The 56889-nt window shown below is 64.7% G+C and carries 56 protein-coding genes and 1 pseudogene (2 of these 57 running past the window's edge); 21 read left to right on the forward strand and 36 right to left on the reverse strand.

Annotation, left to right across the window (positions count from 1 at the left end; translation table 11 throughout):
* From flgJ to flgB, 9 genes are all read right to left on the reverse strand, one after another.
* Positions 1-807, reverse strand: partial view of a flagellar assembly peptidoglycan hydrolase FlgJ gene (gene flgJ, locus BUE39_RS06095; RefSeq protein WP_073427763.1) — the 5' portion only. 198 nt of this gene lie to the left of the window's left edge; 807 of the gene's 1005 nt are visible here — the first part of the coding sequence; the start codon lies at positions 805-807; the stop codon falls past the left edge of the window.
* 12 nt (positions 808-819) lie between these two features.
* Positions 820-2022 (reverse strand): flagellar basal body P-ring protein FlgI, encoded by a 1203-nt coding sequence (locus BUE39_RS06100; protein WP_073427918.1) that lies wholly within the window; start codon positions 2020-2022, stop codon positions 820-822.
* Positions 2023-2024: 2 nt separating this feature from the next.
* Positions 2025-2735, reverse strand: coding sequence for a flagellar basal body L-ring protein FlgH (flgH, locus tag BUE39_RS06105; protein WP_073427764.1), 711 nt, complete (start codon positions 2733-2735; stop codon positions 2025-2027).
* A 42-nt stretch (positions 2736-2777) separates the two neighbouring features.
* Positions 2778-3566 carry a flagellar basal-body rod protein FlgG gene (gene flgG, locus BUE39_RS06110; RefSeq protein ID WP_073427765.1) on the reverse strand — a complete coding sequence of 263 codons (789 nt, stop codon included), beginning with the start codon at positions 3564-3566 and terminating at the stop codon, positions 2778-2780.
* Positions 3567-3598: 32 nt separating this feature from the next.
* Entirely contained in the window at positions 3599-4357 is a 759-nt protein-coding gene (gene flgF / locus BUE39_RS06115; RefSeq protein ID WP_073427766.1) for a flagellar basal-body rod protein FlgF, read from the reverse strand.
* 20 nt (positions 4358-4377) lie between these two features.
* The gene (locus tag BUE39_RS06120; protein ID WP_073427767.1) at positions 4378-5889 is read right to left on the reverse strand and encodes a flagellar hook protein FlgE; all 1512 of its coding nucleotides are present in this window, start codon (positions 5887-5889) and stop codon (positions 4378-4380) included.
* 43 nt (positions 5890-5932) lie between these two features.
* On the reverse strand, positions 5933-6655 hold the full coding sequence (locus BUE39_RS06125; RefSeq protein WP_073427768.1) for a flagellar hook assembly protein FlgD: 723 nt from the start codon (positions 6653-6655) through the stop codon (positions 5933-5935).
* A 10-nt stretch (positions 6656-6665) separates the two neighbouring features.
* The gene (gene flgC, locus BUE39_RS06130) at positions 6666-7091 is read right to left on the reverse strand and encodes a flagellar basal body rod protein FlgC (protein ID WP_073427769.1); all 426 of its coding nucleotides are present in this window, start codon (positions 7089-7091) and stop codon (positions 6666-6668) included.
* A 113-nt stretch (positions 7092-7204) separates the two neighbouring features.
* Positions 7205-7699 (reverse strand): flagellar basal body rod protein FlgB, encoded by a 495-nt coding sequence (gene flgB / locus BUE39_RS06135; RefSeq protein ID WP_073427770.1) that lies wholly within the window; start codon positions 7697-7699, stop codon positions 7205-7207.
* A 217-nt stretch (positions 7700-7916) separates the two neighbouring features.
* Here flgB and flgA point away from each other — a divergent pair, with 217 nt between their 5' ends.
* The 5 genes from flgA (at position 7917) to BUE39_RS06160 (ending at position 11510) form a co-directional block, all read left to right on the forward strand.
* A complete protein-coding gene (gene flgA, locus BUE39_RS06140; protein WP_073427771.1) occupies positions 7917-9548 on the forward strand; it encodes a flagellar basal body P-ring formation chaperone FlgA in 1632 nt (543 codons plus the stop codon).
* A 162-nt stretch (positions 9549-9710) separates the two neighbouring features.
* Positions 9711-10064 (forward strand): flagellar biosynthesis anti-sigma factor FlgM, encoded by a 354-nt coding sequence (gene flgM / locus BUE39_RS06145; RefSeq protein ID WP_073427772.1) that lies wholly within the window; start codon positions 9711-9713, stop codon positions 10062-10064.
* A gap of 94 nt (positions 10065-10158) precedes the next feature.
* The gene (locus BUE39_RS06150) at positions 10159-10605 is read left to right on the forward strand and encodes a flagella synthesis protein FlgN (RefSeq protein WP_073427773.1); all 447 of its coding nucleotides are present in this window, start codon (positions 10159-10161) and stop codon (positions 10603-10605) included.
* Between the two features lie 315 nt (positions 10606-10920).
* On the forward strand, positions 10921-11103 hold the full coding sequence (locus BUE39_RS06155) for a type II toxin-antitoxin system HicA family toxin (protein WP_073427774.1): 183 nt from the start codon (positions 10921-10923) through the stop codon (positions 11101-11103).
* A complete protein-coding gene (locus BUE39_RS06160) occupies positions 11100-11510 on the forward strand; it encodes a type II toxin-antitoxin system HicB family antitoxin (RefSeq protein WP_073427775.1) in 411 nt (136 codons plus the stop codon). The genes BUE39_RS06155 and BUE39_RS06160 overlap by 4 nt, the downstream gene beginning before the upstream one ends.
* A 12-nt stretch (positions 11511-11522) precedes the next feature.
* Here the strand turns inward: BUE39_RS06160 and BUE39_RS06165 are convergent, their stop codons facing one another.
* The 20 genes from BUE39_RS06165 to flhD all read right to left on the reverse strand — a co-directional run bounded on the left by BUE39_RS06165 (position 11523) and on the right by flhD (position 34323).
* On the reverse strand, positions 11523-12257 hold the full coding sequence (locus BUE39_RS06165; RefSeq protein ID WP_073427919.1) for an RNA polymerase sigma factor FliA: 735 nt from the start codon (positions 12255-12257) through the stop codon (positions 11523-11525).
* A 28-nt stretch (positions 12258-12285) separates the two neighbouring features.
* Positions 12286-13155 carry a nucleotide-binding protein gene (locus tag BUE39_RS06170; RefSeq protein WP_073427776.1) on the reverse strand — a complete coding sequence of 290 codons (870 nt, stop codon included), beginning with the start codon at positions 13153-13155 and terminating at the stop codon, positions 12286-12288.
* The gene (flhF, locus tag BUE39_RS06175; RefSeq protein ID WP_073427777.1) at positions 13148-15109 is read right to left on the reverse strand and encodes a flagellar biosynthesis protein FlhF; all 1962 of its coding nucleotides are present in this window, start codon (positions 15107-15109) and stop codon (positions 13148-13150) included. Before flhF ends, BUE39_RS06170 begins: the two co-directional genes overlap by 8 nt.
* A 338-nt stretch (positions 15110-15447) precedes the next feature.
* The gene (gene flhA, locus BUE39_RS06180) at positions 15448-17550 is read right to left on the reverse strand and encodes a flagellar biosynthesis protein FlhA (RefSeq protein WP_073427778.1); all 2103 of its coding nucleotides are present in this window, start codon (positions 17548-17550) and stop codon (positions 15448-15450) included.
* Positions 17547-18767: a flagellar biosynthesis protein FlhB gene (gene flhB, locus BUE39_RS06185; protein WP_073427779.1), complete on the reverse strand. Its 1221-nt coding sequence runs from the start codon at positions 18765-18767 to the stop codon at positions 17547-17549. The genes flhA and flhB overlap by 4 nt, the downstream gene beginning before the upstream one ends.
* Before the next feature lie 469 nt (positions 18768-19236).
* Positions 19237-20538: a DUF3443 domain-containing protein gene (locus tag BUE39_RS06190; RefSeq protein WP_073427780.1), complete on the reverse strand. Its 1302-nt coding sequence runs from the start codon at positions 20536-20538 to the stop codon at positions 19237-19239.
* Positions 20539-20552: 14 nt separating this feature from the next.
* On the reverse strand, positions 20553-21086 hold the full coding sequence (locus tag BUE39_RS06195) for a DUF2844 domain-containing protein (protein WP_073427781.1): 534 nt from the start codon (positions 21084-21086) through the stop codon (positions 20553-20555).
* Positions 21087-21374: 288 nt separating this feature from the next.
* Entirely contained in the window at positions 21375-22085 is a 711-nt protein-coding gene (gene cheZ / locus BUE39_RS06200) for a protein phosphatase CheZ (RefSeq protein ID WP_073427782.1), read from the reverse strand.
* 1 nt (position 22086) lies between these two features.
* Positions 22087-22482, reverse strand: a complete 396-nt coding sequence (gene cheY / locus BUE39_RS06205; protein WP_073427783.1) for a chemotaxis response regulator CheY — start codon at positions 22480-22482, stop codon at positions 22087-22089.
* A 288-nt stretch (positions 22483-22770) separates the two neighbouring features.
* A complete protein-coding gene (locus BUE39_RS06210; protein ID WP_073427920.1) occupies positions 22771-23859 on the reverse strand; it encodes a protein-glutamate methylesterase/protein-glutamine glutaminase in 1089 nt (362 codons plus the stop codon).
* Between the two features lie 5 nt (positions 23860-23864).
* A complete protein-coding gene (cheD, locus tag BUE39_RS06215; protein WP_073427784.1) occupies positions 23865-24713 on the reverse strand; it encodes a chemoreceptor glutamine deamidase CheD in 849 nt (282 codons plus the stop codon).
* A complete protein-coding gene (locus BUE39_RS06220) occupies positions 24710-25657 on the reverse strand; it encodes a CheR family methyltransferase (protein ID WP_073427785.1) in 948 nt (315 codons plus the stop codon). Before BUE39_RS06220 ends, cheD begins: the two co-directional genes overlap by 4 nt.
* Positions 25658-25861: 204 nt before the next feature.
* Positions 25862-27778, reverse strand: a complete 1917-nt coding sequence (locus BUE39_RS06225) for a methyl-accepting chemotaxis protein (protein WP_073427786.1) — start codon at positions 27776-27778, stop codon at positions 25862-25864.
* A gap of 38 nt (positions 27779-27816) precedes the next feature.
* Positions 27817-28347 (reverse strand): chemotaxis protein CheW, encoded by a 531-nt coding sequence (locus tag BUE39_RS06230; protein WP_028198487.1) that lies wholly within the window; start codon positions 28345-28347, stop codon positions 27817-27819.
* 42 nt (positions 28348-28389) lie between these two features.
* Complete coding sequence (gene cheA / locus BUE39_RS06235; RefSeq protein ID WP_073427787.1) at positions 28390-30678, reverse strand: chemotaxis protein CheA; 2289 nt, start codon at positions 30676-30678, stop codon at positions 28390-28392.
* An 87-nt stretch (positions 30679-30765) separates the two neighbouring features.
* Positions 30766-31143, reverse strand: coding sequence for a response regulator (locus BUE39_RS06240; protein WP_073427788.1), 378 nt, complete (start codon positions 31141-31143; stop codon positions 30766-30768).
* A gap of 84 nt (positions 31144-31227) precedes the next feature.
* Positions 31228-32235, reverse strand: a complete 1008-nt coding sequence (gene motB, locus BUE39_RS06245) for a flagellar motor protein MotB (RefSeq protein ID WP_073427789.1) — start codon at positions 32233-32235, stop codon at positions 31228-31230.
* Positions 32236-32256: 21 nt separating this feature from the next.
* The gene (motA, locus tag BUE39_RS06250; RefSeq protein ID WP_073427790.1) at positions 32257-33117 is read right to left on the reverse strand and encodes a flagellar motor stator protein MotA; all 861 of its coding nucleotides are present in this window, start codon (positions 33115-33117) and stop codon (positions 32257-32259) included.
* A 273-nt stretch (positions 33118-33390) separates the two neighbouring features.
* Complete coding sequence (flhC, locus tag BUE39_RS06255; protein ID WP_073427791.1) at positions 33391-33951, reverse strand: flagellar transcriptional regulator FlhC; 561 nt, start codon at positions 33949-33951, stop codon at positions 33391-33393.
* A gap of 51 nt (positions 33952-34002) precedes the next feature.
* A complete protein-coding gene (flhD, locus tag BUE39_RS06260; RefSeq protein ID WP_013589958.1) occupies positions 34003-34323 on the reverse strand; it encodes a flagellar transcriptional regulator FlhD in 321 nt (106 codons plus the stop codon).
* A 714-nt stretch (positions 34324-35037) separates the two neighbouring features.
* Here flhD and BUE39_RS06265 point away from each other — a divergent pair.
* Positions 35038-36102, forward strand: a complete 1065-nt coding sequence (locus BUE39_RS06265; RefSeq protein ID WP_073427793.1) for a glycosyltransferase family 4 protein — start codon at positions 35038-35040, stop codon at positions 36100-36102.
* A gap of 290 nt (positions 36103-36392) precedes the next feature.
* Here BUE39_RS06265 and BUE39_RS06270 read toward each other — a convergent pair whose 3' ends face one another.
* Positions 36393-36695 (reverse strand): H-NS histone family protein, encoded by a 303-nt coding sequence (locus BUE39_RS06270; protein ID WP_007179981.1) that lies wholly within the window; start codon positions 36693-36695, stop codon positions 36393-36395.
* A 291-nt stretch (positions 36696-36986) separates the two neighbouring features.
* Between BUE39_RS06270 and aqpZ the strand changes: the two genes are divergently transcribed.
* Positions 36987-37727 (forward strand): aquaporin Z, encoded by a 741-nt coding sequence (gene aqpZ / locus BUE39_RS06275; RefSeq protein ID WP_073427794.1) that lies wholly within the window; start codon positions 36987-36989, stop codon positions 37725-37727.
* 152 nt (positions 37728-37879) lie between these two features.
* Positions 37880-38005, forward strand: a complete 126-nt coding sequence (locus BUE39_RS35875; protein WP_268801984.1) for a hypothetical protein — start codon at positions 37880-37882, stop codon at positions 38003-38005.
* A gap of 50 nt (positions 38006-38055) precedes the next feature.
* Here BUE39_RS35875 and BUE39_RS06280 read toward each other — a convergent pair whose 3' ends face one another.
* A complete protein-coding gene (locus tag BUE39_RS06280; RefSeq protein ID WP_073427921.1) occupies positions 38056-38877 on the reverse strand; it encodes a Cof-type HAD-IIB family hydrolase in 822 nt (273 codons plus the stop codon).
* Positions 38878-38974: 97 nt separating this feature from the next.
* The gene (locus tag BUE39_RS06285; protein WP_073427922.1) at positions 38975-39856 is read right to left on the reverse strand and encodes a glucosamine kinase nucleotide-binding domain-containing protein; all 882 of its coding nucleotides are present in this window, start codon (positions 39854-39856) and stop codon (positions 38975-38977) included.
* 139 nt (positions 39857-39995) lie between these two features.
* Between BUE39_RS06285 and BUE39_RS06290 the strand changes: the two genes are divergently transcribed.
* Both BUE39_RS06290 and BUE39_RS06295 read left to right on the forward strand, forming a co-directional pair.
* Entirely contained in the window at positions 39996-40592 is a 597-nt protein-coding gene (locus BUE39_RS06290; RefSeq protein WP_073427795.1) for a DNA-3-methyladenine glycosylase I, read from the forward strand.
* Between the two features lie 244 nt (positions 40593-40836).
* Positions 40837-41261: pseudogene (locus tag BUE39_RS06295) on the forward strand (hypothetical protein).
* Between the two features lie 159 nt (positions 41262-41420).
* Here the strand turns inward: BUE39_RS06295 and rpsU are convergent.
* Both rpsU and BUE39_RS06305 read right to left on the reverse strand, forming a co-directional pair.
* Positions 41421-41633: a 30S ribosomal protein S21 gene (rpsU, locus tag BUE39_RS06300; RefSeq protein ID WP_006050883.1), complete on the reverse strand. Its 213-nt coding sequence runs from the start codon at positions 41631-41633 to the stop codon at positions 41421-41423.
* Between the two features lie 359 nt (positions 41634-41992).
* A complete protein-coding gene (locus BUE39_RS06305) occupies positions 41993-42934 on the reverse strand; it encodes an aldo/keto reductase (RefSeq protein ID WP_073427796.1) in 942 nt (313 codons plus the stop codon).
* A 268-nt stretch (positions 42935-43202) separates the two neighbouring features.
* Here BUE39_RS06305 and BUE39_RS06310 point away from each other — a divergent pair, with 268 nt between their 5' ends.
* The 7 genes from BUE39_RS06310 (at position 43203) to BUE39_RS06340 (ending at position 52238) form a co-directional block, all read left to right on the forward strand.
* Positions 43203-44348 (forward strand): flagellin, encoded by a 1146-nt coding sequence (locus tag BUE39_RS06310; RefSeq protein WP_073427797.1) that lies wholly within the window; start codon positions 43203-43205, stop codon positions 44346-44348.
* A 156-nt stretch (positions 44349-44504) separates the two neighbouring features.
* Positions 44505-46010 carry a flagellar filament capping protein FliD gene (fliD, locus tag BUE39_RS06315; RefSeq protein WP_073427798.1) on the forward strand — a complete coding sequence of 502 codons (1506 nt, stop codon included), beginning with the start codon at positions 44505-44507 and terminating at the stop codon, positions 46008-46010.
* Between the two features lie 5 nt (positions 46011-46015).
* Complete coding sequence (locus BUE39_RS06320) at positions 46016-46330, forward strand: flagellar protein FliT (RefSeq protein WP_073427799.1); 315 nt, start codon at positions 46016-46018, stop codon at positions 46328-46330.
* 315 nt (positions 46331-46645) lie between these two features.
* Positions 46646-48997 (forward strand): O-linked N-acetylglucosamine transferase family protein, encoded by a 2352-nt coding sequence (locus tag BUE39_RS06325; protein WP_073427923.1) that lies wholly within the window; start codon positions 46646-46648, stop codon positions 48995-48997.
* 39 nt (positions 48998-49036) lie between these two features.
* Positions 49037-50185: a dTDP-4-amino-4,6-dideoxy-D-glucose aminotransferase VioA gene (gene vioA / locus BUE39_RS06330; RefSeq protein WP_073427800.1), complete on the forward strand. Its 1149-nt coding sequence runs from the start codon at positions 49037-49039 to the stop codon at positions 50183-50185.
* A gap of 30 nt (positions 50186-50215) precedes the next feature.
* Positions 50216-50878, forward strand: a complete 663-nt coding sequence (locus BUE39_RS06335; protein WP_073427801.1) for an acetyltransferase — start codon at positions 50216-50218, stop codon at positions 50876-50878.
* Positions 50879-51158: 280 nt separating this feature from the next.
* Positions 51159-52238: an HAD family hydrolase gene (locus BUE39_RS06340; protein ID WP_073427802.1), complete on the forward strand. Its 1080-nt coding sequence runs from the start codon at positions 51159-51161 to the stop codon at positions 52236-52238.
* Between the two features lie 122 nt (positions 52239-52360).
* Here the strand turns inward: BUE39_RS06340 and BUE39_RS34795 are convergent, their stop codons facing one another.
* Positions 52361-52768, reverse strand: a complete 408-nt coding sequence (locus BUE39_RS34795) for a CesT family type III secretion system chaperone (RefSeq protein ID WP_073427803.1) — start codon at positions 52766-52768, stop codon at positions 52361-52363.
* The gene (locus BUE39_RS34800) at positions 52765-53805 is read right to left on the reverse strand and encodes a hypothetical protein (protein ID WP_159442544.1); all 1041 of its coding nucleotides are present in this window, start codon (positions 53803-53805) and stop codon (positions 52765-52767) included. Before BUE39_RS34800 ends, BUE39_RS34795 begins: the two co-directional genes overlap by 4 nt.
* A 940-nt stretch (positions 53806-54745) precedes the next feature.
* Here BUE39_RS34800 and BUE39_RS06355 point away from each other — a divergent pair.
* Positions 54746-56044 carry a tyrosine-type recombinase/integrase gene (locus BUE39_RS06355; protein ID WP_084561363.1) on the forward strand — a complete coding sequence of 433 codons (1299 nt, stop codon included), beginning with the start codon at positions 54746-54748 and terminating at the stop codon, positions 56042-56044.
* Entirely contained in the window at positions 56041-56538 is a 498-nt protein-coding gene (locus BUE39_RS06360; RefSeq protein WP_073427805.1) for a hypothetical protein, read from the forward strand. The genes BUE39_RS06355 and BUE39_RS06360 overlap by 4 nt, the downstream gene beginning before the upstream one ends.
* 141 nt (positions 56539-56679) lie before the next feature.
* The gene (locus tag BUE39_RS06365; RefSeq protein WP_073427806.1) at positions 56680-56889 is read left to right on the forward strand and encodes a hypothetical protein; all 210 of its coding nucleotides are present in this window, start codon (positions 56680-56682) and stop codon (positions 56887-56889) included.
* Positions 56886-56889: the beginning of a transcriptional coactivator p15/PC4 family protein gene (locus BUE39_RS06370; protein ID WP_235004819.1), read on the forward strand. Its footprint extends 305 nt past the window's final position; the window shows 4 of its 309 coding nt (coding positions 1-4); the start codon lies at positions 56886-56888; the stop codon falls past the right edge of the window. Before BUE39_RS06365 ends, BUE39_RS06370 begins: the two co-directional genes overlap by 4 nt.

Below are 56889 nucleotides of genomic sequence, written 5' to 3' on the forward strand. Positions count from 1 at the left end.
CTCGACCACGCGTTGCGGCTTGCCGTTCACGTACTCGGTGGTCAGGGTGGAGACGGTCTTGCCGGCCCAGTCTTTCGACGCCTTGATGCCGAACACGTTGTGGCTGGTCGAACCGTCCGCCTTCTTGATCTCGCTCTTGCCCCAGCCCGATTCGAGCGCGGCCTGGCCGATGATGAAGCGCGCCGGAATGCCCGTGGCGGCGCTCGCGGCTTGCGCCGGTCCGGCGAGTTTATCGACGAAGGCGTCGACCTTCGGCGAGCTGCCGTCGCCCTTGAGCGGCGGCGTGAGCGCGTTGTTGGCCGAGTAGCCCTTGCCCGTCGCGAGCTGGCCGTTGGCCTGCGCGTTGCCGTAAGCCTTGGCGAGCGCGTTGAGCGCCGCGGTCTGCCCTTCGTCGCCGCCGCTGCCGCCGCCGAGCGCGTTCGCCATGCCGGCGAGACCGCCCGCACCATTCGCGGCATTCGCGCCGCTCACCTGCATGCCCTGATTGCGCATCAACTGCTTGAGCATCGCGTCGGCGACGCCGATACCCTTCTGCGAAAGATGCTGCGACAACTGCTGATCCATCATCGACGTGAAGGTGGCGCTGTCGTGCGAATCGAACGGGCCGTCGTTGGGCGTCGCGTCGCGCATGCTTTTGAGCATCATCTGCGTGAACACCGCGTCGAACTGCTGCGCGGCCATCTTCATGCCGGCTTGCGGCGAGGCCTTGGCCTGCGCGCTCAGCTTCGCGAAGCCTTGCACGTCGAGCGCGAAGCGCTGCGTCAGATCGTTCGCCGAAGCGGCGGAGTGGGTCGTATCCGAATTCATCCTATGTCTTCCTTAGATGATTTCCAGGTCGGCGCGCAGAGCGCCCGCCGCTTTCATGGCCTGCAGGATCGACATCAGATCCGCGGGCGTCGCGCCCAACGCGTTGAGCGCCTTCACCACTTCGGCGAGATTCGCGCCGGCGGTCACCAGCTTCAATGCGCCGTTGTCCTGCTTCATCTGAATCTGCGACTGTTTCGCCACCACCGTCTGGCCGTTCGAGAACGCGCCCGGCTGGCTCACCACCGGCTGGGTGTTGATCACCACCGAGAGGTTGCCGTGCGCGACCGCGCAGCTTTGCAGCGTGACCATCTGGTTCATCACGATCGAGCCGGTGCGCGCGTTCAGGATCACCTTCGCGGCGGCTTGCGCGGGCTTCACGTCGAGGTTCTGCAATTGCGCCATGAAGGCGACCTGCTGTTCGGGGTCGCTCGGCGCGCGCAACTGGATCGTGCGGCCGTCGAGCGCGGACGCCGTGCCGCCGCCGAAGGCGTTGTTGACCGCCGCCACCACGCGCTGGGTGGTGTCGTAGTCCATGTCGTTCAGTTCGAGCTGCATGGTGCCCGCTTGCGATACCGACGTCGGCACCGCGCGCTCGACGATCGCGCCGCCGGCGATGCGGCCCGCGGCCAGCGTGTTCACCTGCACCTTGCTGCCGTTCGCGCTCGCGCCCGCGCCGCCGACCGCGAGGTTGCCCTGGCCGAGCGCATACACCTGGCCGTCGGCGCCCTTGAGCGGCGTGAGCAGCAGCGTGCCGCCGCGCAGGCTCTTGGCGTTGCCGAGCGAGGACACCGTCACGTCGATCGCCTCGCCGGGACGCGCGAACGGCGGCAGCACCGCCGTCACCATCACCGCAGCGACGTTCTTCAACTGGATGTTCGACAGCGACGATTGCGAATTGCTCGAGCCCGCCGCCTGGTTGTTGATCGAGATGCCGAGGTTCGCCAGCATGTTGGCGAGCGTCTGCGTGGTGAACGGCGTCTGCGTGGTCTGGTCGCCCGTGCCGTCGAGGCCGACGACGAGGCCGTAGCCGATCAGCGGGTTGTCGCGCACGCCCTGGATCTGCACGAGGTCCTTCAGACGTTCGGCATGCGCGGGCGTCGCCGCCGGCAGCGCCGCGCAGGCGAGCGCGACGAAGGCCAGCGCACGGCCGAGGCGGCCGACGCGGCCGAGGCGCATGGATCGCGCGAGGCGGGAGACGGAAAAGACGGTACGCATGATCACCACGGCGACACGTTGAGGAAGAAGCGTTGCAGCCAGCCCATGTTCTGCGCCTCGTCGAGATAGCCCTTCGCGGAATATTCGATCTTCGCGTCGGCCACCTGGGTCGAGTACACGGCGTTCAGGTTCGAAATCGTGTTCGGATTGACGATGCCGGAAAAGCGCACGAATTCGTTGCCCTGGTTGATGAGCATCTGCTTCTCGCCGCTCACCATCAGATTGCCGTTCGGCAGCACGCCCGTCACCGTCACGGTGATCGTGCCGTTGAACGTGTTCGACGCGTTCGCGCCGCCGGTCGCCTTGAAGGTGTTGCCGCCGGTCGCGCTCAGGTTGACCTTGCCGAACAGGCCGCCGAGAAAACCGGCGGTCGGCACGTCGAAGTTGGTGTCGCCGCTGCGGTTCGCGCCGGTGCCCGAGGACTTGGTCGCGTTGACGTTTTCCTGGATCACGATGGTCAGGATGTCGCCGACATTGCGCGGCCGCTGGTCTTCGAACAGCGGCCGGCCCGCGTAACCGGGGTTGTAGATCGAGCCCGGCGATTGCATCGCGGGCGGCATCGGCGGCAGCGCCGTCATCGGCTGCTGCGTGATGGGCTGCTTCGGCACGAGGCCGCAGCCGCCCAGCGCGGCGAGCAGCGTGAGCTGCGCGAGCGCGAGCGCGGTGCGCGAATGAACCGGGTTACGCGTGAAATGCGGGGTGAAGTGCGACATGCTGATTACCGCCTGTGCTTGCTGCTGTTAATTCCCAGTTCCTCAAACCTGCATCTGGCTGAGCGTCTGCAGCATCTGGTCGGACGTGGTCACGGCCTTGCTGTTGATTTCGTAGGCGCGCTGCGTCTGGATCATGTTCACCAGTTCCTGCACCACGTTCACGTTCGAGGCTTCCACGTAGCCCTGATTCAGCGTGCCCGCGCCGTTCAGGCCCGGTTGCGCGATGTTCGGCGCGCCCGACGAGGCGGTTTCCGCGAACAGGTTTTCGCCCTTCGCATCCAGACCGGCCGGGTTGATGAAGGTCGCGAGCTGCATGGAGCCGAGCTGCTGGCTGTTGGTCGAGCCGGCCACGGTGATCGACACCACGCCGTCGCTGCCGATCGTGACCGAGGTCGCGTTGGTCGGAATCGTGATGGCCGGAATCACCTGGTAGCCGCTCGACGTGACGAGCTGGCCCTGCGCGTTGGTCTGGAACGAGCCGTCGCGGGTGTAGGCGGTCGTGCCGTCGGGCATCTGCACCTGGAAAAAGCCCTGGCCGTTGATGGCCACGTCTTTCGAGTTGCCGGTCTGTTGCAGGTTGCCCTGCGTGTACAGACGCTCGGTGGCGACCTGTTGCACGCCGGTGCCGAGCTGAATGCCGGACGGCAGTTCGGTTTGCTGCGTCGAGTTCGCGCCGGGCTGGCGCACGGTCTGGTACAGCAGATCCTCGAACACCGCGCGCGAGCCCTTGAAGCCGTTGGTGCTGACGTTCGCGAGGTTGTTCGAGATCACGTCCATCTGCGCCTGCTGCGCATTCATGCCGGTGGCGGCGATATAGAGTGAGCGATTCATGATTCTTCTCCGGGGGCTGCCTGAGCAACCCGTTAGCTAAAGCTGAGCAACTGGTTGGCGGACTGGTCGTTCTTGTCGGCGCTTTCCAGCAGCTTGGTCTGCATCTGGAACTGGCGCGCGTTGGTGATCATCGCGACCATCGCGCTGACCGGATTCACGTTGCTGCCCTCGAGCGACGCGGGCGCCAGCGCGACGGCCGGATCGGCGTCGGCGGGGTTGCCGTCGGCGGTGCGAAAGAGGCCGTCGTCGCCGCGCGAGAGCGTCTGCGGATCGGGATTCACCAGCTTCAACTGATCGACCACCACCACGGCGGTGGGCGGATCGCCGGGCGTGAGCGCGGTGACGGAGCCGTCCTTGCCGATGGTGATTTCCGCGCCGGGCGGCACCGAGATCGGGCCGCCGTTGCCGAGCACCACCTGATTGATGGCGTTCACCAGTTGACCGTTTTCGTCGACGTGCAGGTTGCCGGCGCGCGTATAAGCCTCGCCGCCGTCGGCGGTTTGCACCGCCAGCCAGCCCGGACCCTGGATCGCCACGTCGAGCGGATTGCCCGTCTGCTGGATCGGCCCCGGCGTGTAGTCCGCGCCCGGCGTCGACGACAGCACGAAGGTGCGCGTGGTGTCGTCGTTGATCGAACTGCCGTCGCCGAACGACATCGGCACGGCACGGAAAGTCGCAAGCTGCGCGCGAAAGCCGGTGGTCGAGGCGTTCGCCAGGTTGTTCGCGACGATGGCCTGCTGTTCGAGCGCTTGCGTGCTGCCGGACATCGCGGTGTAGATCAGCCGATCCATGATGAGTGGGTCCCGGTCGCTTACAGGTTGATCAGGGTCTGGTCGACGGTCTGCTGGGTCTTGATCGTCTGCGCGTTCGCCTGATAGTTGCGTTGCGCGGTGATCAGATCCACCAGTTCGCTCGTCAGATCGACGTTCGAGTTTTCCACCGCGCCGCCTTGCAGCACGCCGTGGTTGGTCGAGCCCGGCGCGGAAATCTGCGCGACGCCCGACGCGGAGGTCTGCTGGAACTCGTTGTTGCCGAGGTTCACGAGGCCGTTCTGGTTCGAGAAGTTCGCGAGCGCGATCTGGCCGAGCGCGGCGGTTTGCTGGTTCGAGTAGTTGCCGGTCAGCGTGCCGTCGGCGGCGATCGTGAAGCTGGTCAGCGTGCCGGCCGCGTAGCCGTCGGGCTGCAGCGAGTTCACGCCGTTCTTGCCGCCGTACTGCGTCGTGCCGGAGATGTTCAGCGTGAGGCTTTGCGGCGTCGCCGAACCGTCGGTGTTCGGAATCGAGAAGTCGAACACGTAGGGCGTGGTGGTGGCGGTGCCGGACGCGTCGGTCGTGCCGAGCAGCGTGCCCGACGAATTGAAGTTCGCGTGGCCGACCAGGCTGGCGGCGCCGGTCGAGGTGCCCGCGTACACGTTCCACGTGCCCGCCGAGGTCTTGGCGAAATACATGTTGACGGTCTGCGAGCCGCCGAGCGTGTCGTAGACCGTCGTGCTGGTCGAGTAGTTATACGTCGACGAACTGTTCTGGTTGAACGCCACCGGGGTCGGCGCGATCGTGTAGCTGTCGCTCGCCGCCGGCACGCCGTTGAACGTGATGGTCTGGCCGTTGCCCAGCGAGATCGCGCTGCCGGCCGTGTACGTGGCGGCGGCGCTCGTCGTGCCGAGCGTGGTGTCGGTGACCGTGTAGGTGGTCGGGCTCGTGAAGTTGACGGTGTAGGTGTCGTTGTTCGTGCCCGACGCGGTGTTCGTGATGGTCGCGCCAGGCGTGGTGAGCGTGCCGGTGTTGGCGCCGCCGGCCGTCACGGTCGGCGTGCCGAGCATCAGCGGGTCCTGCGCGTTCAGGTTCAGGCCGGCGGCGATGTTGGTGGTCGCTTTCGGTGCGATGTTCGCGGTCGGCACGCTGAGCGGCACGGTCTGCGCGGTGTTGATGATGCCCGCGCTGTTGGCGGCGTAACCCATCAACTGCAAGCCTTGCGCATTGGTGATGAAGCCGTTCTTGTCGAGCTGGAACACGCCGTTGCGCGAGTACACGAGCGAGCCGTTGTTCGACAACTGGAAGAAGCCGTTGCCGTTGATCGCGACGTTGAGCGCCTGGTTGGTGCTCGTGATCGTGCCTTGCGAGAACTGTTGCTGCACTTCCGACAGCTTGGTGCCGATGCCGATCTGGTTGCCGACCGCGGTCGCCACCGAATTGGCGTACATGTCCGCGAACTGGGCGGTGCCGCTCTTGAAGCCAACCGTATTCGCGTTGGCGATGTTGTTGCCGATCACGTCGAGATCGCTCGACGAGGCGGACAAACCACTCAAACCTTGTTGGTAACCCATGACGGTCTCCGTATCTGGAAAGTCGTAACTAACTGAACTTGAATCAGAGGATCGCGGCGACGCTGGTCAGCCCCACCGTCGTGCCGTTCGACAGCACGAGGCCCGGCGTGCCGCTGCTCTGCGTGACGACGCTTTGCACGGTCGCGCCCGAGAGCGTGGTGGCCGTCGCCTGCTGGCCGCTGATCGTGCCGACCGCGCTGATCGTGTAGGTGCCGTCGGGGAGCGTGTTGCCGGCGGAGTCGGTCGGCGTCCAGCCCACCGGAATCGTGCCGGCGGACTGCTTGCCGAGGTCGAGCGTGTTGACGATCTGGCCGGCGGAGTTCTTTACCACCACTTGCAGATCGCTCACCGGGTTGGCGAGCTGCACGCCGAACGCGCTGGCCTTGCCGCTCGCGACGCTCACCGAACTGCCCGGCGCGAGCACGGTGGAGCCGATCAGCAGCGCGGCCTGCGACTGCTGGCCCGCGGAAAGCTGCGTCGCCAGCGAACTGAGCGTCGTGTTCAACTGGCCGATGCCCGAGACCGTATTGATCTGCGCGAGTTGCGAGGTCATCTGCGAGCTGTCCATCGGACTCGTCGGGTCCTGGTTCTTCAACTGCGTGACGAGCAGTTGCAGAAAGGTATTCTGCAAATCGCTCGCCGAGGTGCCCGAGGTGCCCGTCGTCGAGCTCGTCGAACTGCTGGCACTGCCCGTGCCGTTCATCGTATCGAGCAGCGTCTGCGACACGTTCGTGCCGTTGCTGCCGATGGAGGTATTGGTGGTCAAGGGGCTCTCCTCAGGTTCCGATCGTGAGCGTTTTCAGCATCAATGTCTTGGCGGTGTTCAGGGTCTCGACGTTGGCCTGGTACGAGCGCGACGCCGAGATCATGTTGACCATTTCCTGCACCGGGTCGACGTTGGGCAAGGTGACGTAGCCGTCCGCGTTGGCCGCCGGGTTGCCGGGGTCGTAGGCGGTCTTCATCGGCGTCGGATCGTCGACCACGCCGGTGACCTGCACGCCGCCGACCTGCTGGCCCGAGCCCGAGCGCGCGCCGCCGATCGGGCTCACCGCGAACACGACCTGCTTGGCCTTGTACGGCTGGCCGTCCGGGCCCGTCGTGCTGTCCGCGTTGGCGAGGTTGGACGCCGTCACGTTGAGCCGTTGCGACTGCGCGGACATCGCGGAGCCGGCAACGCCGAAAATATTCATCAGGGATGGCATGGTTGCTGACCTCTCCTTAAATCCCGTAGCGATTGTTTTTTGCCCGGTTGCCGCGGCGGCACGAGTCGTCTCGCCGCCGCGTTACATCCGCGCGTCGAAGCTGCCGATGCGGATCACGAACCCGACTGGATCGCGGCCAGCATCGTCTTGATCTGGCTCGACAACACCGTCATGCCCGATTCGAAATGCAGCGTGTTGTCCGCGAACTGCACCCGCTCGGTGTCGATGTCGACCGTGTTGCCGTCGAGCGCGGGCTGCGTCGGAATGCGGTATTGCAGCTTGCTGTAGTCGTCGGGCGTGCCGCCGCTCGGCGCGAGCGTCGTCTTGCCGGACATGTGGCCCGGCGTGGTCGCCGCCATCGACATGCCGCCCGTCACGCCCGCGGGCTGCGCCATCGCGAGCGTCGAATGGTTCGACGCGGCCACGCCGGCGCCGCCGCCGGTTTTCTTCAGCGCGCCGGCGAGCGACGAGGCGAAGTCGACGTCGCGCGCCTTGTAGCCGGGGGTATCGGCGTTGGCGATGTTCGACGACAGCAGCTCCTGCCGGTAAGCGCGCACATCGAGCGCTTCACGGCCAAAGGCGAATTCGGCATCGAGTTTGTCCAGCATAAGCATCTCCGGAGTACGTTCCCGAGGCTTCCCGTGCGTGCCTCGCGTGAGGACTGCATCAGGCGGGAAGACCTTTTTGCATGAGGTGCATCTTATGGGCCGGACGCAAGCGGCAATCGGACGAATAACCGGGAAAGGGGGCTTCTATTCAACGTTTGCGCAAAGGGGGCGCTCACTAGAATGCAAGGCGTACCGATGCATTCGATGGAGAAACGCGATGCCCCAACCCACTTTCGATCCGACGCGCCGCGCGAGCCGTGCGGCGGCGCATCGCGTGGGCCGGGGCGCGGTTCGCCTCGGCGCGCGCCTCGCGACGCGGCTCATCGTGAGTTCGGCGCTATGCGTGCCGGCCGGCGCGCTATTGATGGCGCATGCCGCGCAGGCTGAGGAAGCCGGCGGCCCGATCGTGATTCCCGGCCCCGGAGAAAAGAATCCGGCCGCGCTCGCGGAACTCGCCGAACACATGCAGACGACGCCCGCGAAACGCGCGGGCACCGCCGCGACGCTCGCCGCGGCCACCGCGCAATCGCTCAAGGCAGGCCCGGCCGCGCGCGACGCCGATCAATTCACGCGCGCCGCCAACGCGAGTGGCTCGATCGTCATTCCGGGCGCGGGCGAAGCGCCGGCCGCGCCGCAGATGATCCGCACCGGTTTCAAGCCCGACGCGAATGGCGTCGTGACGATTCCCGCTGGGGGCGGCAATGCGGGCGCGGGAGAAGCGCCCGCTGCGCCGCAAATGGTCCGCACCAGTTTCAGGCCCGACGCGAATGGCGTCGTGACGATTCCCGCTGCGGTCGCCGATCCGGCGGCTGGCCTCGCCAAGCTCAACGTCGCGCCGGGTTCGCGCCAGCTCGTGCCGGTGGTCGTCACCCCGGCGCCGAAGGCAAACAGCGCACGGCAAGCCGCTGGCGTGCAGCCGGTGGCGGCCAATGCGCCGGGCAAGGCGTCGCTCGATGTACCGGCTGGCGCGTCCGCGCCCGCCGGCTTCGACACCTTGGCCTCGCGCGGCGAGCCGCCGCAGTTCGGCGCGAACGGCAAGCCGATCGTGACCAGGACGGCTGCCGTGCCGGCACCGGCGTCGATTCAAGCGCCGATGCCCGCCACGCTCGCGCGCACGCCGGCCAGGCGCCAGGCGACCGCGTCCGCCGCAGCGCAGAATCCGCGCGCCGCCCAGCCCATGCAAGCCGCACAAGCCGCACAGCCCATGCAAGCCGCGCCGCTGCCCGGCCAGCAGGACCCGGAGGCGATCCGCAACGCCGCGCTCGCGTTCTTGCAGCAGCAATCCGCCGGCTTGCCCGGCAAGGTCGAGATCACCGTCGCACCGGCGTTTCCGCGCGGCCTCGCCGCCTGCTCGATGATCGAGCCGTTCATGCCGAGCGGCGCGCGCCTGTGGGGCCGCATGACCGTCGGCGTGCGCTGCGCCGGCGAGAAGCCCTGGACCATCTACCTGCAGGCGCGCATCTCGCTGCGCGCCACCTACTATCTGGCCGCCCGCGCGATGGCGCCGGGCGAAGTGCTCAACGCCGCCGACCTCGTCGCGCGCGACGGCGACCTGACCGGCTTGCCGCAAGCGATCGTGACGGACCCGTCGCAGGCGGTCGGCTCGGTCACGCTCACGCGCGTCGCGGCCGGCATGCCGCTGCGCCGCGACATGCTGAAGAGCGCGTCGGCGGTGTCGATCGGACAGACGGTGCGGGTCGTCGCGGCCGGCGAGGGTTTCGCGATTTCGGCCGAAGGCAGCGCGATGAACAACGCGTCGCCGGGTCAGCAGGTGCGGGTGAAGACAGCCAACGGCCAGGTGATTTCCGGCGTCGTGAAAGACGGCGCGACCGTTGAGATTCAGCTATGAACCGGCGCCGCATCCGCTCGAACGCGGCGGGGTCCACGACAGGCGGCAGGTCCGCGCCGGGGCCGGATCCCCTTGAAAGACAAGGAAAAAGATCGAGCGATTGCGCTAAAGTTTTGATCTGCGATTGCCGTTATCAGGATCAAATCGTTCAGGAAGCCAATCGTGAAAGTCGATTCCACAACCAAGTCCAGTCTGCCGACGTTGAAAGACGCCCTCTCCCGTTCGCAAGCAAGCGACGCGACGGCCGCGAACAGCAGCGCGCAGAGTGCGGGCTCCGCCCCGCAGACCTCCACCAGCGGTTCCGGCGACGCCAGCGTCAGCCTGTCGGGTCTGTCGCAGCATCTGCGCAGCCTCGCGGCGACCGGTTCGGCCGACATCGACACGGCGCACGTCGAGTCGATCAAGCAGGCCATCAAGGACGGCTCGCTGCAGATCGATTCCGGCAAGATCGCCGACGGCGTGCTGAACACCGCGCGCGAACTGCTGCAAAACAAAACCTCGTCGACCGGCAACTAATCGACGCATCGAAGTACGGTGACGTGCCGGGCGGCATTCGACCAACCCGGCTCGCGGCATCCGCGCGAGCCCTCGTGTTCAGCGAGTTGTTGACATGAAAGACGCCCTGCTTGCCACCCTCACCGAAGAATATTCGGCCGTCGAGGCGTTCGCCTCGATTCTGACGCTCGAAACCAGGGCGCTGACGGCCTTGTCGCCGCTGGAATTGCTGCCGCCCATCGTGGAGAAGAAAACCGAGCTGATCGGCGTGCTCGCCAAGCTCGAAACCACGCGCGACGCGCTGCTCGCCGAGATGGGCTTTCCCGCCGGCTGGTCCGGCATGGAACTCGCGGCCAGCACCGACGCGCGGATCGCCGGCCAATGGTCGCTGCTGCAAAAGGCCGCCGATCGCGCGCGGCGCTTGAACGCGAGCAACGGCGAACTGATCCGCGTGCGCATGGACTACAACCAGCGCGCGCTCACGGCGCTCCAGGTGGCCATGCCGCAGAAGGCCGGTTTTTACGGACCGGACGGCCGGATTCCCGCACGCGCCGCCGTGTGACGCGATTCGCGGGACCCGCGCGCGGTTGCATTGCGCTTCGATACAACCGCATTGAATGAACACCAAAGGGCTCGTCTTTCGGCGAGCCCTTTTGCTTTTCCGCCGTGCCCGCCATGGGCGTCGCGCGTTTTCGCGCTGACGTTAGCCATCCGGCCAGGTGGCGCGAACGCATCTGCCGCCATCAAAATCACCACGTCCCCTACTGAGGTTCTCCGCCGTCACCCGGAGCGTTTTTACGCCACTTGAGACGAGCCACGCGGAGCGTTAACCACTAGCGAGGTTGTGTAATGGTGTGTATGATTCAGGGAGTGCGATATGAACAGTGCCGAGGTCGTCAAACTGCTTCACATGGATGGGTGGCGGCTGGTCCGCATATCGGGCAGTCACCATCATTTCCGGCACGCGGTAAAAGCCGGTCTCGTGACCATCCCGCATCCAAGGCGGGATCTTCCGCCCGGCACATTGAACAGCATCTTGAAACAGGCGGGTCTGAAATGAAAAACCTGATTTTCCCGATCGCGATCGAACCGGGCGACGCGCACCACGCGTTCGGCGTGGTGGTTCCCGACATTCCGGGTTGTCATTCAGCGGGCGATACGCTGGAAGAGGCCTACGCGAACGCGAAGGAAGCGATCGAGGCGCATCTGGACACGCTGCTCGACGAAGGCTTGCCGATCCCCGAACGGCTCGCGCTCGAAACGCATCGGCGTAATCCCGACTACGCGGGTTTCACGTGGGGTTTCGTGACCACCCGGAACATTCCCGCGTTGAAGAAGGCGGTGCGCATCAATATCTCGCTGCCCGAGGCGCTGGTCCACGACATCGACATCTATGCGCGGGCGCGCGGCATGTCGCGCTCCGCATTTCTCGCGCTGGCCGCCGAACATGAGATGGCTAACGCGTGAGAAAGCCGGCGCTCAAGACGCCTCGGCGTTCGCCCAGGCCATTTCCCGCAGGCGCGTGCGCAAGCGCGCCACAGCCTGGCTGTGCAACTGGCACACCCGCGATTCGCTAACTTCCATCACCGCGCCGATTTCGCGCAGGTTCATGCCGCGTTCGTAGTAGAGCGACATCAGCAGCTTCTCGCGTTCCGGCAGGCGGTCGATCGCTTCGACCAGCGCCGAGCGCAGGCTGTCATCCAGCAGCGCCGAGAGCGGATCCGAATGATCGACGCAATAGCGGTCGAGAAACGGCTCGTCGTCGGCGGAACGGTCGAAGTCTTCGTAATAGATCAACTGGCTGCCGTGCAAGTCCTGAAGCATCGACTGATATTCGTCGAGCGGCATTTGCAGGTGTTCGGCAATCTCGGTTTCGCTCGCCGAGCGGCCCAGATTCTGTTCGACCTTGTGCACCGCGGTTTCCACTTCGCGCGAAGTGCGCCGCAAGCTGCGCGGCAACCAGTCGTTGCTGCGCAATTCGTCGAGCATCGCGCCGCGAATCCGCTGGCTCGCGTAGGTCTCGAACTGCGCGCCCTGGTCTTCCTTGTAGCGGCTCGCCGCGTCCAGCAGACCAATCATGCCGGCTTGAATCAGATCGTCGAGATCGACGCTCGCCGGCATTTTGGCAACGAGCTGCAAGCCCAGGCGCCGCACCAGCGGTGCGTACTTCGTCAGTACCTCGGCTTGGGAAATCTTTCCCTGAGCGTTATACATCGTGCTCCCCTTGTCCATGTGCCGCCTCTCAGGCGTGCTGCGCAGACGGTTGGTCGGCGTGTTGCGCCGCTGTAACTGCCGCAGGCGCCCTCCAGGGCGTCTGCGACGACATCGCTGGCCGCATCGGCCAGTACTGCAATTCGGCGGCGAGGTGCCGGAAGTCGCGCGCAGCCGGTGTCGATGGGAATGCATCGACGACACAACGCGACAACGCCAGGGCTCGGGCCATCCGCGCATCGGCGGCAATGCAACCGGCGTCTTCCAGCGCCACCGTCAGGTAGCGTCCGGCCACGCCGGCCAGGTTTGCAAAAGCGGTGCGGGCGTCGTCCACGCTTTGCACGTGGTTCACCAGCACGCGAAACTGCGCGGTGGCGTGCGCGTAGTGCAGGCGCTTCATGCACGCGTAGGAATCGGTGATCGCCTGTGCGGCGACTCGCGTGACGATCATCACGTCGTGCGCCTGCATCGCGAGCGGGGACAACTGGCCATGCTCGTCGAGCTGCGCGTCGATCAACACAATGTCGGCGGAACCGTGCAACACCACGTCGAACCGCGCGCTCGCGTGGGCTTCGCGATTCAGACGCGAGGCGGCCAGCAGCGAGAAGCCGAGCGCGTGCCGCGCGGCGGCGTCGTCGAGCGTCATCTCGCCGCGCATCACGGCGGCCAGGTTGCCCGCGCCGCGCACGCCGCCGAGCATCGCGCTCACCGACCTCGCGCCAAGGCATTCGTCGATCACGAGCACGTCCTTGCCCTGCTGCGCGAGCGCCGCGGCGAGGTTCACCACCGTCGTCGTGCAGCCGACGCCGGCCGAGCCGCCCGCCACCGCGATCACGCGCGAGCCGCTGCGCGCCAGCAGGCGCCGCAGTCCTTCCGCCTGGTCCTGGATGAGCTTATCCAAAGCGGACCTCGTGCAGTTCGGCCGTCGAGCGTGCGGACAGCGCGGACAGCAGCGCCGGAATGTCGTCGTCGTGCGGCACGAACGGAGAGTGGTCGCGCGGAATGCAGAACGCGCTCTTGATCAGGAATTTCTTCGTGGCGACGTACAGGTTCTCCGGCACCTTCTGACCGGTCGACACGTAGTGCACCGGCAGCTTGTAGCGGATCACCGTGTCGAGCACGCCGCCGAGATTCGTGGCTTCGTCGAGCTTGGTCAGAATGCAGCCGGCGAGCGGCTGTTGATCCGGCGCGCGCTGATACGCCTGCACGACTTCGTTGAGCGTGTCGCCGTGGCTCGTCGCGTTGAGCAGCAGCAGGCGCTGCACCGGCTGACCGGCGCGGCACAGCATCGCGATCTGGTCGGACACGAGCCGGTCGCGCTGGCTCATGCCGATCGTGTCGATCAGTACGATGTGCTTGTTGCGCAGTTCGGAGAGCGCGAGTTGCAGGTCGGCGCCGTCTTTCACCGCGTGAACCGACACGCCGAGAATCTTGCCGAAGATGCGCAGTTGTTCGTGGCCGCCGATCCGGTAGCTGTCGGTGGTGAGGAGCGCGACCTTGCTGGCGCCGAAGCGCATCACGCAGCGCGCGGCGAGCTTGGCGGTGGTCGTCGTCTTGCCGACGCCGGTCGGACCCATCAGCGCGAACACGCCGCCGCGCTCCATCAGCGTGTCTTCGTCTTCCATCACCGGCAGATTCGAGGCGAGCACCGAGCGCACCCATTCCATGCCGCCGTCCATGTCCTCGACGTCTTGCGGCAGGTTGTCCACCATCATCTGCACGAGCTGCGCCGAGAAACCGGCGGCGAACAGATGCTTGGTGAGCGCGGCGCGCGCCGGGTTGCGGCGCTGGCGGTCGCCCCACAAGAGACCCGCGAAGTGTTCTTCCATCATGTCGCGCATCGACGAGAGTTCGCTCATCACGGTCTCGTTGACGACCTGCTCCATGCGCAGCTTGATCGCTTCGGCGACGGCGGCCGGGGCGCGGGCGTCGTCGCCCGAGGCCTGCGACGGCGCGATTTTCTGTGCGGCGCGGCGCGCGGCGACTTGCGCGGCTTCGCGAGCCCATTCGGGCGCGTCGGCGGCTTGCGGCGCGGCCGGCCGGGCAGCGGCCTTGACCGGTTCGACGGCGGCGCCCAAGCCTTTCGCCATCGCGGCGGCCGGCGTCATCGTCGCGGGGCGCGCGCTGTATGCGCCTTGTTCCTGCTGCTCGGCGGCGATGCGGCGAGCGTGGTCGATCAGCCAGGGATTCGATTCGGCCATCGTGCGCGGCGCTTGCGCTTCAGACGCCGACGCGGCGGCGGCCTTCAACATGTCGGCGCGGATGTCTTCGGTGAGACGCGTCGCCGCGGCGCGGGCGCTCGGCTGTTCGATGCTGATGGGTTGCGACTGCGGCGCGGCGGGCGACGCTTTGGGCGCGCCCGGCAGCGCCGCTTTCGGCAACGGAGCCGCAGCCGGTTTGGCGGCGGCAAGCGGCGCTTCGTCGGCCGGCGCGTTCGCGTTCAGCAAGCCGCTATCGGCCGCATTGCCGCCCAGGTTCTCGGCCCCGGCTTCCGGGCTTGCGCCGAACACCGACGAGAACACATCGGGCATGCCGCTCGCGTACGGATTCGGCTGCATCGGCTGTGCGGTCGGCATGGCGCGCGGTGCGACGGGGGCGCTTGCCGATGCCTGCTGTCCCGCCGCTGCATTCATCGACACAGCTTGCGGCGCGCCCGCGCCCGCGCCCGCGCTTGCGCTTACGCGCGGCGCTTTCGGCGTGATGGCGGCGAGGTCGCTGTCGGCCAGTGCGACGATCTCGACGCTGCCGTCGTCCATCCTGCGATTGGACAGGACGACCGCGTCCGCGCCCAAGGCTTCGCGCACCAGACGCAAAGCATCACGACTGTTGGCACCGACAAATTTACGAATGTTCAAGCTGGACCCCCGATGAGGTAAACGGACGAACGGACCGGCGATATACCGCTTCCCATTGAGATCATTATTGCGAAACCCGTCACCTCACGATCGATGGATAAAGACCGTTAAAGGCGGGCAATTCGGACGATGGACACGCGCCGCGCTTCACGCCCGCGGCGGTGTCGAACGGTTCGTTCAGCGCCGAAGTGAGCGGAGCTTTCGCGCATGGAGCTTGCACCGAGCAGGCCGCTCGCCGCATGAAAAGTCAGGCGCGGAAATGAAAACCGGCGCTCGATGAGCGCCGGCTGATTGCAACGGGGGTAATCGGGCCGCGGTCGACTATCGCTGCAACGGGCTCAACCCTGCGCGCCGATCAGATTCACCACCTTGATGTTGCGCGTATCGGGCACTTCCGCATACGACAACACCTTCAACTGCGGCAGGCTGCGGCGCAGGAAGCGCGCGAGCATCGGCCGCAACGCATGCTGCACCAGCAGCACGGGCGCGAGCCCGAGATTCTGCTGACGCGTCATCGCCTTCTGCGTTTCATTCATCAACGTATGCGCGAGGCCCGGCTCGAGACCCGGATTGGAACCGGTGGAGAGCGCCTGCGACAGCACGCGCTCCAGGTTCGAGTCGAGGCCCATCACCTGCATGTCGCCGGTGCCGGGAAACCACTGCTGCGTGATCGCGCGGCCGAGCGCGAGGCGCACGGCGGCGGTGAGATCGTGCGCGTCGGTGATCTTCGGCGTGTGCTCGGAGAGCGCCTCCAGAATCGTGCGCATGTCGCGGATCGGCACGCCTTCTTCCAGCAGGTTTTGCAGCACCTTTTGCAGCGTGGTGAGCGGCAGCGTCTTCGGCACCAGATCGTCGACCAGCGACGGCGTGTCCTTCTGCATGCGTTCGAGCAGCGCCTGCACTTCGCGGCGGCCGAGCAGTTCGGACGCGTGCGTCACGACGAGATGATTCAGGTGCGTCGCCACGACCGTGCTCGAATCGACCACCGTGTAGCCGTACACCTGCGCCTGCTCGCGCAGATTCGTATCGATCCAGATGGCCGGCAAGCCGAACGCCGGGTCCTGCGTGGGCGTGCCCGGCAGCGCGGCCGACACCTGGCCGGGATTGATCGCGAGCCACTGGCCCGGATACGCTTCGCCGACGCCCACTTCCACGCCCTTCAACGCAATCCGATAACCGTTCGGCCGCAATTCGAGGTTGTCGCGGATATGAATGACCGGCGGCAGGAAGCCGATTTCCTGCGCGAACTTCTTGCGGATGCTCTTGATCCGCTTGAGCAGTTCGCCGTCCGAGTTCTTGTCGACGAGCGGAATCAGCCGGTAGCCCACTTCGAGGCCGAGCGTGTCGATCATCGTCACGTCGTCCCAGCTTGCTTCGGTGTTTTCGACCGGCGCCATCGCGGCCGGCGCGACATCGACGAGCGCGGTGGTGTTCTTGCGTTCCTCGGCGCGCTTCTTCATCGTGCGGCCAAGCTGGATCAGGCCGCCGCCGAGAATCAGAAACGCGAAGTGCGGCATGCCCGGAATCAGGCCCATCAGCACGAGAATGCAGCCGGTGATCGCCAGCACGCGCGGATTCGTGAAAAGCTGGCCGGTCAACTGCGTGCCGATGTCTTCGTTGGTGGCCACGCGCGAGACGATCACGCCGGCCGCGGTCGAAATGACCAGCGACGGAATCTGTGCGACGAGGCCGTCGCCGATCGTGAGCAGCGTGTAGTTCTTGCCGGCGGACGCGAAGTCCATCCCATGCTGCACCATCCCGACGATCAGCCCGCCGAAGATGTTGATCACCATGATCAGCAAACCGGCGATCGCATCGCCGCGCACGAACTTGCTCGCGCCGTCCATCGAGCCGTAGAACTCGGCTTCCTGCGAGACTTCGGAGCGGCGCTTGCGGGCCTGTTCCTCGTTGATGAGGCCGGCGTTCAGATCGGCGTCGATCGCCATCTGCTTGCCGGGCATCGCGTCGAGCGTGAAGCGCGCGGACACTTCCGCGATCCGCCCCGCGCCCTTGGTGATCACCATGAAGTTGATCACCATCAAAATGATGAAGACGACGATACCGACCGCGAAGTTGCCGCCCACGAGGAAGTGGCCGAACGACTCGATCACCTGGCCCGCCGCGTCCGGGCCGGTGTGGCCCTCGAGCAGCACGACCCGCGTGGAGGCCACGTTCAGCGACAGGCGCAGGAGCGTGGAGAACAGCAGCACGCTCGGGAACGCGGCGAAGTCGAGCGGCTTCATCGTGTACATGCTGACGAGCAGCACCATCACGGAAAGCGCGATGTTGAAAGTGAACAGCAGATCGAGCAGAAACGGCGGCAACGGCAGGATCATCATGCCGAGGATCATGCAGATCAGCACCGGCCCGGCGAGGGCGCGCAAATTGGTGCCGCTCAAGGCATCGGGCCTTCGGGCGAGGAAACCGGCGCGAGCGTTCATGCGGAGGCTCCTGAAGCGTCGTCGTTATCTGGGTTGAGGGGATTGAGCGCGTCGGCGGCTTCCTGCGCGGCTTCTTCGGCCGGCACACCGCCCTTGTCGAGTTCGGCGGGCACGTCGAATTCGGTCGGCGCGACCGGCGCGACGCCGCCTTCGGTCTTGAAGCGCCGCAACTGATACACCCACGCGAGCACTTCGGCGACCGCGCCATACAGCGGGCCCGGAATCTCGCGGTTCAAATCGACGTTGTGATACAGCGCCCGCGCGAGCGGCGGCGCTTCCAGCAACGGCACGTTGTTCTCGGCGGCGATCTCGCGAATCCGCGCGGCCACCAGGTTCACGCCCTTGGCGACGACCTTCGGCGCGCGCATCTCGCCGTCGGTGTACTGCAGCGCGACCGCGAAGTGCGTCGGGTTCGTCACGACCACGTCGGCCTTGGGCACGTGGGTCATCATGCGGCGGCGGGCGATTGCGCGCTGCTGCTGGCGGATGCGGCCCTTCACGTGCGGGTCGCCTTCGCTTTCGCGATGTTCGCGCTTCACTTCTTCCTTCGTCATGCGCAGTTTCTTGTGGAACTGCCACAGTTGATACGGCACATCCAGCGCGGCCACGACGAACATGCCCGCCACCGTCATGCCGCAGCAGACGGCGATCAGATGCATGGCGTTGGACAGCGCGAGGTGCAACGGCTGGGTCGCCAGCGCGAGAATCTCCTCGCGGCGGTTCCAGATCGCGGTGCCGCCGATGATGCCCACCACCAGCGTCTTCGCGAGCGACATGCCGAGCTGGATCGGTCCGTTGATCGAAAATATCTTGCCGAGGCCGGCAATCGGATTGAGGCGGTCGAACTTGGGTTCGAGGCCTTTCGCTGACAGCTGCCAGCCGCCCAGCGCCATCGGCGCGAGCAAGGCGGCGGCGCCGGTGAAGCCGAGGATCGGCAGCAGCGCGTACAGCCCCTCGCGGCTCGCCGCGCCCGCGCCGATCAGCATGCGGCGGGTCTCGAACACCGCGCCGTGATCGAACGTGAAGGCCGCACGCAGCATGCCCTGCAGATGCTCGCCGATGCTGCCCGACATGCCCCACACGCCGAAGAACCCCGCCGCCAGCAGCGCGAACGTCGACAGTTCCCGCGAGCGCACGATCTGCCCTTCCTCGCGCGCCTTTTCGAGGCGCCGGGGCGTGGCTGATTCGGTTTTTTCGAGGTCGCTATCCTCTGCCACAAAAGCTCTCCAGTCGGGCGAGGCACGGCGCCTCTTTCCAGTGAGAGCGATTATTCACGCTGGGCGCAAGGGCCGATCGGCGGATAAGGGCGGAGAAAGGGGGGTATTTCGGCGGATGACGCCGTGGGGAAACGGCGGAGAAGCCGTGCGGACGCGGGGGTGAAGCGGCGAAGCGGCGGCGGTGAGCGACAAGCCAGCGGCGGTGAAGCGACAAGCCAGCGGCGGTGAGCGACAAGCCAACGGCGGTGAAGCGACGAAGCAGCGGCGGTGAAGCGACAAGCCAGCGGCGGTGAGCGACAAGGCAGCGGCGGTGAAGCGGCCAACTAGCGACGTTGCAGTGGCAAGGCAGCCTTGGTGAATCATGGCTAAGGCGGCACGCCAGCGATGGCGAAACAGCCGCGAAGCAAGCCCGGCGCCCGCGCGCTTTCGCGCGGGCGCCGGACCGTTTCTCACATTTCAGCGCAGTGCGTTAAAACGCCACGTAAGGCGCCTGGCCGCCGCTCGCCCTCTTATCGAAGCCGTGGTACACGTAGCGGCCGTAGAAAAACGGCAAACCGAGATCGAAGGCCGTGCTGCTGCCGAGCTGCCCGGCCAGGTCGTTGTACGCGAACTTGTTGCCGCTGCCGAACAGCGTGGACGCGCTCAGAATGCCGATGTTCGCGGTCGCTTGCACGTTGTTCGCTCCGACCAGCGTGATCGACCGGGTTTGCGCGGACGACGGGCAGTAGAAGCCCGAGAAATTGCTGCCGCACAGGGTGAGCGAGCTATCCGCGAAGAAGTAGCCGTTCGAGCCCGAATCGAGGAACGCCGTCACCGTCGCGCCATTAAAGACGCTCCTGGTGAGATCGCCGAAGGCATCCGTGGTGAACGTGTTGGCTGCGGCAAGCGCGTTGTTCGACTGCGTGCCGATGCCGAACACCAGCGTGCCGGTGGCCGACGCCGCGCCGGTATCGGGAATCGGCGGCATCTGCACGATCACGCCGTTGTTGTCGGTCGGGAAGTTGGCGACGGGATTGGCGACCTGTTGCGCGACGGGCACCGCGGCGCGCGTGCACGAAGTACCGCCCGGGCACGCGAAGTAATTGCTGCTATTGACGGCAGTCGCCGGGTTCGCACAAGTCGAGCCGCAATCCGTGAGCGCCGTGCCGATACCGAGAATGCCGTTCGCGCCAAGATCGCTGACTGTGTTTTCCGCCGAGCCGCCGGTGTTCGAGCAGGCCGCGGGCACGGTGCTCGCGTCCTTGTCGCCGATGATCTGCACCGGAATCGCCGTGCTCGTCGTCTCGCCGCCGATCTTGATGGTCGCGGTGCGCACCGTGCCCCAGGTGTAGCCGTCCGCGAACGTCGCGCACTCGGCGAGTTGCGAGCCGCTTATGGTGCTGGGCTGCAACGCGCTCTGCATCGTCGAGTTCAGCACCGAGTTGACCACGCGCAGACCGAACGAACCGGTGTCGACCTGGACGTTGTTGATGGTCTGACAGGTGTTCGTGCCGGGCGCGCAGAGCGTCACGCTCACCGTCGGAATATTGATGACCCCGGTCGCACCGGGGCCGACCGTGATCGCCACGGTATTCGCGGCGGTCGCGGCAATCGGCTGCTGGGTGGGGCTGGCCGGCAAGCCGCTCGTCGAGCCCGACGTGCCGGAACCGGAACTGGAGCTGGGACTGTCGTCGCCGCCACCGCCGCAAGCGGCGACCGCCGACAGCAACGCCACGGCCAGGGCGGCCTGCACCCACCCCTTGAGCTTCTCGGCAATACGCATGGTTCGCATCGTTCGTCCTCGCATTACTGGATGTCGGAACCGCTGACGCCCGCAGGCAAAGCGGGGGGCAGCCACGCCTGACCGGAGAACGAGCCCATGTGGCCGCCCGAATGCACGACGAGGCCGCTCTGGTCGACCCTGACGGGGCCGTGGCCGCCGCCGCGCGCCGCGCGCACGGACTTCACGCCGGCGACGTATTGCGGGAAATAGCTGCCGAGCAGATCGTTCAGATCCGGCATTTGCGGACCGCGCCAGGCAATACCGAACACCGAACCGTCGGCGGCAAGGTATTCGCGCACCAGGGTGCCGTTGCCGAACGTGGTTTCACGCACGGTGTAGGAGGCGGAAGCCGAGCTTGAAGAAGCGGCGCCGGATGCCGAGCGCATCACGCCCTGCGCGCCGCCGGCGGGCTGCACGGTGCGTGAAGAGACCGACGCATCCGCGGGTGGGGTGATCGGCGTGCCGCCAAGTCCCGCGTGAGCGGGCTGCACGGCTGCGAACGACCAGGGTAAGGCGAGTGCCGCAACGTACATGGCACGACGTACACAACTCAACATGTCGAGGCTCCTCCCGAGCTGCTGCCCGGTCCGCATCTCGCGCGAACCGGCCGCATTTATACCAATCATAGGCACCGTGACGGCCGCATTCTGGAGGGGTTCCTCACCATGCCGCCGGCCGGCGCCTGTTTCTCGGCAGCAAGCCAACGCCGCCGCCTGAAGCCCTAGTATGCCTGTGGTTTGTGTCGGCAGACAGCACGCAAATCCGGGCCCGCGGCTTGCTGCGCATACTCATTCATCCGGCGTGCCGACGCGCTCCGATGCACTCGAAGCACGTTAAAGGGCGCCTTAAAAGCCGAGGCTCGCCAGCAGATCGTCGACTTGCGACTGGTCCTGCACCACGTCCGCCTTGCCTTCGGGGTTGATCTGCGGTCCGTTCAGCAGGTGCTCGGGACTGCCGGTCGACGAGACCTCGGCCGCCAGTGCAGCCGCGTTCGCCGCGAACTGCTCGCGCCGTTCGAGCGCGATGTTCTCGACCAGCACGCCGAGCAATTGCTGCTCGATCAGATACACGACGTCCGTGATCTTCTTGATGACCTGCCCGGTCAGATCCTGGAAGTCCTGCGCCAGCATGATCTCCATGAGTTGCGAGTTGGTGGCGCTGGTGGCTTCGGGCACGCCGCGCAAGAAGCTGCGCGTGTCGTTCATCAGCGCGCGCACTTCCTCGCGCTCGATCGGCGCCGCGTACCACTGCTCCCAGCGCGCGTCGAGTTCGCCCGCGTCTTTCTGCAACTGCTCCTGGATCGGCTTCGCGACATCGATCGAGGACAGCACGCGCTCGGCGGCCTGCTCGGTCATGTTCGCGATGTACTTCAAACGGTCGCGGGCATCGGGTACGGCTTCCGCCGCGCGCTCGACATGTTTGTCGAGCCCGAGTTCGCGCATCGAGTCGCGCAGCGTGCGCGTGAGTTGTCCAATGCGGGCGAGGATGCGGTCGGACGCGAAGTCGCCGCTCTCGTTGACCGCTTCGGCGCCATGCGCATGGGTCGGCTGGTCCACATCAGCTCCCGGCTTTCGCCATCTTCTCGAGAATCTTGTTGAGCTTCTCGTCGAGCGTCGCGGCCGTGAACGGCTTGACGACATAACCGCTCGCGCCGGCCTGCGCCGCCGCGATGATGTTTTCCTTCTTCGACTCGGCCGTCACCATCAGCACCGGCAGGTGCGTGAGGTTCGCGTCGGCGCGGATTTCCTTGAGCATGGCGAGACCGTCGAGGTTCGGCATGTTCCAGTCGGAGATCACGAAGTCATAGGTGCCGCCGCGCAGACGCGCGAGGCCGGCCTGACCGTCTTCCGCTTCGTCGACGTTGCCGTAGCCGAGCTCCTTGAGCAGGTTGCGAACGATCCGGCGCATCGTCGGAAAGTCGTCAACCACCAGAATCTTCATTCCCTTATCCATTTCATTCCCTTTGCTTGATCCAAGGTACGGCGCACGTCCGCCCGTCCAACCGTCCAACCCGATCTGTGTCGACCGGAGTTGGCGCTTTAGCGCCTTACTCCGGTCCCATGCCCTGTGCATCGACCAGAGTTGGCGCTTTAGCGCTTACTCTGGTCCCATGCCTTGTGCATCGACCGGAGTTTGCGCTTTAGCGCTTACTCCGGTCCCATGCCTTGTGCATCGACCAGAGTTGGCGCTTTAGCGCCTTACTCTGGTCCCATGTCCTCCGCTCGCCCGTCAGGCCGCGCATCACACGCGCTGAACGCGATCGCCCATCAACGACAGACGCGCCATCACCCGTCGGCTCATCTCCGGCAGCGATGCGATCTCGTCGGCCGCGCCGAGCGCAATGGCTTCGCGCGGCATGCCGAACACGATACAGCTCGCTTCGTCCTGCGCAAGGGTGTAAGCCCCTGCTTTCCTCATGTCCAGCAATCCCGCCGCGCCGTCGCGCCCCATGCCCGTTAGGATCACGCCGACCGCGTTCTTGCCCGCATGCTGCGCGGCGGAGCGGAACAGCACGTCCACCGACGGGCGATGGCGGTTCACCGGCGGCTCGTCCGAGAGATGCGCGATGTAGTTCGCGCCGCTGCGGGCCAGCAACAGGTGAGCGTGGCCGGGCGCGATGTAGGCATGTCCCGGCAGCACGCGTTCGCCATGCTCTGCCTCTTTAACGGTAATCCGGCACAAACCATTGAGGCGTTGCGCAAAAGATTTTGTGAAACCCGGCGGCATGTGCTGCGCGATCAGCACCGCGGGCGCATCCGGCGGCAGCGGCACCAGCACTTCGCGGATCGCTTCAGTGCCGCCCGTCGACGCGCCGACGATGATCAGCTTCTCGGTACTGAGCAGCGGATTGTTGAAGAGCGGCGCGGCGCCGACCGGCGCATGCGCGGCGTGGGCGGCCGCATGCTGCGCCGGCGCGGCCTGGCGCACGCGCGCGCGGGCCGCGGCGCGAATCTTGTCGGCGAGCTTTTCCGAATAGTCGAGCATGCCGTCGCGAATGCCGACCTTCGGCTTGGTGACGAAGTCGACCGCGCCCAGTTCGAGCGCGCGCAGCGTGATTTCGTTGCCGCGCTCGGTGAGCGACGACACCATCACGACCGGCATCGGCCGCAGGCGCATCAGCTTCTCGAGAAAATCGAGGCCGTCCATGCGCGGCATTTCGACGTCGAGCGTCAATACGTCGGGGTTGTGCTGCTTGATGAGCTCACGCGCGACCAGCGGGTCGGGTGCGGTCGCCACCACCGTCATGTCCGGCTGGCCGTTGATGATTTCCGTCATCAGGCTGCGGATCAGCGCCGAATCGTCGACGCACAGTACCTTGATTTTTTGCACAGCGCTCACGCCTCCTCTATCGTTCTGGCGTTGTTTGAATTAATCACGCGCGAATTCATGCCGCTCGCGGCGTTCGCGCCGAACAGTTCCACGCGCGGCTTCACCGCCGCGCCAGGACCGCCTGCCGCTGTGCCCGCCGCGCCGCCGGAAGCGGAGCCGAACAGCTCGACCTTCGGCCGCGCCGCGGCGGGTGATGAAAACAGTTCGACCTTGGGCTTCGCGGCGGCCGGGGCCGAAAACAGTTCGACCCGCTTGCGCGCGGCCGCGAGCCGTTCGGCGCGCGCCTCGGCGCTTTGCCGCACGAGCGCCTGTTCGCGCTCGGCCACGCCCGCTTCCTGCTGCACGCGCAATTTTTTCACCATCACCTGGCCGGTGCGCGGCATGAAGGCGACCTTGCGCGGGTGCGAGCCCTGCAAGTCCTCGGCGACGATGCGGATTTTTTCCAGCGCCAGGTAGCGGCGCACGAATTCCGAGTTGCGGTCGCCGATGTTCATCGTCGTCATGCCGGCGAGCACCGCGCCGCCGCCGAACACCTTGGCCTCGAAGCGCTCGCGCCGGCCGCCGGCCTTGATGAGTTCGTTGATCAGCACTTCCATCGCGTACGCCCCGTAGCGCATCGAATCCGACGCGGCCTGGCCGACGTCCGCGCCGTCGTCAGGCAGCATGAAGTGGTTCATGCCGCCGATGCCCGCGGTGCGGTCCTGGATGCAGGCCGCGACGCACGAACCCAGCACGGTGACGAGCACCATGTCTTCGTGGGTCGTGTAGAACTCGTTCGGCAGCAGCTTCACGCCGGGGCGTTGAAAGTGATTGTCGAAATACAGATTGGTGGCGATCGGCAAGCGGCTGCTCATGCTGTCACCCCGCTCGTCGAGGCATGGCTCGTGGTTCGCGCCGGGGCGGCGCGCGCGCCGCCCGCCGTGTCGCGCGTCAGTTCATAGACGGTCTGGCCGCGCAGCTTGAACGCCTGCGTGACGTACGTGAAATTTTCCGAGTGGCCCGCAAACAGCAGGCCGCCCGATTTCATCAGCGGCTCGAAGCGCCCGAGCACCTGCGCTTGCGTCGGCTTGTCGAAATAGATCATCACGTTGCGGCAGAAGATCGCGTCGAACTGCGAGCGCAACTGGTAATCGCGGTCGGTCAGGTTCAATTGCTCGAAGCGCACCAGCGAGCGCACTTCAGGGCGCACCTTGACCATGCCCGCATGCGCGCCGGTGCCCTTCAGAAAGAAGCGCTTGAGCCGCTCGGGCGACAGGTGCTTGACCTGGTCGAACTGGTACATGCCGGCTTCGGCTTTCGCCAGCACTTGCGTGTCGATGTCGGTGGCGAGCACGCTGGCGTGACGCGCGCCGCTCTCGCCGAGCGCTTCGATCAGCGTCATCGCGATCGAGTACGGCTCTTCGCCGGTCGAGGCCGCCGAGCACCACACCGAGACGGGCTGCGCGCGGCGCGGCACGAATTCGGCAAGGATCGGGAAGTGATGCGCCTCGCGGAAAAACGCGGTCAGGTTGGTGGTGAGCGCATTGGTGAACGCCTCCCACTCGGCCGGATCGTTTTCCGCCTCGAGCAGATCGAGATACTGCTTGAAGGTGTCGAGGCCGCGTGCGCGCAACCGGCGCGCAAGGCGGCTGTAGGCCATGTCGCGCTTGTGGTCCGATAGCGAGATGCCCGCGCTGCGGTGAATCAGGTCGCGAATGCGAGCGAAATCCGCGGACGTGAATTCGAAATCCCGTCCCTGCTCGCCGGATCTAGCCGGTTCCGCCCGCTCGGGGCGTTGCTGTGCGCGCGTTGCCATCATGTGAGTTCCTGCCTGCGATACGAGCCATCCCGCTTGCCGCCAAGGCCGTTGCCTCGCGGAGAAGGGATTGGGTTCGCGGGGTCGCGCACTCCCGCGAGTTTTACCAACATGCAGTCGGCCCGCGACACGCCGGTAAGGCGTGCTTCGATGATTCGCCCCTCAGGGAGCGAGATGCCGAATGACTGCATGTTTTTCCGCCATGTCCTAGAAAGTTTCCCAGTCGCCGTCCGAGCCCGCCGTGGCCGCGCTCGCGGCCGGACGTGCCGGGGATTCGCTCGCCGCGCGGGTCGTCTTCGGCTTCAAGGCCGGTTCGACGCGCGCGGTGGATGCGTCATGGTTGGCCGATGCCGGTGCTGCTTGCGTTGCGGTGTTTGCGGTGTTTGCGGTTGCTTGAGGTGCCGAATGCGCCGCGCCATGTGCGCTCGCTCGCGGTGCCGCTTTCGCGGCCCGGGCGCCGCCGGCGCTACGTGCGCTGCCGTGCTTGCCGCCGCTCGTGCGCGCCGTTGCCGGCGCCGCTGTTGCCGCCACTGCGCCGCGCGCCGCGAGCGCGCCGCCGTGCGTCGGGCCGCCGGCCACCTTCCAGCCGCTCACCACCGTTTGCAACTGGCGCGTCTGGTCTTCGAGCGAGGCGGCGGCTGCCGCTGCCTCTTCGACCAGCGCCGCGTTCTGCTGCGTGACTTCGTCCATCTGCACGACCGCGCGATTCACCTGCTCGATGCCGCCCGATTGCTCCTCGGACGCCGCGCTGATCTCGCCCATGATGTCGGTCACGCGGCGCACCGCCTGGACGATCTCGTCCATCGTCGTGCCTGCCCGGCCCACCAGGGTCGAGCCGCTTTGCACCTTGTCGACGGAGTCGCCGATCAGTTCCTTGATTTCCTTCGCGGCGCTCGCGCTGCGCTGCGCGAGGCTGCGCACTTCGCCGGCCACCACGGCGAAGCCGCGGCCCTGTTCGCCGGCGCGCGCGGCTTCGACCGCCGCGTTCAGCGCGAGAATATTGGTTTGAAACGCAATGCCTTCGATCACGCCGATGATGTCGACGACCTTGCCCGAGCTGGCCGCGATGTCCTGCATCGTCGTGACGACCTGGCTCACCACGTCGCCGCCGCGCGTCGCGATGTCCGACGCGTTGACGGCCAACTGGCTCGCCTGACGCGCGTTCTCGGCGTTCTGGCGCACGGTGCCGGTGAGCTGCTCCATGCTCGACGCGGTTTCCTGCAGCGAGGCGGCCTGCTGTTCGGTGCGTTGCGACAGATCGGTGTTGCCCATCGCGATTTCGCGCGCGCCGGTGTCGATCGACTCGGTGCTGCTGCGAACCGCCTTCACCATCGTCGCCATGCTTTCCTGCATCCGCTTGATGCCGCTGAACAGCCGGCCGATTTCGTTACTGCTCGACACCGCGATCGTCTCGGACAGGTCGCCCGACGCGATGCGCTCGAAGCAGGCGGTAGCGTCCGCGAGCGGCTGCACGATCAGGCCGCGCAGCGCGAAGCGCAAGCCGACCACCAGCAGCAAGGCAAGCGCGCCGAAGCCGGCGATCAGCGTCGTCATCAGGGAGATGTTGGACTGCGCGGCTGCCTGCTGGTCGACCGCCTGCTGCTGCAGGCTCTTGACCACCGCCGACGCCACGTTGTCGTAGGCGACGAACATCGGGCTGATCTTCTTGTCGGCGATCGCGTGGTACGCGGCCAGATCGCCCGCGCGCAACGCGGCGAATTCGGGCTCCAGGCCGTCGCGCACGACCGTCGTGCGGCGGGCCACCAGTTCGTCGAGCTGGGCCTGATCGATGCCGCTCTTCGGCGCGTCGAGATAGGTCTGCCAGCTCTTGCTGCTGAAGCCGTGCAGCTCCACCGCGCGGTCCAGCACCTTCTTCGCCGTTTCAGTGTCGCCGGCGGCGCTCAGCGCGGTGAAACGATCGAGCGACAGGCGCGAGCGCAGCAGATAGGCCGACGCATCGTCGAGCGCGTGAATCGCCACCAGATCGCCGCGCGCGATCCGGTCGAGCGACTGGCGGGCGCTGCTCAGCGCCGTCAGCCCAAGGACGCCGACCACCACGGTGAGCGCGACGAGAATGATCCCCACCAGCGTGAGGGAGGTCCGAATCGACCACCTGCTTAGCATTTCAATGCTCCTTCACAAACTCTTGAATGCCGCAGCCGTCAGGCGCCGAGCGTTTCGATCAGCGCCATTTCGCGGCTGGTCATCAACTTCTCGATGTCCATCAGGATCAGCATGCGGCCGTCGACGGTGCCGAGCCCCGTGAGGTACTCGGTCGTCAGCGTGGCGCCGAATTCCGGCGCCGGCATGATCTGGTCGGTGGCGAGCGTGAGCACGTCCGACACGCCGTCCACCACCATCCCGACCACGCGATGCGCGACGTTCAGGATGATCACCACGGTCTGGTGGTCGTACTCGACGCGCCCCAGATGGAACTTGATACGCATGTCGACGATCGGCACGATGATGCCGCGCAGATTGATCACGCCCTTGATGAACTCAGGCGCGTTCGCGATACGCGTCACGTTGTCGTAGCCGCGGATTTCCTGCACCTTGAGAATATCGATGCCGTACTCTTCGGCGCCGAGCGTGAAGACGAGGAATTCCTGACCGCCGGCGTCAGCCTGCTGCGCGTCGCGGCGACCATTCGTCGCGTTCGCGACGCTCGAATTGATGGATTGGACTTCTGCCACGTTAGCCCCCAAACGGTTGGGATGAAATGAATTGAGTGAATGTCATGCGAGGCTCATCGCGCCATGCGCGTTGCGCGTCTCGCGGTTCAGCGCCGCCACGTCCACGATCAGCGCGACACTGCCGTCGCCGAGAATGGTCGCGGCGGAAATGCCGTGCACCTTGCGGTAATTGGTTTCGAGATTCTTCACGACCACCTGCTGCTGGCCCACCAGCTCGTCGATCAGCATCGCGAAGCGGCGCCCCTCGGTTTGCATGATGGTGACGATGCCCTGCGTCGGTTCCTGCTTCGCGTCCTCGACGTTGAACACTTCGTGCAACGCGACGAGCGGCAGGTATTCGCCGCGCACCCGCACCACGCGCTCGCCGTTGGCCACCGTGTAGATGTCCTCGGCGCGCGGCTGCAGCGACTCCATCACGAAGTTCAGCGGCAGAATGAAGATCTCGTTGCCGACCTTCACCGACATGCCGTCGAGAATCGCCAGCGTGAGCGGCAGGACGATGCGTGTGGTGCTGCCCTTGCCGGCGTGCGACGTGATTTCCACGTGACCACCCATCGACTGGATGTTCCGTTTCACCACGTCCATGCCGACGCCGCGGCCGGAGACGTCCGTCACCTGTTCCGCCGTCGAGAAGCCCGGCAGGAAAATCAGGTTCCACACTTCCTCGTCAGTCATGCTTTCGCTGACCTGCATGCCCTGCTTGGCCGCTTTCGCGAGAATCTTGTCGCGGCGCAGGCCCGCGCCGTCGTCGCTCACCTCGATCACGATGTTGCCGCCGTGGTGCGCCGCCGACAGCACCAACTGGCCGGTCGAATCCTTGCCCGCCGCGCGCCGCGCTTCCACGGTTTCGATGCCGTGATCGAGACTGTTGCGCACGAGGTGCGTCAACGGATCGATGATCCGTTCGATCAGGCTCTTGTCGAGTTCGGTCGCCTGACCGAAGGTGACGAGCTCCACCTGCTTGCCGAGCTTCGCCGCGAGATCGCGCACCAGACGCGGGAAGCGGCTGAACACGTAATCCATCGGCATCATGCGGATCGACATGACCGCTTCCTGCAGATCGCGCGCGTTGCGCTCGAGCTGCGCCATGCCGTTGAAGAGGCGATCGTGCAAGGCCGGGTCGAACGTGCTGGTGGTTTCCGCGAGCATCGCCTGCGTGATCACGAGTTCGCCGACCAGGTTGATCAACTGATCGACCTTTTCGACGCCGACGCGAATCGAGCTGCCCTCCGCGCCGCCTGCCGCCGCGGCCGGACGCGCCGCCTTGCGGTCGTTCTCGGCCGGCGCGGCGGCGCTGGCCGCCGGCGCCTGGCCGGCGGCGGGTGCGCTGCTCGCCGCCGCGGGTTGAGCGGCGGTGGCGGCCGCGGCCGCTGTGCCTTGCGCGGACGGTTGGGCGTGCGCGGCGCTCGTCGCCGGCGCGGCTTGCGTTACCTCGACTGCTTGTGCCGCCTGTGCTGCTTGCGCCGGGGCCGAATCGGCAGCGTCGGGCGTTCCAGGTTCGCCTTGCTGCGTCTCGCCCGCCGGTGCGGTGCCACGGCCGATCGAGATCTGACTTTCGTCGATCACGAAACAGCACACGGCGATGATGTCGTCGGAGGGCACGTCGCTCGAGAGCCACAGCGTCAGATCGCCGCCGCTCTTGACCTGCCCCACGATGTTGCCCAGGTTGCCGAGCTCCTCAGCCAGCAGTGCCTGATCCTTCTCTCCCACGCCCCGTAGCGTAATTTTCAGATGTGGGCCGGCGTTGTCGTTTGCATCGCCTGTGCCCGCGGCTTGCCCAGTCTGTGCCGGTTCGCCGTCAGTCCATTCACCCGCCGCCTGCACCGCCTGTTCGACGACATGCTCCGGCGGGGTGCCGCCTTGTACCGCCTGCGTTTCCAGCGGCGCCGCCACGGCGACAGCCGCTGCCGGCGCCGCTTCGGCCGGTGCGCCGCCGAAGCGGCTTTCGGCGTGCAACTGTTCGAGCTTCGCGCAGATCGCCTTCGCGACCGCGGTATCCGGCTCGGCGCTCGCGCGGTAATCGGCGAGCTGGCCCGACAACACGTCCTTGGTTTCGAGGAACGTGTCGATCATGTCCTTGCGCAGCACGAGTTCGTTATTGCGCGCGCGGTCGAGCAGCGATTCGAGAATGTGGGTCGTTTCCGTCAGCGCGGTGAAACCGAACGTCGCCGCGCCGCCCTTGATCGAATGCGCCGCGCGGAAAATCGCCGCGAGGTCTTCGGGATCGGGGTGCGCGATGTCCAGATTGAGCAGCAACTGCTCCATCTGCGCGAGCAGTTCGTCCGCTTCGTCGAAGAACGTCTGATAGAACTGAGTGATGTCGAGTGTCATGCCTGTGTCACCGCGAGAGTTCCTGTCTAGGCTTGGGCTGCCGTGCCGCCGCGTCGAAAGCTTCTATAACCTGTGTATGAATGGGGCTTAGGCGGGGTCCGGTTCGGCGAGCGCCGCCACCAGTTCCGTCAGCATGTCGGGGTCGAGCGGCTTTTCGATCCAGCCGGTCGCTCCCGCAGCCCGCGCCGCCGCCTTGAAGGAGTCGCCCGATTCCGTCGTGAGGACGAGGATGGGGGTCGCCTGGTAAGCCGGGTTGCCGCGCAGTTCGGCGATCAGATCGAGGCCGGTCTTGCCCGGCATGTGCTGGTCGGTCAGCACGAGGTCGAACGGGATGGCGAGGGCGTTTTCGAGCCCTTCGTTGCCGTCCGCCGCGAGCGTCACTTCGTAGCCGGCCGTCGTCAGCGTCGCGGCAAGGATCTGCCGCATCGATGCTGAATCGTCGATTGCCAGGATGTGCCTGATCATGAAAAACCTCGCTGCGCTTACGCTATGGATCGCCGGGCTGCTCGCGCCAGTCGGGCGCGTGAACGGTCAGGCGATCGCCGTTTGTTACTGGGTCGCCCGCGTCGCCGCGGACACCTTCGGTGCAACCGTCACCGGTTGCGCAAGTCTTTGCAGCAGCGGCTTGGAGCCGGCTGCGTCGTCCGACAGGGTGGTCGTGGTGGAGTCGTCATGGTTGAGCGCCTCCTCCGACTTCCTGTTCAGCACGATGATGCTGATGCGGCGGTTTTCCGGATCCATCGGATCCGCCTTGTTCAGGTTCTGCGTCGACGCGAGGCCGAGCACGCGCATCACCTTCGCTTCGTCCATGCCGCCGGCGATCAGCTCGCGGCGCGACGCATTGGCGCGGTCCGCGGACAATTCCCAGTTGCTGTAGCCCTTCTCGCCGCCCGCGTACTGCGCGGCGTCGGTGTGTCCCTGCACGATGATGCGGTTCGGCACGTCGTTCAGCGTGTGACCGATTTCGCGCAGGATGTCGCGCATGTACGGCTCCACCTGATCTCTCGCCGTGGCGAACATCGGCCGCTTCTGCGAGTCGACGATTTCGATGCGCAAACCGGTCAGCGTCGAATCGATCCGGATCTGCTGCTTGAACTGGCGCAGCACCGGGTTCGCCTCGATCGCGGCCATCAGCTTGACCTGCAGATCGTGCAGACGGACCTGCTCGCGGCGCTCCAGCTCGCCCTGCAACTGCTTGAGCGAGTCTTCCGGCGCATGCGACGCGGTGCGCTCGGCGCGGTTGTTCGTGCCGTCGGTGGAGCGCGTCACGCCCTGCGCGTCGGTCGAGATGTCGCGGCCGCCGCCCTTCAGAATGCTTGAATCCTCGGCGCTGCGGTCGCCGCCCCACAGCGTGATCTTCAACGGCTGGTTGAAGTACTCCGCGATGCCCTTCAACTGCACGGTGGAGGCCGAGCTCAGCAGCCACATCAGCAGGAAGAACGCCATCATCGCGGTCATGAAGTCCGCATACGCGAGCTTCCACGCGCCACCGTGATGGCCCGCCTTCTTCGGCGCGGCGCGCTTGACGACAATGGCGCGGTCTTTGTCCTTGCTCATCGCTTCGGTCCCCGGCGCCCGTTACTTGGCCTTGACCCGGCGCACGTGCTCTTCCAGCTCGGCGAACGACGGGCGTTCGGTCGAGAAGAGCACCTTGCGGCCGAATTCGACGGCGATCGCCGGGGCATAGCCGTTCAGGCTGGCGAGAATCGTCACCTTGATGCACTGGAACATCTTGGTCGACTCGGTCACGCGCTGTTCGGCGACGCTCGCGAGCGGCCCGATCAGTCCGTACGAAAGCAGAATGCCGAGGAAGGTGCCGACCAGCGCCTGGGCGATCATCTCGCCGAGCACCGCGGGCGGCTTGTCGGCGGAGGCCATCGTATGCACCACGCCCATCACCGCGGCCACGATGCCGAACGCCGGCATCGCGTCGCCGACCTTGTTCAGCGCGTGCGCGGGCGCCTCGCCTTCCTGGTGATGCGTTTCGATTTCCTCGTCCATCAGGCTTTCGATCTCGAACGCATTCATGTTGCCGCCCACCATCAGACGCAGATAGTCGGTGAGGAACTCGATGATGTGCTTGTCGGCGAGGATCTTCGGATACTGCGTGAAGATCGGGCTCTTCGACGGATCGTCGATGTCGGCTTCGAGCGTCAGCGTGCCTTCCTTGCGCGCTTTCGCCAGCAGGACGTAGAGGAGCGCCATCAGCTCCATGTACACGTCCTTGTTGTACTTCGCGCCCTTGAACAGGGTTGGAATGACGCGCAGCGTCGCCTTGATCGTCTTCATCCCGTTGCCGAGAATGAACGCGCCCACCCCGGCGCCGACGATCATCAGCACTTCAACGGGCTGCAGCAGCGCGCCGAGATGACCGCCTTCCAGCGCGTAACCGCCGAAAACGGACAAAAGCGTCACGAGTGTTCCCACGAAAATCAGCACTGCGGAGCCCTCACAAAGAAGCGACGGTGACCGTCGTTAAACTGGTTTACGGCAAGCGGGCAGAAAACTTTGACGGAAAAGCGGCCTGCCGCTCCGGTGTAAACCAGAGGCAAGTCAAAGCGGCGCAGTTGGGGCCGGGACTAGGTGGCCTGGCGGAAGGACGCGTCGGGACGGGGTGCGCTCGGGTGCCGGGGCACGCGGGCGGCGGATGACGGGCGCCAGGCGGCGGGCCACCGGCGATGCCGGCCCGCGCGCTGGCGGCCGGGCCGCGACTCAGGCTTCGAGCGCGGCGAGACTCTCGCGGGCCCGGGCGTCGGCGAATTTCTTTGTCTTACCGGCGCGCGAGGGCGGCTGGCAGAGGCCGCAGACGAACGCATGCTGCGGATCGTGCGCATGCGCGACAAAATGCCCGCCGCAGCGGCAGCAGGGCGTCATTTGCAGCATCCCGGAGTCGAAAAAACGCACCAGCGTCCAGGCGCGCGTGAGACTGAGCACGGGCTCGTCGTCGTGCAACTGGACGTGCTCCTGATAGAGCCGGTAGCTCTTCACGATCGACTGGATCGTCTCGCAGCCGCCATGGCCGGCCATGAAACGGTAGATGTTGTAGAACAGCGACGAGTGAAAGTTCGGCTGCCAGGTCATGAACCAGTCGGTCGAGAACGGCAGCATGCCCTTGGGCGGCGACACCCCTTTCAGTTCCTTGTACAGCTTGATGAGCCGGTCGCGCGACAGGCTGGTTTCAGCCTCCAGCAATTGCAGCCGCGCGCCGAGTTCGATCAGTTCGATCGCGAGGGTGATTTCCCTCACTTCGAGCACCACGCTTTTATAGGCCATCCGCTTGCATTGCCCCCGTCCTGATCGCTGCGTGTGAGGTGCGGGCTGTCATCAGCCGAGTTGCTCGACGGGCTGGCTTGCCATCAGGATCGCGGAATGCGCCTGAGCCACGGCGCTGGATTTGCCCTTGTCCGCCAGAGCGGACAGCACGGCATGGTCATCGAAACGGAAACGGCACAGCACCTGATTGGACGCCGCCAGCTTGACGGTCTGCGCCAACGACAGATTGGCAAGTACGTCGGCTAGCTGGTCCGAAATCCCCATGCGAAACATGCCCATCGGCTTGTCTTCGCGCAGCAGCCGCTGCGCGAGCAGGAGATAGGACAGGTTGACTTCTCTGATCTCATTGAGCATATCGCTTGTCGCGCTCATGATTCCCCCGGGGTGTATCTGGCTGGTCAGGCCGTTACGGAAACGTTTGCTCGAACGCGCGCACTTAAACGCACGAATCGGCTCGTTTCTGGTCTTGCACGCATTGTCTCGAATGGGGGCGCGGACGAAAATCGGACAGACACCCAGCCTGTTTGACGGATTAATCCGTCATTCATGTAGGAATTTTTCCTACACCGCAGGAGTGGGAAATGAAGTGAAAGGAAAGTGGGGCAATTCGCTTCAAGCCGCTATGCCATTTGAATTTTTCTTTGACGGCGATGCGAGGCGGACTCGGGTATCCGAGTGCTTCGCGGCGCGCCCCTCGGAAGGGTGAAAAACAATTATAAGACGTTTTCACCTCTGCGTAATACGCCCGATATAGGCGCCTTTCGCGTGTCAGGCGCGCGTCTTGCTACTGGCCTGCGCGGCTTTGACAGCGTGCGGGCAAGGCGGCCGCGAACATCGCCGAGTCGCTGGTACGGCCTTTCGGACAAACCTGTAACGGCCCATGTTTCCCGCTGTAACAACATTAAGCGTTTGAAAAATAACTCGAATTGGCGCGGCCAATCCCGATAATGAAGCTAAGGGATTACCCGATGCAGGTTCGGAGCACCCCCGGGCGGCGGCTAACCGCGCCCAACCGTCCGTCAGGCATTCGCTCCTCGCTCTACTCGAGCGCCGCTGTGCGAAGCCGTTCTGAATAGGAGAATACGCATGCGAATCGCACAAATTGCGCCGTTGTACGAAGCCGTCCCGCCGAAATTGTACGGCGGCACCGAACGCGTCGTGTCGTACCTGACCGAAGCGCTGGTCGACCTCGGCCACGACGTCACGCTCTTTGCGAGCGGCGACTCGGTGACCTCCGCGAACCTCGACGCCTGCTGGCCTCGCGCGCTGCGCCTCGATCCCACGATCCGCGACGCGCTCGCTCCGCACGTGCTGATGATGGAGAAGGTGCGCAAGGTGGCGCACGAATTCGACGTACTTCACTTTCACCTCGACTACATGCCGTTCCCGCTGTTCACGACGATGGACACCCCGTTCGTGACCACCCTGCACGGTCGGCTGGACCTGCCGGAGTTACAACCGGTATTCGACGCTTTTTCAAACGTGCCGGTGGTGTCGATTTCCGATTCGCAACGCGTGCCGCTGCCGCAGGCGAACTGGCTCAACACGATTTACCACGGCTTGCCCGACCAATTGCTGACGCCGCAGGCGCACAAGAAGCCGGAGTACCTGGCGTTCCTCGGTCGTATCTGCCCGGAGAAGCGCGTCGATACAGCTATCAAGATCGCTGCACAAAGCGGTTTGCCGCTGAAGATCGCCGCCAAGGTGGACAAGGTCGACCAGGACTATTTCAAGCGCGAGATCGAGCCGCTGCTGTCGCAGGCGCACGTGGAATTCGTCGGCGAGATCAACGAGGCGCAGAAGCCCGAGTTTCTGTCGGGCGCCAAGGCGCTGCTGTTCCCGATCGACTGGTCGGAGCCGTTCGGCCTCGTGATGATCGAATCGATGGCGTGCGGCACGCCGGTGATCGCGTTCAACCGCGGCTCGGTGCCGGAGGTGATCGACCACGGCGTGACCGGCTACATCGTGGAGGACGTGCAGGGCGCCGTGGCCGCGCTGCAGCGTCTGGACGAACTGTCGCGCACCGAAATCCGCGCGCAGTTCGAACGCCGCTTCAGTTCGACGACGATGGCGCAGAACTACGTCGACAGCTATTCGGCACTGATCGAAGCGACGCGCCGCCCGGTGCTGCGCCAGGTGGCGGTTGGCTGACAGGCGGAGCGCGAGCGGTTGATGCGTTTTTGCAATGAACAGGCGGCTATTATTTCTGCCGCCTGTGCCGCTTTCCTTTTCGCCGGTCAATTCGCAGGGGATTCACGATGTGAATCGTTTGCGCGCCCGGCAACTCGGGAGTTTCGCTCCCTTTCTCCAGAAAAAAGCCGCCCTTAAGGGTGGCTTTTTTTACGCGGCATGGATGCGCTTCCAACGTCCGATTAGAGCGAAGCGAATAAAGATCGAGTACGCCAACCTTCATTCAGCTTTCGCACCGGCGGCCAATCGGCTTAAGCCGCGCCAATCAGAAAACGTTCGCGATTCTTGCCGACGATCCACTTGGGCGGCTTGCCGCGCCCGCTCCATGTATTTCCCGATTTCGGATCCTGGTACTTCGCCGGCAGCGGCGCCTTCTTGGGCGGACGGCCGCGCTTGGCGGCCACGGCGAAGCCGAGGTCCTGCGCGGTGAGACCGTATTCGGCGATCTTTTGGCGGATGTCGGCGACAACATTGTCGATTTCCGTACGACGGGCTTCTTCAGCCTGTGCCTGTAATTTGGCGATCTGCGCCTTGAGGTCTGCATATTGAGACATTGTGGTTCTCCCCTTTCTGAACTCATTCGCTCGAAGATTAACTGCAATTATGCGGATTCGCAATGGCGAACAATACCGATTTAGGACGATATCATCTGATAATAATTAAGCGTCGTTGAATTGTTAAACGACATCTTTATTCGCCAATAAGAGGTAAAGCCGGTCTCGGTATTGACAATTCTTGACACCTGCTTTGTCTGGCTTTCCCTAAAATTGCGCATTCCCAAGATGCGCGGGCGCACGTAGCCGTCCGTGTCCCCAAGAGCGTCTGTCTTTTTAGGATCACCAATCATGCAGTTGTCAAAGCGCCTCGCGGCCGAACTTTTCGGCACTTTCTGGCTTGTGCTCGGCGGGTGCGGCAGCGCGGTTCTCGCCGCCAACTTCGCCGGCCCGGTCCACGGTTTGGGCATCGGCTTCGTGGGCGTGTCGCTTGCCTTCGGCCTGACTGTCCTCACCATGGCTTTTGCGATCGGCCACATTTCCGGCTGCCACCTGAATCCGGCGGTGAGCGTCGGCCTGACCGTCGCCGGGCGTTTTCCGGCTCGCGACCTGCTGCCGTACATCGTCGCGCAAGTGATCGGCGCGGTGCTGGGCGCGCTGGTGCTGTCGTTGATCGCCTCCGGCAAGCCCGGCTTCGATCTGATCGCCAGCGGCTTCGCCAGCAACGGCTATGGCGAGCGCTCGCCGGGCCATTACTCGCTCGCGGCCGCGTTCATTTGCGAAGTGGTAATGACCGGCTTCTTTCTGTTCGTCATCCTCGGCGCGACCGACAAGCGCGCGCCGGCTGGTTTTGCACCAATCGCGATCGGCCTGTGCCTCACACTCATTCACCTGATCTCGATCCCGGTCACGAACACGTCGGTCAACCCGGCTCGTTCCACCGGCCCGGCGCTGTTTGTCGGCGGCGCGGCGATGGATCAGTTGTGGATGTTCTGGGTCGCACCGATCATCGGTGCGGTGATCGCAGGTGTGCTGTACCCGCTCATCGCGGAAAGCCGCAGCGGCAAGTCGCAGAAACTGGCAATCGACTAACCAGCGAGTGCATTTGCGAGACTGTTGGAACGGGCGCTAAGGCGCCCGTTTTGTTTGGCGCCAGAGCTCGGCCGTTTGACCGTGGCTGGAATCACAACGATCGTCATTGGGGGCCGCGATGGTCGAGGCGACTACGGCGATCGCCGCGGCGGATGGCACGGCTGATCGTCAGGCCCGGCAAGGCGCGGCGGACGCGGCTTGATGGCCCGACGCTCGTTGCGGCTGCTCGCGAAGGCATCAAGGCACAGCGCGCGCCGCAGCCCGAACACGACGAATAATCGGCCCGCGTCCACGAAGGTGGATGCGGGCCGATTTCATTTTCAGGTCATCAGGCTATCAATTCGTCGTCGATCGAGAAGAGCTTGCGCAGATGGTGCGCAACGCCCGCTTCGAAGTTGTTGCCGATGCGCGGCACGTTCGGCAGGCGCGTGACGAGGTCGGGATTGGCATTGTTCATCATGAACGGATGACCGGCCGTCTCCAGCAGGTCGATATCGTTCATGTTGTCGCCGAACGCCACGCACAGCGACGCATCGACGCCGAGGCGCTCGAGCACGATCCGCAAGGCGCGGCCCTTCGACACGTTCGACGTCATCACTTCCAGACAGTCCGGCAGCGAGTAGGTGACATAGAGCGCGTCGCCAAACTCGCGCGCGAGATTCGCCGCCACCAGCGCGAGATCGGCAGGCTCGCCGATATAGAGCGCCTTTGCGATGTCGACGCCGTCGTGATTCGGCAGGTCCGTCACCTCGTAGGTGAAACCGGAGTCCTGGTGATATTTCAGCAGATGCGGCGCATGGCGGTCGATCAGCCACGCCTGGTCGGCGAACAGGTTGACGATCACACGGCCATGCGCGCCGGCGATTTCGGGCAGGACAAGCCGTTGCACAATTGCCGGCGGCAGATCGTCCGCGTGGAGGACCGTATTGTCGGGCGCGTGGATGCGCGCGCCATTCGAGGTGATCAGATACGGGCTGATGCCCAGTAAGTCGCGAATGCCCGCGACGTCGCAGTAATGGCGGCCCGTGGCAATCACGAACCGCACGCCGTCGCTTTCCAGCTTGCGCACGGTAGCGACGGTGAACGGGTCGAGCTGGTGGTCGGCGTTGAGTAGCGTGCCGTCGAGATCCGTGGCGATGACTTTATACATGTGCGGGCAGCCGGGCAGCGTCAAAGCGTGCATTTTACCGTTGCCGGCCGCGTTCGCCGGCTCGCGCTCGCGATGCACCAACCCCATGCGCTCATTCTCACCCCGTGAGGCGAGCCGCTTCCCGCTGCGCGAGCCGCAAGCCGCCATGCGCGGAATCGGCCAAGGGTTCGCGCAAGCGCGCCTGGTAAATCTGCGGCACGTATTCGCGCAACGGTGCGCCCAGCCCGCCGCACAACGCAATCGGCAAGCTCGCCGACGGGTCGAGCGCCGCGATCATCTTCCCCACTTCAGCGCCCGCCTCGCCGAGCAGCCGCGCCGCGAACGGATGCGTGCGATGCGCGATGACGATCGGCGCGAGCCTCGCATACGCGGTCTGATTGGCCTCGCATAGCCAGACCACGAGGCCGTCGCGGTCGTGCGCGCCGGTATGCGCGAGCAGGGCTTGCACCAGATCGTCGTTGGGTCCGCGACCGTCGAGCGCGTGCTGCGCGTGCACGATGGCGCGCACTCCGAGCCAGGCGCCGCTCGCCTCATCGCCCGATGGGAAGCCGTAGCCGCTGACAATCCGGCACTCGCCGTCAGCGCCGAGCGCGGCCGCGACACTGCCGGTGCCAAGCGCGACGATCACGCCTTGCGCGCCGCCGTGCGCACCCAGCAAGGTCGTGTAGGCATCGCTTTCAATGGCGAGCCCGGCTAGCGCGGGCGCCCGCGCCCGAAAGGCGCTCAACCAGTCGCGATTGTTGACTCCTGCCAAGCCGCAGCCGAGCACGCAGCGCGACCAGTCCAGCGTTGCGCCGACGCTTGCGAATGCGTCGGCGCAACCGGCCGTGATTGCCTCCCAAGCCCGTTCCACGCCGAGCCCCAAACCCGATGGTGCGCCCGCCGCCTGCGCCAGTTCACGGCCGCGCGCGTCGCCGAGCACGACTCGCGTACCGCTGCCGCCGCCGTCAATGCCGATCAGAAAAAAGTCGTTGTTCATCGAATCGAATGGGTTGGGGTGGGAATAACGCATAGCGTGGCAGGTCAGTTTCAATCCCGCAATCGGCCAAACGGCCAGCTTGCGGCGCGCCCGGCTTCCGCTATGCTGGCGGTCGCCATCACAACGCAGGAGCGCGACAGTGACTGAACGATGCAACTGGGTGTCGAGCGAAGCGCTCGCACACTACCACGACACCGAATGGGGCGTGCCCTCGCGCGACGACCGGCATCTGTTCGAGATGCTCGTACTGGAGGGCGCGCAGGCGGGTTTGTCCTGGTCCACGATTCTCAATAAGCGGGCCGGCTATCGCCGCGCTTTTGCCGATTTCGACATCGACAAGGTGGCGCGCTTTACGCCGAAACAGGTGGAAGCGCTGGTGCTGGACGAAGGAATCGTCCGCCACCGCGGCAAGATCGAAGCGGCCGTCAACAACGCTCGCGCCGTGCAGCAGATTCAGGCGGAACATGGGTCGCTCGCCAACTTCGTCTGGTCGTTCGTCGACCAGACGCCGATCCAGAACGAGTGGGCGTCGTATAAGCAGGCGCCTGCGTCGACGGAGGTGTCGGACGCGCTCAGCAAGGGGTTGAAGCGTTACGGCTGCAAGTTCGTCGGCTCGACTATCTGTTACGCGTTCATGCAGGCTGTCGGCATGGTGAACGACCACGAGGCGAACTGCATGTGCCGCGCGCGATGCGTGGCGCTCGCCAAGAAGGAACGCAACCGGAAAGCGGGTTGATACGGTTGCGGTTCATCGCGGCTGCGAGGTCGACGCGCCATCGGGTAAAGCCCTGCTGCGCTTTCTGGCGCGATCGGTCGTTATATGGTTATGAGCGCGGCGCGGTCGAGGACCAGAAGCCGAATCCGTGAATTGAAGGTGTTTCGCGTTGTTAGTCCGAAGTTGGTAAATCGGCGCCAACGGGATACTTCAACTCATGCGCTGAATCAATGACCAACCGCTGTGCAAACGCGTGGGGACGACCATGAAGACGCTTAACTTCCTGACGCATCAGGACATTTTCGACCAGGCCGTGGGGCACCTGTTCGACCAGAAACGCGCTGCGCTGCTGCCCCGCGGCGGCGGCGCCTACCGCGGCTATTGCGGCGGCTGCCCGGTGGGCAACTTCATCAAGCACGCGACTATATGACCGCGATGGAAGGCGTCCCGGTGCGCTATATCGGCAAAACGCCCGCTGAGGTGCCCGCCTATATGGACGTTGGCGTATCAGCACTGAAAAATGCGCTCTTGCGCGCGCGCATCAACGTGTACGACCAAGCCACCGTCGATCTGCTCAGTTGCCTGCAAAACGTGCACGACGTCTTCGGTACTTGGGAATGGCGTGAGCGTTTGACCTCGATCGCCCGCCAGTTCGGACTGTCCGCCGAGAGACTGAAGAGCGCCGCATAACACTCGGCAATAGCGCAACAATACGCGGCGGCACGGCAATGCACGAACCAGCGTCAAAAAAAGCCGGCACTCGAAACGCGACATGCCCCAAAAAGCAAAACGGCGATGTGGCTTCTTTCGAAGCTCACACCGCCGTTCGGCCGTGCGGAAAAAACGTGCTTAGTGCAGCTTTTTCGGCAGCATCTGGCTACGCAGACGCTTGTGCAGACGCTTCACAGCAGCTGCCTTCTTGCGCTTACGCGCCGTGGTCGGCTTTTCGTACGATTGGCGCTCACGCAGTTCTGCGATCAGGCCATTTTTTTCGATAGCACGACGAAAGCGGCGAATCGCCACTTCGAACGGCTCGTTTTCTTTCAGAAGAATCGTCGTCATGTAATTCCTAACTCAATCACTTGATATGGGTTGATTGCGTGGCGGGAGACCGCTCACGCGCCGGCCCTCCGGTCGCTCCGATTCATGGCCAGTAACAGGCAAACGCGGGAAGAACCCGGCCAAACCATGAATGAAACGAGAGGCAAAGCGGCCACGGAGGCCGGAAAAGAGAGGTGCGGAACTCACCGCGGAACGCGGACAGACGTATTGCAAAATGCCGCGCCTGCTGCCGTTTCGCCTAGCTTTCACCAACGAAAAACATTGACGAAACCGGCAAAGATCTCAATTCACTCCCGATAATATCAGGAAACCGCCCATCGTACCAGGGGTTTAGGGATTCCGCCAGGTCCGTCGAGTGATCATGCGCTCGCCTCGTCCAGTTCGCGGATATCGGCGCCGGTCAGCACCAGGTGGACGGCCGCCGCGAGGCTGTTGAGCTGCTCGACCGAAGTCGCGCTGGCGATCGGCGCGGTCACGCTCGGCCGCGCGATCAGCCACGCCAGCGCGACGGTAGCCGGCGTGCTGCCGTGCCGCTCGGCGACCCGGTCGAGCGCGCCCAGAATCCGCAGACCGCGCTCGTCGAGGTACCGCTCGACCCGGCTGCCGCGCGCCTTATTGACCAGATCCGCCGGCGAGCGGTACTTGCCGGACAGAAAGCCGCTTGCAAGGCTGTAGTACACCACCACGCCGAGTTGGCGGGCGAGCGCCACCGGTTCGATATCGCTTTCGTATTCGGCGCGGTCGTACAGGTTGTACTCCGGCTGCAACAGTTGATATTCGGGCAGACCGTGCCGGCGGGACACGGCGAGCGCTTCCTCGATACGCGCGCCGCCGTAGTTCGAGGCGCCGATCACCCGCACCTTGCCCGCCTCGATCAGCTTCTGGTAGGCGCCCAGCGTTTCCGCGAGCGGCGTGTCGGCGTCATCATCGTGGGAAAAGTAGATGTCGACGTAATCGGTTTGCAAGCGTCGCAGCGAGTCCTCGAGCGCCGCCTGGATGTTGGCCGCCGACAACCCCTTGCGCCGCGGATGCTTGGACACCTTGGTGGCGAGCACGATCCGGTCGCGCCGGCCACTTTTGCGCAGCCACTTGCCGATGATGGTCTCCGACTCGCCGCCCTGGTTGCCGGGCACCCACGCCGAATAGACATCGGCGGTATCGATGAAGTCGAGACCGGCATCCACGAACGCATCCAGGATCGAAAACGAGGTCGCTTCGTCGGCGGTCCAGCCGAATACATTGCCGCCGAACATGAGCGGCGCCACCTCCAGTTCCGAACGTCCAATCCTGCGCTTTTGCATGATTTCTCCTGGCTTTTTCACGAGAGCAATCGAGAATACGCCGTCTCCCGGATGCCTGCAGCAAAGCGTGCCGACCGGGCCGCAAGCCTTGCCTGGCGGCGCTCGGCGCGCCAGGCAAGGCAAACGTTTGGGCCCCCATTACAGAAAGTTCCTCAAGTTTTTTTTAGAGGGGCCGTCAACCTTCACTGAGGCGGCCAGCAATGAACGAGTGCTTCCGCCGATGCCAAACCTGGCGTACTGGGCTCAAGGCTTATTTAGGAGATTTTCCATGCTCGGAATCAATAGCAACATCAACTCGCTGGTTGCACAGCAAAACCTTAATGGCTCGCAAAGCGCCCTTTCGCAAGCCATCACCCGTCTGTCGTCGGGCAAGCGCATCAACAGCGCAGCTGACGATGCGGCAGGTCTCGCGATCTCGACGCGTATGCAAACGCAGATCAACGGCCTGAACCAGGGCGTGTCGAATGCGAACGACGGCGTGTCGATGATCCAGACCGCCTCGAGCGCACTGTCCTCGCTGACCTCGAGCCTGCAACGTATCCGCCAACTGGCCGTGCAGGCATCGACCGGTTCGCTGTCGTCGAGCGACCAGGCCGCGCTGCAGAAGGAAGTCGCCGCGCAAGTCTCGGAAGTGAACCGTATTGCGTCGCAAACGACGTACAACGGCACGAACATTCTGGACGGCTCGGCAGGCAGCGTGACGTTCCAGGTCGGCGCGAACGTCGGTCAAACGATCAGCCTGGATCTGAGCCAGTCGATGTCGGCTGCGAAGATCGGCGGCGGTCTGGTGCAAACGGGTCAAACCGTCGGCACGGTGTCGGTCAGCCTGGACGCTGCTGGCGCCTACACGGCTACCGGCGCGACGATCACCGCGGTCAACGTGCTGTCGGACGGCAAGGGCGGCTACACGTTCACGGACCAGAACAACCAGGCGATCAACTCGACCGTCGCCGGCGCGATCTTCAGCACGGGCACGCAGTCGGGCACCGGCACCGCCATCACGACCCTGGCGCTCAGCGCCGGTGCAACGACGACGGCAGGCGCGGGTTCCGCTGCTCAGGTTGCGGCAGTTGCGCAGATCAACGCGATCAACAGCCCGCCGACGGTTTCGGGCCTCGACATCAGCACGGTCACGGGCGCGAACCAGGCACTGGTCTCCATCGACAATGCACTGCAGACGGTGAACAACCTGCAAGCATCGCTCGGTGCCGCGCAAAACCGCTTCACCGCAATCGCAACCTCGCAGCAAGCTGAATCGACGGACCTGTCGTCGGCACAGTCGCAAATCACGGACGCCAACTTCGCACAGGAAACGGCGAACCTGAGCAAGGCGCAAGTGCTGCAGCAAGCGGGTATCTCGGTGTTGGCGCAAGCTAACTCCAACCCGCAGCAAGTTCTGAAGCTCCTGCAGTAAGAGCCGACGCGGCAACGGTGATGCGCCGCGCGAGAAGCGCGGCGCATCACCGGTTTCAAGCAACGGGAGGCACGCCTCCCGCTCTGCATTTGCATGACCTAGTGATGTAGCATCGCGCACCACCTAATACAGATTCCCAGACGCCGGAGCCTCTGCATGTCCACGATCTCAACCTCGTCTGCCACAGCAAGCGCCAACGCCGCGCTGCAGTCGGCCGCTCAGTCGATCATCAGTGGTTCGACGGGTAATTCGTCGATGGACGTGTCGTCACTCGTCACGGCACTCGTCAACGCCAAGACCGCGGGACAAACCGCGACGCTGGCGGCGCAACAAAGCAAGGACAACACCACGCTGTCCGCTTACGGCGCACTGAGCTCCGCGCTCGCCGCACTGCAGTCGGGCGTCACGAACCTCGCCAACGGCACCACGCTGTCGTCCTTCGCGGCCACCGCGAGCGGCACCGGGCTAACGGCGACAGCCGGCGTCGGCGCCGTGGCCGGCACCTACTCGGTCGCGGTCACGCAGATCGCCAGCTCGCAGGCATTGTCCTCGGCGGCCTTCGGCACCAGCGCGCAACTGGGCACCGGCACGCTGTCGATCGCGCTCGGCGGCAAGTCGATGGACATCAGCATCGACAACACCAACAACACGCTCTCGGGCATCGCGTCGGCAATCAACGCCAGCAGCAACAACCCCGGTGTCACGGCGACCATCGTGACCGGCACGGACGGCGCCCACCTCGTGCTGCGCGCGGCGAACACCGGCGCGTCGAACGTGATCAACGTGTCGACCAGCAACGTCACGAGCGACAACGGACTTTCGAGCCTCGGCGTGACCTCGACCGCGAGCACCACCGGCGGCCAGTCGTCGATCGTCTCGGCGAATGCCGGCAGCGCCTGGACGCAAAGCGGCTACGCGCAGGACGCGCAGTTCACGGTTGGCGGGATCGCGGCCAGCAGCTCGAGCAACGCCGTGACCGGGGCCATTTCGGGTGTCACGATAAACCTGGCCGCGGCATCCGCGGGGACCACGCAGACGCTGACCATTGCGCAGGACACCGCCTCGCAGAACACCGCGATCACCAATTTCGTGAGCCTCTACAACACTGTCATCGCGACGATGGCCACGCTCACCTCGTACAACGCCGGATCGTCGCAGCAAGGCGCGCTGCTGGGCGACTCCACACTGCAGACGATCAAGAACACGCTGGCGACGATCATTGGCGGCGCGGTCGGCTCGGGCAGCACCGGCGCCACGCTGGCGGCGATCGGCATCACGCTGAAGGACGACCCGGCGGACGGCACGCTGGTGGTCGACAACAACAAGCTGAACACCGCCCTCACGAGCAGCCCGGCTACCGTCGCCACGCTGTTCAACACGACCAACGGTATTGCCGAGCAGTTGAACACGAGCATTACCAACTTCACGAAGACCGGCGGCATTATCGACACGCGCAAGACCGCGCTGAACGCCGACCTCAAGAGCATCACCACGCAGCAAACCGCCCTCGCCGACTACACCACGCAGTTGACGGATCAGTACCAGGCGCAGTTCACCGCCCTGAACACGTTGATGGCGACCATGAACAACAACTCGGCCTACCTGACCGCGCTGTTCGGCGGCAAGGACAGCGCCGGCGCGATGGCCACCAACAAGAGCTAAGCCACATGGACGCGCACGACATGAATCAGACGGAACTGGCCGCACAGGTGCTGTCGATCACACGGGCAATCGAACAGGCCGCGTCGCTCGCCGACTGGCTGGAAGCGGCCCGCCTGACCGAAGCGCGCTCGCCATTGCTGATGCAGCTCACAGCGGACCAGGAACCGGCCGCGCTGGAGATGATCCGCGAGGTTCAGGCCATCGACGCAGCGCTGCTCGCGGACGCGGCAACCACCCAGAACGAACTGCACATCGAGTTCGAAGCGGCGATCGGGCGCACCAGGGCCGCCGGCGAATACCAGCGGGTCGCGCAACTCTGACTCCGCTTGCTGCCCGGCAGCCGCTGCGGGCCGAAGCGATTCAACCGGCTCGCGGGATCGCCCCGCTGGACGGCACCGCAACACCGAACCGCGGCACCGAACCGCGGCACCCGACAATAAGAACCAGGCGCCGAAGTGAGGCGCGCTCTTCCTCAGCCCGCCTCGTGCGGGCTTTTTTCTGCGTTTCGGGCTCCCGCCCACGTTCGCCATACGCCAAACAGGCGGTCTTTTTACCGTCATCTCCGCGCATCGGAAAGGTGCGCCCGGTCGCACAATTTCCTTCATAGACCATTCCGTGCCGAGACCATGACTCTCCTGACCGAGCAGCCGACCGCTGAAACCCTGACGCCCGAGCAACAGCTCGAACATGACATCGCCTTGGTCTTGCAGGCCGCGCTCCAGCTTCATCACAAGGGAGAGTTCGACGACGCCGAAGCGCTGTACAAGGCGATCCTCGAAGCCAAGCCCGCCCATGGCGACGTGCTGTACAACCTCGGCGTGCTTTGCGTGCAGTGCAAGCGTCCCGCCGACGGCCTGCCGTATCTCGAAGCCGCGCTCGGCGGCGCGCCGAATAACGGGCAATTCTGGGTGGCATATATCAACGCGTTGATCGACGCGGGACAGACTCAGGCCGCCTGGCTGGCGCTCGAAATGGGACAGCAACGGGGCTTGAAGGGGCCGGCGGTCAACGGGCTGATTACGCGCATGGCCCATGACGGCGGCGGGTACGCCACCTCCGCGGTCGCTTCCGTGGCTGCCGCGCCCGCGCCGACCGTGCCTGCGGCCGCTGAAGCGGATCAGGAAACCGCGGCCGCGAAAGTCGCGGCGAGCGATACGCGCCGCCCCACCCCGCAAGAGATGAATCGCTTCAACACGCTCTTCAACAAGGGCCACATTTCCGACGCCATCAAACTCGGACGAAGCCTGGCGGAACGATTTCCGGCACATGGTCCGGCATGGCGTTCGCTCGGCATCGCGCTTCATCGCGGCGGCCAGTATGTCGAAGCCATTGCAGCCCTGAAAACCGGCATATCGCTGGGCAGCGACGACGCCGAGGCGCGCAAGGCCGTCGCCGACCTGCTGCGAGTGACCGGTCAGCATGCCGACGCCGAAGCCGAGTGCAGAAAGCTGCTTGCGCTCAATCCCGACTATTCGGAAGGCCATCGTGTGCTCGGGCTCGTACTCTCCGCCCGGGGCGAGCACCGCGAAGCGATCGCCGAGTGCCGCCGCGCGGCCGAGCTGACCCCCGAGTATGGCGAGTCCCACGGCACCCTGGGCGTGGTGCTGCTCGACTACGGCGCCTCGCAAGAGGCGGAATCGAGCTTTCGCCGTGCGCTCGATCTCGAACCCAGGAACGCGATGACGCGCAGCAATTTGCTGTTCAGCATCGCGCACAACCCCGACATCGACACCGAGCAAATTTACGCGGAGCATCGCAAATACGCGCAGGTTCATGAAGCATCGCTGCGCCTGCCCAAGCCGCGCCACACCAACAGCCGCGCGGTGGATCGCACGCTGAAAGTGGGCATCGTCTCCGGCGATCTGTTCCGGCACGCCGTGTCGTCCTATTTGATGCCGGTCATGGAGCCGCTCGCACAAGACGAGGGCCTGGCGCTGCACGTCTACTACAACCACATCGTCGAGGACGACTACACCCAGCGCCTGCGCGGCTATGCGAAGCAATGGCGCAACGTCTCCAGCATGACGGATGAGGCGTTCATCGCCCAGGTTCGCGCCGACAAGATCGACATCCTGATCGACCTGAGCGGGCATACCGGTCGCAACCGGCTGCAGGCGTTCGCCCGCAAGCCCGCGCCGATCCAGGCAAGCTGGATCGGCTACCCGGCGACCACCGGCCTCGACGCCATGGACTACTATCTCAGCGACAGGTTCTTCACGCCGTTCGGCGACATCGAGCGTCAGTTCTCCGAGAAGCTCGTGCATCTCGCGGCGATCGGCCCATTCCAGCCTGAAAAGAACGCGCCGCCGGTCAACATCTTGCCGGCCATGCACAACGGCTACATCACTTTCGGCAGTTTCAACCGCTTGAACAAGCTGCGTCCCGACGTGATCGCCCTATGGGCGAAGCTGCTTCGCGAGCTGCCCACCGCGCGCATGGTGCTCGGTTCGATGTCCGGCGACGACGGCGACGAGAACCTCGTCAACTGGTTCGCCAACGAAGGCATTTCACGCGATCGCCTGAGCTTTCGTCCGCGCTCCACGATTGCGGTCTACCTGCAACAGCACTATCAGGTCGACATTTGTCTCGACACGTTCCCCTACACCGGTTCAACGACCGTTCTGAACTCGTTGTGGATGGGCGTGCCCACGCTGACGATGGCCGGCAAGACCATGGCGAGCCGCGCGGCCGCGGCATGGCTATCGCACTCGGGCCTGCAAGCGTTCGTCGCCGGTAACGCGGATGACTTCGTCGCAAAGGGCGTCGAGCTTGCCGCCGACATCCCGGCGCTCGCCAGCCTGCGCACGTCGTTGCGCGAGCGTTGCATGGCGTCGCCCGCGTTTCAGCCCGAGCGGGTTGCGAACAGCCTTTCGAGCGCGCTTCGCACGATGTGGCGACGCTGGTGCGACGGCCTCGCCCCCGCCGCGTTCAGCGCCGACGGCACTCAACCCGCCAGCAACAACCCGGTCCACGCCACGCCGCGGTAGTCACGCGTGACCCGGACTCAAACCAGCAGTGAGGAAATCATGGGCTCAAGCGCGCCTCTTCGAGCGATCGCGTCACTGGACGACGAACGCATCTATGTCACCCAGCCGCATCTGCCGCCGCTGGCGGAGTTCCTGCCGTACCTCGAAAAGATCTGGGACAGCAAGATCCTCACGAACGGCGGCCCGTTTCATCGGCAACTCGAAAAGGCGCTCTGCGATTACCTCGGGGTCGAGCATCTCGCGCTGTTCGCCAACGGTACGCTGGCCCTCGTGACCGCGCTGCAGGCGCTGCGCATCAACGGCGAAGTCATCACGACGCCCTATTCCTTCGCGGCGACCGCGCATTCGCTTCTGTGGAACGGCATCAAGCCGGTCTTCGTGGATGTCGACCCCGATACGCTCAACCTCGATCCCGTCAAAATCGAGGCTGCCATCACGCCTCAAACGACGGCCATCATGCCGGTGCACTGCTACGGCCATCCTTGCGATGTCGAGGCGATCCAGAAAATCGCCGACAACTACAACCTCAAGGTGATTTACGACGCCGCGCACGCGTTCGGCGTGCGCACCGAGAGCGGCAGCGTGCTCCGTCACGGCGATCTGTCGATCGTCAGTTTCCACGCCACCAAGGTCTTCAACACGTTCGAAGGCGGCGCGATCATTTGTCCGGACGCAAAGACCAAGCAGCGCATCGATCACCTGAAGAACTTCGGTTTCGTGGACGAAGTCACCGTCGTGGCGGCGGGCATCAACGGCAAGATGAGCGAAATCAATGCCGCCTTCGGGCTGCTGCAACTGCAACACGTCGACCAGGCCTTGGCGAAGCGCAAGGCCATCGACGCGCAGTACCGCGAGTTGCTCGCCGGCGTGCCGGGAATCCGCTGCCTGCCGGATACGGGCGAAAAGGTCGCGAACTATGCGTATTTTCCCGTTCAGGTGCTGGACGATTTTCCGATCAGCCGGGACGCGCTGTATGACCGCCTGAAGGAGCACGACATCTATGCGCGCCGCTATTTTTATCCGCTGATTTCCGAGTTTCCGATGTATCGAGGCTTGCCGTCAGCGCACAATGACAATCTGAGCGCGGCAAGCGCGGCTTCAAAACGGATCTTGTGCCTGCCGATCTATCCCGATCTGGATCCGGGGCAGGTCGCGCGAATCGTGAGCATCATTGCCGGCGTGAGATAAACGCGCTCAGTCGATAGCTGGACCTATCCCATGCAAGACATCGTGCTCGTCGGATCTTCAGGCCACGCCAAGGTCGTTATCGATATCGTCGAAAAGGCGGGGCGCTACCGCATCGCCGGCCTGATCGACGGCTTCCGCACGCCGGGTGAGGAGACGCTCGGCTATCCGGTGCTCGGCGGCCCGTCCGATCTGCCCGCCCTGAATGCCCGGTTCGATCTCAAGGGCGCTCTGGTGGCGATCGGGGACAACAGCGTTCGCGCGCGCGTCGCCGCCGAAGTGGCCGCCCTATGCCCGCAATTGCCGTTCGTCACCGCGATCCATCCCGCCGCCAGCGTCGGGAACAACGTGGCCATCGGCGCGGGCACGGTCGTCATGGCAGGCGCCGTCGTCAATCCGTGTTGCCAGGTCGGGCGGTTCTGTATCGTGAACACGAATGCGTCGCTCGATCACGATTGCGTCATGGAGGACTACGCGAGCCTCGCGCCCGGCGTCACTACCGGCGGCAATTGCCGCATCGGCAGCCATGCCGCCGTGAGCATCGGCGCGGTCCTGCGCCATGGGATCACCATTGGCGAGCACAGCGTGGTGGGCGCCGGCTCACTGGTGCTCGGACCCGTGGATGCTTTCTCCATTGCATACGGAACGCCCGCGAGGAAAATCCGCGATCGTCAGCCGGGCGACAAATATCTCTAGCCGCCACCGTGTGCCCCGGCGGATTTCTCATGGCGAACCTGTCGCCTTGCGCCGCGCGATTGAAGTCAACCAATCAGGTTCGTTTGTCGATTTGAATCGGACGGTTCCGGCCAGCTCCCGGCCTGAATGTATTTCGCGCGGCGCCCCTGCCTTGCGCTTCTGCCTTATTCCATTGGCATTTTTTCAGCTAAAAAAATCTCGCCACCGGCTGCAATAACCGCTTTCCGCGATTAGACTGGCGCTCGCTCAAGATCCGATCACCGCTTTCCATGAGGTTTTCATGATTCGCACGATGCACCGGTATTGCGTGGCTTATTGCGTTGCTTTAACCGTTGTGGTCCTTTCAGGTTGCGCCGTCACGCCGCGTCAGAGTGCGAGTGAGTCGCCCGCCGGCGCATCGACGGCCGCCGCGCTCGCATCCTGGAACGACACCGGGACGAAACGCTCGCTCGTCGATTTCGTCACGCTGGTCACCACGCCCGAGTCGAAGGATTTCATCCCGCGCGCGGATCGCATCGCTGTGTTCGACAACGACGGTACGTTGTGGCCGGAGCAGCCCGCGTCGGTGCAACTGGTGTTCGCGCTGCAGCGCGTGAAGACGGCGGCGGCGCGGCATCCCGAATGGAAGCGGCAGGAACCGTTCCGCTCGATCCTCAAAGGCAATCTGAAGAGCGTCGCGGCGAGCGGCGACGCCGGCTCGATGCGCGTACTGGCGGCGGCGCACGCGGGCATGAGCGGCGATCAATTCGCTGCGCTCGTGCATGAATGGCTCGACACCGCGAGCGATCCGCGCTTCGACCGGCCTTACGCCGAGCTCGCATTTCAACCCATGCTCGAGCTGCTCGCCTATCTGCGCGCCAACGGCTTCAAGACCTATCTGGTGACCGGCGGCGACGTCGAGTTTGCCCGCGAGATCGCACAGCGCGTGTATGGCATTCCGCCGGAGCAGGTGATCGGCAGCACCGTCAAGTACAAGTACGGTCAGACCAACGGCGCGGTTTCGCTGACCCGGCTCGCGCAGGTCGACACGCTCGTGGACGGCGCGGCCAAGCCGCTTGCAATCGATCGCGTGATCGGCCGGCGTCCGGTGATTGCATTCGGCAACGCGGACGGCGACATACCGATGCTCGAATGGACCTCGACGGGCGACGGCCCGCGCCTCGCCGCGCTCGTCCATCACACGGACCCGGAGCGGGAATATGCCTATGACCGTGCATCGAAGAGCGGCAAGCTCGACAAGGGTCTCGAGGAAGCCGGCGCGAAAGGCTGGGTCGTCGTGGATATGAAGGATGACTGGAAGACGGTGTTCAGGACGCAGCCCACGGCGGCCACCGCGAGCGCGGGCGCGCCGGTGAGGTAAGACGCAAGCGCAAAAGGCGCCCGCGCTCACCGGCCCGCAGCCATACTGCCGCGGCAAGCGTGATGACATGCCGGTCACCGCTTCGATGCGCGGCGTTCACGGCGTCCAGTGATCGGCGAAGGCTAACGGCGGGGGCCGCTTTCAACAACCTCGTCCTCACGCTCGTCCAGCAGCTCCGCGATCGTGCCGAGCAGGTCGGCCGCGCCGCGCGAGCCGTCGAGCGGGAAGAAGAGCACGTAGTGCAACCGCTCCGACTCCGGATCGAGGCCTACCGCGCCGTCCCATGCCGTCGCGGCATGCAGGTTCGCTTCCAGGGCGAGGCGGTACACCTCTTCGCGCTCGGCCGCTTGCAACTCGCCTAGCTCCACCTGAACGCGGACATGCAGCGGGTCCGTGCGCTCGTCGTAGCGAAGCGATACGACGTGCCCGCTCACGGCGAGTTGTCCGCTTTCGATGAGGTGGGCCGGGTCGCCGAGCCCGGCGATCTTGCAGATGTCGCCGATCAGCGCTGTGTAGTGGGCGTGACTCATCGATTGTTGACTCGCTGCAAGGTTTCCGCTCGGGTGTCTTCGCCGAGTACCGCGATCTTGCCGGGCGCGGGGTCTTTGCCTTGAAGCTGCCGCACAAGGCCTTTTATCTTGCCGGCAAACGATGGCGGTCTCGTCTCGCGATCCAATGCGTGAAAGACTTTCAGCGCCGCGGGTTCGTCTTCGGACGCAAGCTTGTGATCGTTCTTGATTGTGAAGAGAAGCTTGTTCTGCTTCAGCATTTTCTCGGCCATCTCCTTTTCCGTGGCGCCAGCCCGGGGGCTCTTCAATAGCTGCACCGTGTCCCATGCCGCCCCGTTGATCGAGCGTTGCCTATATAGGCGATGCGACTCAGGGCTCTCGGGCGTGTGGCCCTTCAGCTTCGCCGACGCGCGCTGCGGCGCATGGACCGGCCGTGCGACCGGCGACTTCAAGGCATGGCTCTCGTCGTCGATCTCGCGCGTCTCGGCTTGCGGCACGAATTGCACGCGCCGGGTCCGGCTCGGCCCCGCTTTGTCCGGTGACGCGGCAGGCTGCCCGGGACTCGAATGCACCGACTGGATTTCGGGTTCGCGCTCGGGCGACATGTCGTCGTGGCCGATCTCGGATGCGGACTCCGATCCGGTTTCCGATTCGGTTTCCGACTCGGATTCGGGCTGCCACGGCACGTCGTCGTTCTCGACGGGGCCATCCTCGCCGTTCGCCCATGCGTGCAATTGCGCTCGCAGCGTTTCGTCGTCGATGTGCATATGGCCGAAGCGCTGCTCGGCCGATTTAGCTACCGCGGCGCCGACACGAGCCGTGTGGGTTCTGAAAGCCTGTTCATAGGCCGCATCGGGCGGCAGCTTCTCCAGCCGCTGGCGTTCCAGCAGACCGAGCGGCCAGCCATAATCGCGCGGCACGTTCAGCGCGACCGGTGGCTTCGCAGCCTGTCTCGCCTGCTGCGAATCTGGCCGCGCACGCATCGTCAGCCGCCTCGCGAAGCGCCGGACCGCCTTGCCCGCACTGCCGATCGAGTGGGCCAGCGCGGCGCCGTCCACGTTCAGCAACGTGACCGGACGGCGGTTGGATTGTCCGTGTATCGATGTCGCGATAGTGCGGCGTTGAGTGGCATTCGCGCCATTCGCGCTCGTCGGCGCTGGTCCTTGGCCGCCTTTCGTCGCCTGTCGGCGGCTGGGATCGGACGCGGCGTGCGAGCCCTGCGTCGATGAGGCGGTCGGCAATTCGCCAGCACGCGGACGATGAGACGCCGCGCCGGACGGCCGCAATGCCGCGCTCAATCGGCTCAACGGCTGCAGGACTCCATTGCGCGAGCGCGTGCCGCTCGCTCCGGGCTGTTTCGTGTGCGTTTCGCCGTGGGATGTTTGAGACCGGTCGTCGACGGATGCTGGCGCGCGCACGTTGCTGCTGAGTCGGATACCCATGGTGTCCCTCGCTCAATGATGTATTGGGCATAGTAGGGTGGTGGATGGGCGTCGATGGTTCGGAGACGGCGAAGTCGGTGCGCCGGTAGCGAAACGAAGAACCGCGGGCGTTCGGTGGAGGTGGCGGTGTGTTTTGGTGTGTTGCAGCCAGGATAGAGGCAGGTTTGGGGCGGCGGTCTATGTGTTCCAGCTTTGCTGGTGAGCGGGTTCGCTTGTTTTCGGACTGGTGATGTGCGGGGTTCGATACAGCACCAGGCTGAAGGTGGTGATGGGCGGGGGAATGCGGATGCCGTAGGCAATAAAAAAGGGCTTCGCGCGAATCGCGTAAGCCCTTGATAAACAATACTCAGTGGTGCGCCCGGCTGGGATCGAACCAGCAACCCCTGCCTTCGGAGAGTCCTCAAGAGTGTTTTTGGCGTTCGCGAACGTTCCAAACACCCTTTAAACTCAAATAGTTAGTGTTTGTCTGTTCGTCCGAGTAATGGGCTGTTCGGCGCGGGATTTGCCCTACCCTTGCCCTAGGCTATACTTTTGCCCTACTTGCAGGGGCTAAGGCATGGGTCAGAAATTCAAAATCGACCGCGATTTTATGCGGGCAATCAAGCCGACCGGGAAGTATCAGGAATTCGTCGACTCCGCCTTGCCTGGCTTCGTCGTCAAAGTGACGCCGGCGGGCTCAAGTTCGTATACGATTCGCTGGACGAAGCCGGACGGGAAGCAGGGCCGCCGCGTCATCGGCTACTGGCCCGAAAATGATCCAAAGCCAATGCGCGATCTCGCAAAGGTGGAGCTCCGCGACGTTGACAAGCGCGGCGACACTACAGCGGACGTGCTTGAGCGCCGTCGCCGGAAAGCTGAGGCCGAGAAAATCATCGGCACGCCGACACTCGCGACATTCATCAACGACCGCTACGCCGACTGGCTTGCGGCCAACACCCGAAGCAGCGCCGCGACACTCTCGCGTCTGCGCAAGTCATTCTCAGATCACCTTGACAAGCCGCTCGGCGATTTCAATGCGTGGATCATCGAAAAGTGGCGATCCGGGCGCCTCAAAGCCGGATTAGGCGCGGCTACGGTCAATCGCGACCTGTCGGCGCTGCGTGGCCTGTTCTCGCGTGCTCTCGAATGGAGCGTAATCGCCGAGCATCCGATGCGGACGATCAAAGCGCTGCAGGCGCCCAGTGGCAAGGTGCGCTGGCTGTCCGAGGATGAGGAAACCCGCTTAAGAGCCACGCTCGATGTGCGCGAGGAGCGCGAACGGGCCGCACGCGAGAGCGCTAACGCCTGGCGCGAGGCCCGCGGCTACGATGTGATGCCGGACCTGCGCGACGCGGCGTTTATAGACCATCTCAAGCCCGCCGTGCTGCTCTCGATCAACACCGGTTTACGGCAAGGCGAGCTGCTCAAACTCGACTGGCAGCACGTCAATCTGGACCGCGCAATCCTGACGGTGGTCGACGCTTCGGCCAAGTCGGGAAAGCAGCGGCACATTCCGCTCAACGACGAGGCGCTCGCAACGCTGAAGGCGTGGCGCGAACAGTCCCATCAATCTATCGTTTTCGCGAGTGCCGATGGCGGCGTGCGTGTGGACGTCAAGACGGCATGGCAAAAGCTGCTGAAAGACGCAAAGATCACAAACTTCCGATGGCACGACATGCGTCATCACTTCGCGTCGCGGCTGGTTATGGCCGGCGTGGATCTCAACACGGTGCGCGAGCTGCTGGGGCACGCGGACCTGACCATGACTTTGCGGTACGCACACCTTGCGCCTGAGCACCTGTCTGCGGCCGTGGCAAAACTGAACCGTTCGCCCGTCGCAAGCGCCCCTGCGACGAACGTGGAGAAAGAAGCGTGACTGACGATGAAATGCTCGCCGAGCAAAACCGAATCGAAGAGGAATTCGAACGGGCCTATGATGCTCACGCGCTGTTTGGTCCCGTAAACGACGACGATTTTTTGAGTCTGGCGACTCAGATTTTCTGCGCAGCTGCTTTCCAGGACCAAGCGATCACCGGCGTTGCTCAGAAGGCGGCTCGCGCGCTCGCGACGCGCCTTTCTGGCTTCCCGGATGACGCTAAGAAATGGCGCGTAACGTTCCCACCGATGGGCCTGCAAAAAGAGCAAATGCTGACCAAGGCGCAGAAGAAGTCTCGTGCCATTGCTTTCGAGGTGTGCCGGCTAATCCTTGCCGGCGAGCTGATGACGCACGCCACGGCGACGGTGGCGACAAGACGCAAAGTCTCACCGCAAAAAGTCACGGGGGACTACTACAAATACAGAGATCTATTTGTCGACCTACACAGGTCCGCAAATCCAGACGATCCAAACGTTTCTAAATTAGAAGATTGAAATTTAGAAGAAACACAACAATCGAAATTTAGTATAAATCGCGCGGCGAATATACAAATAGGCAGGCACTTGCGGAATAAATAGAGTGTGGATGTCCCGGCCGGACACTGACGAACAACCAGTGTTTTAGGAGCATCCAATATGTCGAAACCTGCCTTTACCGTTGCAGAATTCTGCGAGGCGCACGGCCGCATGTCGCGCACGCTTTTCTATTCGCTCATCAAGAATGGCAAAGGTCCGCGCTTGATGAAGATCGGCCGGAGAACCCTTGTCAGCCAGGAGGCCGCGGCCGATTGGCGCCGCGCGATGGAAAGCGCGTCCTCACATACCAGCGTTGCGGCGGCCGTATGA

It is taken from the genome of Paraburkholderia terricola, from assembly GCF_900142195.1.
Classification (GTDB): Bacteria; Pseudomonadota; Gammaproteobacteria; order Burkholderiales; family Burkholderiaceae; genus Paraburkholderia; species Paraburkholderia terricola.

Coding starts and splice junctions, on each gene's coding strand:
- flgA (WP_073427771.1), top strand. CDS start 7,917: ATGCCCCAACCCACTTTCGATCCGACGCGCCGCGCGAGCCGTGCGGCG.
- BUE39_RS06335 (WP_073427801.1), top strand. CDS start 50,216: ATGCAAGACATCGTGCTCGTCGGATCTTCAGGCCACGCCAAGGTCGTT.
- BUE39_RS06155 (WP_073427774.1), top strand. CDS start 10,921: ATGAACAGTGCCGAGGTCGTCAAACTGCTTCACATGGATGGGTGGCGG.
- flhD (WP_013589958.1), bottom strand. CDS start 34,323: ATGAGCGCGACAAGCGATATGCTCAATGAGATCAGAGAAGTCAACCTG.
- BUE39_RS34795 (WP_073427803.1), bottom strand. CDS start 52,768: ATGAGTCACGCCCACTACACAGCGCTGATCGGCGACATCTGCAAGATC.
- BUE39_RS06280 (WP_073427921.1), bottom strand. CDS start 38,877: ATGTATAAAGTCATCGCCACGGATCTCGACGGCACGCTACTCAACGCC.
- flgH (WP_073427764.1), bottom strand. CDS start 2,735: ATGTCGCACTTCACCCCGCATTTCACGCGTAACCCGGTTCATTCGCGC.
- BUE39_RS06240 (WP_073427788.1), bottom strand. CDS start 31,143: ATGATCAGGCACATCCTGGCAATCGACGATTCAGCATCGATGCGGCAG.
- cheD (WP_073427784.1), bottom strand. CDS start 24,713: ATGAGCAGCCGCTTGCCGATCGCCACCAATCTGTATTTCGACAATCAC.
- BUE39_RS06195 (WP_073427781.1), bottom strand. CDS start 21,086: ATGTTGAGTTGTGTACGTCGTGCCATGTACGTTGCGGCACTCGCCTTA.
- BUE39_RS06285 (WP_073427922.1), bottom strand. CDS start 39,856: ATGAACAACGACTTTTTTCTGATCGGCATTGACGGCGGCGGCAGCGGT.
- vioA (WP_073427800.1), top strand. CDS start 49,037: ATGGGCTCAAGCGCGCCTCTTCGAGCGATCGCGTCACTGGACGACGAA.
- fliD (WP_073427798.1), top strand. CDS start 44,505: ATGTCCACGATCTCAACCTCGTCTGCCACAGCAAGCGCCAACGCCGCG.
- flhC (WP_073427791.1), bottom strand. CDS start 33,951: ATGGCCTATAAAAGCGTGGTGCTCGAAGTGAGGGAAATCACCCTCGCG.
- flhA (WP_073427778.1), bottom strand. CDS start 17,550: ATGAACGCTCGCGCCGGTTTCCTCGCCCGAAGGCCCGATGCCTTGAGC.
- BUE39_RS06220 (WP_073427785.1), bottom strand. CDS start 25,657: ATGATGGCAACGCGCGCACAGCAACGCCCCGAGCGGGCGGAACCGGCT.
- BUE39_RS06225 (WP_073427786.1), bottom strand. CDS start 27,778: ATGCTAAGCAGGTGGTCGATTCGGACCTCCCTCACGCTGGTGGGGATC.
- motB (WP_073427789.1), bottom strand. CDS start 32,235: ATGAGCAAGGACAAAGACCGCGCCATTGTCGTCAAGCGCGCCGCGCCG.
- BUE39_RS06365 (WP_073427806.1), top strand. CDS start 56,680: ATGTCGAAACCTGCCTTTACCGTTGCAGAATTCTGCGAGGCGCACGGC.
- BUE39_RS06310 (WP_073427797.1), top strand. CDS start 43,203: ATGCTCGGAATCAATAGCAACATCAACTCGCTGGTTGCACAGCAAAAC.
- flgB (WP_073427770.1), bottom strand. CDS start 7,699: ATGCTGGACAAACTCGATGCCGAATTCGCCTTTGGCCGTGAAGCGCTC.
- aqpZ (WP_073427794.1), top strand. CDS start 36,987: ATGCAGTTGTCAAAGCGCCTCGCGGCCGAACTTTTCGGCACTTTCTGG.
- BUE39_RS06190 (WP_073427780.1), bottom strand. CDS start 20,538: ATGCGAACCATGCGTATTGCCGAGAAGCTCAAGGGGTGGGTGCAGGCC.
- BUE39_RS06265 (WP_073427793.1), top strand. CDS start 35,038: ATGCGAATCGCACAAATTGCGCCGTTGTACGAAGCCGTCCCGCCGAAA.
- BUE39_RS06150 (WP_073427773.1), top strand. CDS start 10,159: ATGAAAGACGCCCTGCTTGCCACCCTCACCGAAGAATATTCGGCCGTC.
- BUE39_RS06165 (WP_073427919.1), bottom strand. CDS start 12,257: ATGTATAACGCTCAGGGAAAGATTTCCCAAGCCGAGGTACTGACGAAG.
- rpsU (WP_006050883.1), bottom strand. CDS start 41,633: ATGACGACGATTCTTCTGAAAGAAAACGAGCCGTTCGAAGTGGCGATT.
- flgC (WP_073427769.1), bottom strand. CDS start 7,091: ATGCCATCCCTGATGAATATTTTCGGCGTTGCCGGCTCCGCGATGTCC.
- BUE39_RS06120 (WP_073427767.1), bottom strand. CDS start 5,889: ATGGGTTACCAACAAGGTTTGAGTGGTTTGTCCGCCTCGTCGAGCGAT.
- BUE39_RS06340 (WP_073427802.1), top strand. CDS start 51,159: ATGATTCGCACGATGCACCGGTATTGCGTGGCTTATTGCGTTGCTTTA.
- BUE39_RS06320 (WP_073427799.1), top strand. CDS start 46,016: ATGGACGCGCACGACATGAATCAGACGGAACTGGCCGCACAGGTGCTG.
- flgG (WP_073427765.1), bottom strand. CDS start 3,566: ATGAATCGCTCACTCTATATCGCCGCCACCGGCATGAATGCGCAGCAG.
- BUE39_RS06270 (WP_007179981.1), bottom strand. CDS start 36,695: ATGTCTCAATATGCAGACCTCAAGGCGCAGATCGCCAAATTACAGGCA.
- cheY (WP_073427783.1), bottom strand. CDS start 22,482: ATGGATAAGGGAATGAAGATTCTGGTGGTTGACGACTTTCCGACGATG.
- BUE39_RS06160 (WP_073427775.1), top strand. CDS start 11,100: ATGAAAAACCTGATTTTCCCGATCGCGATCGAACCGGGCGACGCGCAC.
- flgF (WP_073427766.1), bottom strand. CDS start 4,357: ATGGATCGGCTGATCTACACCGCGATGTCCGGCAGCACGCAAGCGCTC.
- BUE39_RS06305 (WP_073427796.1), bottom strand. CDS start 42,934: ATGCAAAAGCGCAGGATTGGACGTTCGGAACTGGAGGTGGCGCCGCTC.
- BUE39_RS06100 (WP_073427918.1), bottom strand. CDS start 2,022: ATGCGTACCGTCTTTTCCGTCTCCCGCCTCGCGCGATCCATGCGCCTC.
- BUE39_RS06355 (WP_084561363.1), top strand. CDS start 54,746: ATGGGTCAGAAATTCAAAATCGACCGCGATTTTATGCGGGCAATCAAG.
- cheA (WP_073427787.1), bottom strand. CDS start 30,678: ATGACACTCGACATCACTCAGTTCTATCAGACGTTCTTCGACGAAGCG.
- BUE39_RS35875 (WP_268801984.1), top strand. CDS start 37,880: ATGGCACGGCTGATCGTCAGGCCCGGCAAGGCGCGGCGGACGCGGCTT.